Annotated in this window: 50 protein-coding genes (2 of these 50 cut by a window edge); 38 read left to right on the plus strand and 12 right to left on the minus strand. The window is 48.7% G+C overall.

Features of this window, described 5'->3' with window-relative positions; translation table 11 throughout:
- The 13 genes from AC5SV9_RS00235 to AC5SV9_RS00295 form a co-directional block, all read left to right on the plus strand.
- A protein-coding gene (locus AC5SV9_RS00235) for a mannose-1-phosphate guanylyltransferase/mannose-6-phosphate isomerase (protein WP_273024609.1) crosses the window boundary here: on the plus strand, nucleotides 1-1,396 show its 3' portion. Its footprint begins 11 nt before the window's first position; only the last 1,396 of its 1,407 coding nucleotides appear in the window; its start codon lies beyond the left edge, outside the window; it ends in the stop codon at nucleotides 1,394-1,396.
- A gap of 4 nt (nucleotides 1,397-1,400) precedes the next feature.
- Nucleotides 1,401-2,768, plus strand: coding sequence for a phosphohexomutase domain-containing protein (locus AC5SV9_RS00240; RefSeq protein WP_475150469.1), 1,368 nt, complete (start codon nucleotides 1,401-1,403; stop codon nucleotides 2,766-2,768).
- Nucleotides 2,765-3,889 carry a glycosyltransferase family 4 protein gene (locus AC5SV9_RS00245; RefSeq protein ID WP_475150467.1) on the plus strand — a complete coding sequence of 375 codons (1,125 nt, stop codon included), beginning with the start codon at nucleotides 2,765-2,767 and terminating at the stop codon, nucleotides 3,887-3,889. The genes AC5SV9_RS00240 and AC5SV9_RS00245 overlap by 4 nt, the downstream gene beginning before the upstream one ends.
- Nucleotides 3,890-3,903: 14 nt before the next feature.
- Entirely contained in the window at nucleotides 3,904-5,127 is a 1,224-nt protein-coding gene (locus AC5SV9_RS00250; RefSeq protein ID WP_475150466.1) for a glycosyltransferase, read from the plus strand.
- A gap of 38 nt (nucleotides 5,128-5,165) precedes the next feature.
- Nucleotides 5,166-6,290 (plus strand): endo-1,4-beta-xylanase, encoded by a 1,125-nt coding sequence (locus AC5SV9_RS00255; RefSeq protein ID WP_475150464.1) that lies wholly within the window; start codon nucleotides 5,166-5,168, stop codon nucleotides 6,288-6,290.
- A complete protein-coding gene (locus AC5SV9_RS00260; protein WP_475150462.1) occupies nucleotides 6,283-7,350 on the plus strand; it encodes an acyltransferase family protein in 1,068 nt (355 codons plus the stop codon). The genes AC5SV9_RS00255 and AC5SV9_RS00260 overlap by 8 nt, the downstream gene beginning before the upstream one ends.
- Nucleotides 7,350-8,780, plus strand: coding sequence for a lipopolysaccharide biosynthesis protein (locus tag AC5SV9_RS00265; protein WP_475150459.1), 1,431 nt, complete (start codon nucleotides 7,350-7,352; stop codon nucleotides 8,778-8,780). The genes AC5SV9_RS00260 and AC5SV9_RS00265 overlap by 1 nt, the downstream gene beginning before the upstream one ends.
- Nucleotide 8,781: 1 nt before the next feature.
- The gene (locus AC5SV9_RS00270; RefSeq protein ID WP_475150457.1) at nucleotides 8,782-10,077 is read left to right on the plus strand and encodes a VpsF family polysaccharide biosynthesis protein; all 1,296 of its coding nucleotides are present in this window, start codon (nucleotides 8,782-8,784) and stop codon (nucleotides 10,075-10,077) included.
- Between the two features lie 223 nt (nucleotides 10,078-10,300).
- Entirely contained in the window at nucleotides 10,301-11,698 is a 1,398-nt protein-coding gene (locus tag AC5SV9_RS00275) for an undecaprenyl-phosphate glucose phosphotransferase (RefSeq protein ID WP_475150455.1), read from the plus strand.
- Between the two features lie 12 nt (nucleotides 11,699-11,710).
- Entirely contained in the window at nucleotides 11,711-12,910 is a 1,200-nt protein-coding gene (locus tag AC5SV9_RS00280; protein ID WP_475150452.1) for an outer membrane beta-barrel protein, read from the plus strand.
- 8 nt (nucleotides 12,911-12,918) lie between these two features.
- The gene (locus tag AC5SV9_RS00285; RefSeq protein ID WP_475150450.1) at nucleotides 12,919-13,434 is read left to right on the plus strand and encodes a polysaccharide biosynthesis/export family protein; all 516 of its coding nucleotides are present in this window, start codon (nucleotides 12,919-12,921) and stop codon (nucleotides 13,432-13,434) included.
- Nucleotides 13,435-13,436: 2 nt separating this feature from the next.
- Nucleotides 13,437-15,599 carry a GumC family protein gene (locus tag AC5SV9_RS00290; RefSeq protein ID WP_475150447.1) on the plus strand — a complete coding sequence of 721 codons (2,163 nt, stop codon included), beginning with the start codon at nucleotides 13,437-13,439 and terminating at the stop codon, nucleotides 15,597-15,599.
- Nucleotides 15,600-15,611: 12 nt separating this feature from the next.
- Nucleotides 15,612-16,355, plus strand: coding sequence for a tyrosine-protein phosphatase (locus tag AC5SV9_RS00295; RefSeq protein WP_475150445.1), 744 nt, complete (start codon nucleotides 15,612-15,614; stop codon nucleotides 16,353-16,355).
- On the opposite strand, the gene AC5SV9_RS00300 is transcribed toward AC5SV9_RS00295, so the two are convergent.
- On the minus strand, nucleotides 16,352-17,575 hold the full coding sequence (locus tag AC5SV9_RS00300; RefSeq protein WP_475150443.1) for an alanine racemase: 1,224 nt from the start codon (nucleotides 17,573-17,575) through the stop codon (nucleotides 16,352-16,354). The genes AC5SV9_RS00295 and AC5SV9_RS00300 overlap by 4 nt on opposite strands.
- Nucleotides 17,576-17,765: 190 nt before the next feature.
- Between AC5SV9_RS00300 and AC5SV9_RS00305 the strand changes: the two genes are divergently transcribed.
- Genes AC5SV9_RS00305 through AC5SV9_RS00320 form a run of 4 tightly spaced genes read left to right on the plus strand, consistent with a single transcriptional unit; the run spans nucleotide 17,766 to nucleotide 21,993 of the window.
- Nucleotides 17,766-18,629, plus strand: coding sequence for a MurR/RpiR family transcriptional regulator (locus tag AC5SV9_RS00305; protein ID WP_475150441.1), 864 nt, complete (start codon nucleotides 17,766-17,768; stop codon nucleotides 18,627-18,629).
- A gap of 6 nt (nucleotides 18,630-18,635) precedes the next feature.
- Nucleotides 18,636-19,025 carry a RidA family protein gene (locus AC5SV9_RS00310; protein ID WP_475150439.1) on the plus strand — a complete coding sequence of 130 codons (390 nt, stop codon included), beginning with the start codon at nucleotides 18,636-18,638 and terminating at the stop codon, nucleotides 19,023-19,025.
- Nucleotide 19,026: 1 nt separating this feature from the next.
- A complete protein-coding gene (locus AC5SV9_RS00315; RefSeq protein ID WP_475150437.1) occupies nucleotides 19,027-20,520 on the plus strand; it encodes a sodium:solute symporter family protein in 1,494 nt (497 codons plus the stop codon).
- 15 nt (nucleotides 20,521-20,535) lie between these two features.
- Entirely contained in the window at nucleotides 20,536-21,993 is a 1,458-nt protein-coding gene (locus tag AC5SV9_RS00320) for a M81 family metallopeptidase (RefSeq protein WP_475150434.1), read from the plus strand.
- On the opposite strand, the gene AC5SV9_RS00325 is transcribed toward AC5SV9_RS00320, so the two are convergent.
- Nucleotides 21,988-25,113 carry a family 20 glycosylhydrolase gene (locus AC5SV9_RS00325; RefSeq protein ID WP_475150433.1) on the minus strand — a complete coding sequence of 1,042 codons (3,126 nt, stop codon included), beginning with the start codon at nucleotides 25,111-25,113 and terminating at the stop codon, nucleotides 21,988-21,990. The two genes, AC5SV9_RS00320 and AC5SV9_RS00325, sit on opposite strands and share 6 nt — an antisense overlap.
- Nucleotides 25,114-25,394: 281 nt before the next feature.
- Here AC5SV9_RS00325 and AC5SV9_RS00330 point away from each other — a divergent pair, with 281 nt between their 5' ends.
- Entirely contained in the window at nucleotides 25,395-28,613 is a 3,219-nt protein-coding gene (locus AC5SV9_RS00330) for a TonB-dependent receptor (protein WP_475150430.1), read from the plus strand.
- A 67-nt stretch (nucleotides 28,614-28,680) separates the two neighbouring features.
- Here AC5SV9_RS00330 and AC5SV9_RS00335 read toward each other — a convergent pair whose 3' ends face one another.
- Nucleotides 28,681-29,520, minus strand: coding sequence for a CLCA_X family protein (locus AC5SV9_RS00335; protein WP_475150428.1), 840 nt, complete (start codon nucleotides 29,518-29,520; stop codon nucleotides 28,681-28,683).
- An 18-nt stretch (nucleotides 29,521-29,538) separates the two neighbouring features.
- Nucleotides 29,539-30,063, minus strand: a complete 525-nt coding sequence (locus AC5SV9_RS00340; RefSeq protein WP_475150425.1) for a YgjV family protein — start codon at nucleotides 30,061-30,063, stop codon at nucleotides 29,539-29,541.
- A 147-nt stretch (nucleotides 30,064-30,210) separates the two neighbouring features.
- On the opposite strand from AC5SV9_RS00340, the gene AC5SV9_RS00345 reads away from it, so the two are divergent.
- Complete coding sequence (locus tag AC5SV9_RS00345) at nucleotides 30,211-30,900, plus strand: glutathione S-transferase family protein (protein WP_475150423.1); 690 nt, start codon at nucleotides 30,211-30,213, stop codon at nucleotides 30,898-30,900.
- 81 nt (nucleotides 30,901-30,981) lie between these two features.
- On the plus strand, nucleotides 30,982-32,499 hold the full coding sequence (locus AC5SV9_RS00350) for an alanine/glycine:cation symporter family protein (RefSeq protein ID WP_134054784.1): 1,518 nt from the start codon (nucleotides 30,982-30,984) through the stop codon (nucleotides 32,497-32,499).
- Between the two features lie 69 nt (nucleotides 32,500-32,568).
- On the opposite strand, the gene pyk is transcribed toward AC5SV9_RS00350, so the two are convergent.
- Nucleotides 32,569-34,020 (minus strand): pyruvate kinase, encoded by a 1,452-nt coding sequence (pyk, locus tag AC5SV9_RS00355; RefSeq protein WP_475150421.1) that lies wholly within the window; start codon nucleotides 34,018-34,020, stop codon nucleotides 32,569-32,571.
- A 122-nt stretch (nucleotides 34,021-34,142) separates the two neighbouring features.
- Nucleotides 34,143-35,000 (minus strand): MurR/RpiR family transcriptional regulator, encoded by an 858-nt coding sequence (locus tag AC5SV9_RS00360; protein WP_134054780.1) that lies wholly within the window; start codon nucleotides 34,998-35,000, stop codon nucleotides 34,143-34,145.
- Between the two features lie 254 nt (nucleotides 35,001-35,254).
- Here AC5SV9_RS00360 and zwf point away from each other — a divergent pair, with 254 nt between their 5' ends.
- The 11 genes from zwf to AC5SV9_RS00415 all read left to right on the plus strand — a co-directional run bounded on the left by zwf (nucleotide 35,255) and on the right by AC5SV9_RS00415 (nucleotide 49,242).
- Entirely contained in the window at nucleotides 35,255-36,724 is a 1,470-nt protein-coding gene (zwf, locus tag AC5SV9_RS00365) for a glucose-6-phosphate dehydrogenase (RefSeq protein WP_475150419.1), read from the plus strand.
- Nucleotides 36,725-36,726: 2 nt separating this feature from the next.
- On the plus strand, nucleotides 36,727-37,419 hold the full coding sequence (gene pgl, locus AC5SV9_RS00370; protein WP_475150417.1) for a 6-phosphogluconolactonase: 693 nt from the start codon (nucleotides 36,727-36,729) through the stop codon (nucleotides 37,417-37,419).
- Nucleotides 37,420-37,428: 9 nt separating this feature from the next.
- Nucleotides 37,429-39,261, plus strand: a complete 1,833-nt coding sequence (gene edd / locus AC5SV9_RS00375) for a phosphogluconate dehydratase (protein ID WP_475150414.1) — start codon at nucleotides 37,429-37,431, stop codon at nucleotides 39,259-39,261.
- Nucleotides 39,254-40,228 carry a glucokinase gene (locus tag AC5SV9_RS00380; RefSeq protein WP_475150412.1) on the plus strand — a complete coding sequence of 325 codons (975 nt, stop codon included), beginning with the start codon at nucleotides 39,254-39,256 and terminating at the stop codon, nucleotides 40,226-40,228. The genes edd and AC5SV9_RS00380 overlap by 8 nt, the downstream gene beginning before the upstream one ends.
- 2 nt (nucleotides 40,229-40,230) lie before the next feature.
- A complete protein-coding gene (locus AC5SV9_RS00385; protein WP_475150410.1) occupies nucleotides 40,231-40,878 on the plus strand; it encodes a bifunctional 4-hydroxy-2-oxoglutarate aldolase/2-dehydro-3-deoxy-phosphogluconate aldolase in 648 nt (215 codons plus the stop codon).
- Between the two features lie 144 nt (nucleotides 40,879-41,022).
- Entirely contained in the window at nucleotides 41,023-42,612 is a 1,590-nt protein-coding gene (locus AC5SV9_RS00390) for an ABC-F family ATPase (protein ID WP_475150407.1), read from the plus strand.
- A gap of 205 nt (nucleotides 42,613-42,817) precedes the next feature.
- On the plus strand, nucleotides 42,818-43,285 hold the full coding sequence (locus AC5SV9_RS00395; RefSeq protein ID WP_475150405.1) for a Dps family protein: 468 nt from the start codon (nucleotides 42,818-42,820) through the stop codon (nucleotides 43,283-43,285).
- Between the two features lie 182 nt (nucleotides 43,286-43,467).
- Nucleotides 43,468-44,313 carry an HDOD domain-containing protein gene (locus AC5SV9_RS00400; protein ID WP_475150404.1) on the plus strand — a complete coding sequence of 282 codons (846 nt, stop codon included), beginning with the start codon at nucleotides 43,468-43,470 and terminating at the stop codon, nucleotides 44,311-44,313.
- 60 nt (nucleotides 44,314-44,373) lie between these two features.
- Complete coding sequence (locus AC5SV9_RS00405; protein WP_134054764.1) at nucleotides 44,374-46,056, plus strand: NAD-dependent malic enzyme; 1,683 nt, start codon at nucleotides 44,374-44,376, stop codon at nucleotides 46,054-46,056.
- Between the two features lie 97 nt (nucleotides 46,057-46,153).
- A complete protein-coding gene (locus AC5SV9_RS00410; protein ID WP_273024655.1) occupies nucleotides 46,154-48,034 on the plus strand; it encodes a DUF885 domain-containing protein in 1,881 nt (626 codons plus the stop codon).
- 65 nt (nucleotides 48,035-48,099) lie between these two features.
- On the plus strand, nucleotides 48,100-49,242 hold the full coding sequence (locus AC5SV9_RS00415; protein WP_475150402.1) for a GNAT family N-acetyltransferase: 1,143 nt from the start codon (nucleotides 48,100-48,102) through the stop codon (nucleotides 49,240-49,242).
- On the opposite strand, the gene AC5SV9_RS00420 is transcribed toward AC5SV9_RS00415, so the two are convergent.
- The 3 genes from AC5SV9_RS00420 to AC5SV9_RS00430 form a co-directional block, all read right to left on the minus strand.
- Nucleotides 49,239-49,619, minus strand: coding sequence for a glutathione S-transferase N-terminal domain-containing protein (locus AC5SV9_RS00420; protein WP_134054761.1), 381 nt, complete (start codon nucleotides 49,617-49,619; stop codon nucleotides 49,239-49,241). The genes AC5SV9_RS00415 and AC5SV9_RS00420 overlap by 4 nt on opposite strands.
- Before the next feature lie 84 nt (nucleotides 49,620-49,703).
- Nucleotides 49,704-50,543: a glutathione-dependent disulfide-bond oxidoreductase gene (gene yghU, locus AC5SV9_RS00425; RefSeq protein WP_475150400.1), complete on the minus strand. Its 840-nt coding sequence runs from the start codon at nucleotides 50,541-50,543 to the stop codon at nucleotides 49,704-49,706.
- Between the two features lie 139 nt (nucleotides 50,544-50,682).
- Nucleotides 50,683-51,285, minus strand: a complete 603-nt coding sequence (locus tag AC5SV9_RS00430; RefSeq protein ID WP_475150399.1) for a DUF938 domain-containing protein — start codon at nucleotides 51,283-51,285, stop codon at nucleotides 50,683-50,685.
- A gap of 255 nt (nucleotides 51,286-51,540) precedes the next feature.
- Here AC5SV9_RS00430 and AC5SV9_RS00435 point away from each other — a divergent pair, with 255 nt between their 5' ends.
- The gene (locus tag AC5SV9_RS00435; protein WP_475150398.1) at nucleotides 51,541-51,753 is read left to right on the plus strand and encodes a hypothetical protein; all 213 of its coding nucleotides are present in this window, start codon (nucleotides 51,541-51,543) and stop codon (nucleotides 51,751-51,753) included.
- A gap of 87 nt (nucleotides 51,754-51,840) precedes the next feature.
- Here the strand turns inward: AC5SV9_RS00435 and AC5SV9_RS00440 are convergent, their stop codons facing one another.
- Together AC5SV9_RS00440 and AC5SV9_RS00445 are read right to left on the minus strand one after the other, a co-directional pair.
- Entirely contained in the window at nucleotides 51,841-52,845 is a 1,005-nt protein-coding gene (locus AC5SV9_RS00440; protein WP_475150395.1) for a hypothetical protein, read from the minus strand.
- Nucleotides 52,835-53,245 carry a hypothetical protein gene (locus tag AC5SV9_RS00445; RefSeq protein WP_475150393.1) on the minus strand — a complete coding sequence of 137 codons (411 nt, stop codon included), beginning with the start codon at nucleotides 53,243-53,245 and terminating at the stop codon, nucleotides 52,835-52,837. The genes AC5SV9_RS00440 and AC5SV9_RS00445 overlap by 11 nt, the downstream gene beginning before the upstream one ends.
- A gap of 393 nt (nucleotides 53,246-53,638) precedes the next feature.
- Here AC5SV9_RS00445 and AC5SV9_RS00450 point away from each other — a divergent pair, with 393 nt between their 5' ends.
- Nucleotides 53,639-54,346, plus strand: a complete 708-nt coding sequence (locus AC5SV9_RS00450) for a hypothetical protein (protein WP_475150391.1) — start codon at nucleotides 53,639-53,641, stop codon at nucleotides 54,344-54,346.
- 121 nt (nucleotides 54,347-54,467) lie between these two features.
- Here AC5SV9_RS00450 and AC5SV9_RS00455 read toward each other — a convergent pair whose 3' ends face one another.
- Nucleotides 54,468-54,776: a hypothetical protein gene (locus AC5SV9_RS00455; protein ID WP_475150389.1), complete on the minus strand. Its 309-nt coding sequence runs from the start codon at nucleotides 54,774-54,776 to the stop codon at nucleotides 54,468-54,470.
- 248 nt (nucleotides 54,777-55,024) lie between these two features.
- Here AC5SV9_RS00455 and AC5SV9_RS00460 point away from each other — a divergent pair, with 248 nt between their 5' ends.
- The 5 genes from AC5SV9_RS00460 to AC5SV9_RS00480 form a co-directional block, all read left to right on the plus strand.
- Nucleotides 55,025-55,393, plus strand: a complete 369-nt coding sequence (locus AC5SV9_RS00460; RefSeq protein ID WP_475150388.1) for a hypothetical protein — start codon at nucleotides 55,025-55,027, stop codon at nucleotides 55,391-55,393.
- Between the two features lie 130 nt (nucleotides 55,394-55,523).
- Nucleotides 55,524-55,844, plus strand: coding sequence for a hypothetical protein (locus AC5SV9_RS00465; RefSeq protein WP_475150385.1), 321 nt, complete (start codon nucleotides 55,524-55,526; stop codon nucleotides 55,842-55,844).
- Nucleotides 55,841-56,167 (plus strand): hypothetical protein, encoded by a 327-nt coding sequence (locus AC5SV9_RS00470; protein WP_475150383.1) that lies wholly within the window; start codon nucleotides 55,841-55,843, stop codon nucleotides 56,165-56,167. Before AC5SV9_RS00465 ends, AC5SV9_RS00470 begins: the two co-directional genes overlap by 4 nt.
- Before the next feature lie 74 nt (nucleotides 56,168-56,241).
- Nucleotides 56,242-56,481: a hypothetical protein gene (locus tag AC5SV9_RS00475; protein ID WP_495473525.1), complete on the plus strand. Its 240-nt coding sequence runs from the start codon at nucleotides 56,242-56,244 to the stop codon at nucleotides 56,479-56,481.
- On the plus strand, nucleotides 56,478-57,671 hold the 5' portion of the coding sequence (locus tag AC5SV9_RS00480) for a replication endonuclease (protein ID WP_475150378.1). It continues 738 nt past the right edge of the window; only the first 1,194 of its 1,932 coding nucleotides appear in the window; the start codon lies at nucleotides 56,478-56,480; the stop codon falls past the right edge of the window. The genes AC5SV9_RS00475 and AC5SV9_RS00480 overlap by 4 nt, the downstream gene beginning before the upstream one ends.

Raw genomic sequence — 57,671 nt, forward strand, 5'->3', positions numbered from 1 at the left:
TGTAATTATGGCCGGGGGTTCAGGTACCCGTTTATGGCCGCTGTCGCGTGGTAATTTTCCAAAGCAGTTTTTACCACTGACAGGGCGTCACACTATGTTGCAACAAACATTACTGCGCCTGAGCGGGCTGCAGCATAGTACGCCATTGCTGATCTGCAATGAAGACCATCGCTTTATCGCGGCGGAGCAGATCCGGCAGTTGGGTAATGGTAAGGCAGATATTTTGCTGGAGCCGGCAGGACGCAATACGGCGCCGGCAATAGCACTTGCCGCACTGCGAGCCAAGCAACAGGGCCACGCTGAAGCTGTGCTGTTAGTGTTGGCGGCAGATCATGTAATAAACAACACACCCGCTTTCCAGCAGGCAGTTGAACAAGCCTTGCCTTTGGCACAGGGCGGACAACTGGTTACCTTTGGCATAGTGCCTTCAAGCGCAGAAACAGGCTATGGCTATATTAAACGCGGTGAAAAATCAGGTAACGCGTATCGGGTAGACAGTTTTATTGAAAAGCCGGATTTGAGCACTGCGGAGTTTTATCTGCAAAGCGGAGAATATTACTGGAACAGCGGTATGTTTATGTTTCGTGCCGATATTTACCTGCAGCAGTTACAAAAGTTCAGACCGGATATTTATGCTGCCTGTGAAGCCGCCATGACGGAACAAGTTGCTGATTTAGAGTTTGTCCGGGTAAACAAAACCGCTTTTGAAGCTTGCCCGTCGGACTCTATCGATTATGCCGTGATGGAAAAAACTGAACATGCTGTAGCCGTGCCGCTTGATGCCGGCTGGAATGATGTCGGCGGTTTTGCCGCGCTTTGGCAGGTATCGGCAAAAGATTCTGATGGCAATGTTTTGTGTGGCGATGTACTGGCACTGGACAGTGAAAACAGTTACGTGCGCAGCGATGACAAACTGGTGGCGGCTATTGGCGTGAAAGATTTGGTTGTGATCAGCACTAAAGATGCCGTGCTGGTGGCGCACAAAGACCAGGCCCAGCAGGTTAAGCAAATTGTTAACCAATTAGCCCAGATGGGACGCAGCGAAGCGGTGTTTCACCGTGAGGTATACCGGCCATGGGGTAAATACGATTCAGTAGATTGTGCTGAGCGTTTTCAGGTTAAACGGATCACCGTAAAACCCGGCGCAAAATTGTCGGTACAAATGCACCATCACCGGGCAGAACACTGGATAGTTGTGTCTGGTACTGCCAGGGTCACTATCGATGGCAAAGAACAGTATGTTACTGAAAACCAGTCGGTTTACATACCAATCACTGCAGTGCACGCATTGGAAAACCCCGGCAAAGTGCCACTTGAGCTTATAGAAGTGCAGTCAGGCGCTTATCTGGGAGAAGACGACATAGTGCGTTTTGAAGACCGATACGGGAGAGCCTGATCAGATGCAAAAACTGACATGTTTTAAAGCCTACGATATCCGCGGCAAACTCGGCGAGCAGCTTAATACCGATATTGCTTATCGTATTGGCCGGGCCTTTGGCGAATTTCTTCAGCCCAAACAAGTGGTGCTGGGTGGCGATGTCCGTGCCAGCTCAGAGGATCTGAAACAGGCGCTGGCAGAAGGTCTGATGGACGCCGGCAGTGATGTGATAGATCTTGGCATGACCGGCACAGAAGAAGTGTATTTCGCTACCTTTTATCTTGACGTTGATGGTGGTATCGAAGTAACCGCCAGCCATAATCCCATCGACTACAACGGTATGAAGCTGGTGCAAAAAGGTGCCAGGCCAATCAGCGGAGATAGTGGGCTGTTTGCAATTCAAAAACTTGCCGAGCAGGCCGATTTTAAGCCTGTTACGCAGCGCGGGAAATACAGCAAAAAGTCGGTGTTAGATGCTTACATTGACCATTTGCTCAGTTATGTTGATTTAGCGCTGTTTGAACCTTTGAACATTGTGGTCAACTCTGGCAATGGTGCAGCAGGCCATGTTATTGATGCACTGGAGCAGGCATTCATCCAACACAAAGTGCCGGTGAACTTTATTAAAGTACATCATCAGCCTGACGCGACTTTCCCCAATGGTATACCTAACCCGCTACTCGTTGAAAACCGCGCCGATACCCGTAGTGCTGTGCTGGAGCACAAAGCTGACTTTGGTATTGCCTGGGATGGCGACTTTGACCGCTGTTTTTTATTCGACGAGCAGGGCCGCTTTATCGAAGGGTATTACATAGTGGGTTTATTGGCTGAAGCTTTCCTGCAAAAACATCAGGGCGCCAAAATTATTCACGACCCGCGTTTAACCTGGAACACCATCGATCTGGCCATCAGGGCTGGTGGCATGCCGGTGCAATCCAAGACCGGACACGCTTTTATTAAAGAGCGTATGCGCCAGGAAGATGCGGTTTATGGCGGCGAAATGAGTGCTCATCACTATTTTCGTGATTTTGCGTACTGTGACAGCGGCATGATCCCATGGCTTCTGGTTGCGGAGCTGATGTGTCGTAAAGCCCAGCCTTTATCTGAGCTGGTCGACCAGCGCATAGCGGCTTTTCCTTCATCTGGCGAAATCAACTTCACGCTGTCTGATCCTCAGCAGGCGATAGAGCGCGTTATGCAGCATTATCTGTCGGAAGCCTTGGTTGTGGACAGAACAGATGGCATCAGCCTGGAGTTTGCCAACTGGCGCTTTAATCTTCGAAGCTCAAATACGGAGCCGGTAGTTCGGCTGAACGTGGAAAGCCGGGGTGATATTGATTTGATGCGTCGTTACACCGATGAAATCAGCAAATTACTGGTGGCAGCATGAAAATTCTGGTGAATCACTTACTTGAGCCTGCTAATCGTATTTCAGGTATCAGCAAATACTTGTTTTCTCTGTTGGCTGAGTTAGTGAAGTCTGGCCGGCACCAGTATGTACTGTTGACGTCGTGGGATGAGGAATGTTTGCCGGCAGACCTTCGTACGCCCGGCCTGACGGTGATATCAGTACCTTTTGTAGAGTCAACACCGCGTAATCTGTTGCGCCAGTTAACGCTGGTGCCTAAGGTGATGAAGCAGCAACAGGCTGATATCGAATTTAACTGTAACCCTCTGGGGGGCTTTCTTGGTAGCTGGCCAAGAGTCACGGTAACACATGATCTGTATTTTAATGTGTCGCCGTCTTCGTACAAACCCCATCACAGGCTGTGGTGGAAGCTGTTTTATCCGCTGACCTGCCGCTCTGCCAGTCGCATTATCTGTGTATCAGAAAATACCCGTCAGGACTTGCTGCGTTATTTTCCGCAGTTTGCAGACAAAACCACTGTGATCGCCGAGGGTCCCTGTCTTAGCGTGCCGCAAAGCGTGGACAGTGATGTGAAGAAACGGCAGAGCTTTGGCTTATTTGTCGCTAACGTATCGCCGAATAAAGGTGCCGACACGTTGGTAAAAGCTCTGGGCTTACTAAAGGGGTGCCAGCGGGAGATAGAGGTTAAACACGTCGGAGCTGACAGCGATGGCAAGTTTGCCCGTTTAGTTGCTGCTATCCCGGAAGGGCTTGCGCCGGTATCTGTTGGTTATGTTAGCGATACTGAACTTAGCGCTCTGTACCGGCAAGCCAGATTTTTGGCATTTCCATCGCGTTATGAAGGTTTTGGTTTGCCGGTAATAGAGGCTCAGGCTCATGGCACACCGGTTATCGCCTCAGATATACCGGTACTGCGTGAGGTTGCCGGTGAGGGAGCTGTCTATTTCCCCGCAGGTGATGCCAGCGAGTTGGCCCGTCATATGTATGCATTGCTCAACAATGACAAAGTGTTCAGTGAGCTGTCAGAAAAGGCATTGCAGAATCAGCAACGATTCAGCTGGCACAAAGCGGCCAGACAAACCGAACAGGTGTTTACGCAGCTTGGCTGCGCCACAGTGGCCAGCCAACGCCAGTTAAACTAACTTAAGGTAACAATATGACTTACAAATCAACACTTTTTTCAGTTCATCCGCTGGATCCCTATGGCAGTAAAGTCGGGGGTATTGAAACCCATGTACGCCAGTTACTGAAATATTGCCCGCCTGATATGCGGCTGGTACTGATAGGCGTAGACGACAGTGGCAAGCGTAAACTTGGTGAGCTGACAGAAGTTGAGTTGTATGGCGGACGCTTTTTATTTATGCCGATTATGCATTGTCAGCATGAAGGGGTGAACTCGGCGGCAAAGTCGCTGTTTCAATCAACCACACTACGATTTTTTGTTAACTTTATTCGTTTCAGTGGCCGCATCCGCGCTCTGGCCAAAGAAATGCCGTCGAGTTTTGATATTCAACGCTACGAGTTTTCCTGGTTATGTCGCCTGTTTGGTTTTGATTATGTATTAACAACCCATGGTGATGCTAATCCGGATCAACCCATGGACTCGCTGCTGAGCCGCTACTGGTTTCTGCATAAGTTTAATGAGAAACACGCAGTTCATGGAGCACAGCACGTATATTCGGTTAACCAGCAACAAACAGACAGGATCCGCGCAGATTATCCTAAAGCCGCTGCAAAAACTGATTTTATGACGGTAAGTGTGGACGACCAGCTGTTTAAACCAACACCTTACCAGCAGCTGGATGGGCCGCTGAAAGTGGCATTTGTCGGCCGGTTAGATACATTCAAACGCCCGGGTATGATGTTTAAAGTGATAGCTGAGCTGGCCCGCCAAACTGATGACCAGGTCGAGTTTCATTATGTTGGTGCGGCAAAACCGCACAGTTTTGCCGAGTTTGAAAAAATTGCACACCTGAGTACCTGTCATGGTTTTAAAACATCCGCTGACGTAGCAAAACTGTGGCCGCAGTGGCATATGGGTATCGTCACATCGGTATTTGAAGGCATGCCGGTGTATGTGCTTGAAGCCCTGTGCGCAGGCCGGCCGGTATGCTCTGTTAATTTGCCACAGCTGTCACTGGTGATCGATAACGACGTAAACGGCGCAGTACTTACAGCGAATGAAGACTCAGAGCAAATAGTGCAGCAGCTGGCTCAGCAGATGTTGCAGTATTGGCAGAAAATACGCAGCGGCCACCTGCACCCGGAAGTGGTGAGCCAAATGGTTGCACCTTACAAAGCCAGTAATCAGATGCAGGTATTATTCGGCCGTCATCAACAATTACATTCTGACAATGGAGATGTCGTCACTCAAAGTTAAATATACGAGGTTTACCTATGGTTTCGCGCAGACAATTTATGCAACGTATGCTTGGTTTAAGTGCAGCAGCAATGCTGCCGCCAGCGATGGCAAATGCAGTAAAAAAAGCACCAGCCATTAAAACGGGGCAGGCCGCAGCGGAGACAGCTGTGGCGCAGTCGTCAGCAGGGACAGAGGTAGAGTCGTTACATCAGATAGCCGCGGCGTCAGGCCGGATGTTTGGTAGCGCCTTTGATATGGCGTCAGTTAACGACCCTCAGTATGGCGAGTTATTAAAACACCATTGCGGTATTTTAACGACCGATTATCAGTTTAAGTTTGCCACGCTAAGGTGGCGTGAAGAGTCGATAAATTATTACAAAGCCGATCAGTTGGTTGCATTTTGTCAATCTGCCGGGCTTCCAATCCGCGGGCATACGTTAATTTGGAACGAATGGAACCCGGAGTGGCTTAAACAAGCCGCTCCCAGTCATGTTGCCTATTGGTTAGATCGTCATATCGAAGAGGTAGTAGGGCGCTATGCCGGAAAGTTTCATTCGTGGGATGTGGTTAATGAGCCAATGTGGCCAGGCCATAATAAAGAATTTGGCCTACGCTCCGGGCCCTGGTTCCGTGCAATGGGGCCGGGCTACATCAAACGGGCTTTTGATGTGACTGCTCGTACTGATCCTGGTGCTAAACGCGTGCTGAACGAAGCCTGGCTTGAACGCGCCGATCATTGGGGGCGTGGGCTCAGGGCTGCATTTTTACCCATGCTTGATCAGTTACTGGAACAGGGCACTCCGATTGATGCCATAGGGCTGCAATGTCATTTGGCGCCGGGTAATCTTGATATGGAGGCCTTTATACAACTGGTAGAGCAAATTCAGCAGCGCGGACTGCCCATTTATATTACTGAGCTTGACGTTAATGATCAGATATTTGCCGATGATATTGCCGAGCGCGATCAGCATGTGGCAGCAGTCTATTCTGATTTTCTGCAGGAATTGCTGCAGCAACCCGGCATTGAAATTATTCAAACCTGGCAGTTAAGTGATAAATATTCGTTCTATCAGGGCCGGCAGGAGCGTCAGGTCAGGGTGCTGCCGTTTGACCGCGACATGCAGGCAAAACCGGCTTATCATGCGGTTGCCCAGGCGCTGGCGATACCGCGAAATGACTAATCTTTCTGTTACAGCGCCCATAGGTGCGACAGTCAACGCCAAACCACATTACAGTCATATTGCACTGGCACGTGGGATCAGTATTGTATTGGTTGCCTTTGGCCACAGTGCGCTGGCTGACATGCATGTTGCTTCACAAGCGCTAGGCGTTGTCAGAATGCCGTTTTTCTTTTTGCTGGCAGGGTTGTTCTTTGCACCGCCGTCAGATCTGATGCATTACTGTCGCAAAAAAAGCATAGTGCTGTTAAGCCCTTATTTTTTCGTACTGACAGCAATAGGGATAAAGCAGTGGCTTGCCGGTGGCGATCTGTTCGGTTATCTGTCCGGTATGTTATACGGTAATGGCCAGACCATCGCCTGGACACCATTGTGGTTTTTACCGCATTTGTTTTTATTGTACTCGCTGGCAGCACTGACTCTTGGCAGCGCAGTGTTCCGGCGTTTGCAACACTGGCAACAGTACCTGATTACAGCAGTGTGGCTTATCGTTGCCGGTGCCGTGCTTAATATTATGCAGATACATATATTTGCCACTGCTTCTGGTTTATTACATACCGGTTTGCCGTGGGGGGCAGATTTTGCGCCGGTGTCGCTGGGGTATTTTGCACTGGGTTATCTGTTGCGCCAGCAGTTTGTGCACGCACAGTTTAGCCTGATAAAACTAATTGGATTTACTGCGTTATTCTGTACATTGGTTTACCTGTTAAATGCAGCGGTGGATTTTAACCTTCGGCTCTATACACCTGCACTATTGTTACCCGCCATTATTTTGCCCGGCTGTTTCATGCTATTGCAATTTGCTTTACTGCTAAGCCAGGTGCCGCTACTGAGCAAAGCTTTTACGCTGTGTGGCCGGTACAGCTTATATATTTTGATTTTTCACGTGTTTTTACAACAGGTGCTTGGCCGCTACCTCGGTAACGCTGCGCTATGGCAGCAAGCTACTGTGCTGGTGGGCAGCATAGTGTTTTCGGTAGCAGCCGGCTGGTGTATACGCAGAGTGGTGTTGCTGCGCTATTGTTTTGAACCGCTGAACGCACGTGTCGGAGTAACGCGGTAATGCTGATTTCTAATACGCTAAAATATCTGCCATCGCAGGTGCTTGCGCCGCTATCACAGTTTCTGTCTATTATTCTCTGGACCTATTTTGCTGATGAGAAACTGATTGGTTATATCACGCTTATTACGGCGTTTCAGGAACTGGCAATGGCGATGTTCGTAAACTGGTGGATGCACTATGCGATGCGGGAGTATGGCCATTTCAAGCAGCATAACCAGCTAACCTCTTTCTGGCAGACATCCCGCAGTGTTATCGCTGTGTCATCAGCGATCATGGTAACAGCAGCCTTGTTGAACTTAATGTTGTTTGTTGATAACACTGCCAGCCCAACAGTATGTGTTCTCGTTGCATTGTATGCCGTATTTCGGGCGCGTAATAATTTTAATGCTGCGATAGCATCGCTGGAGCAGCAAATTCTGCGCTATTCGATATTGACCAGTATCGGGCCCTTTGTCGGACTTTTTATTGGCGTAGCATTACTGTATCAGTTTGGTAGTGATCCACTTTACCCTTTGCTGGGGTATGTACTAGGCGAAATGTTGGCGACAGTACTGGCGCATCAGCGACAGCAGATCAGACTAAACTGGCAGCCTGACTATCAAACCGTTAAGCAGGCACTGCATTATGGTTTGCCGATGATAGGTGCTGCCTTGTGTGCCTGGCTGATCCTGCAATACCCGCGTTACTTCATTGCCGGGAGCTTGAGCCTGGAACAGGCGGGGCTTTACGCAGTGGGTGTAGGGCTTGGCCTGCGTATTGCTTCGCTGATTACGATGATGGTGACGCCTGCTGCACTGCCATTATTATTCAAGCTGGTACATGAACAAGGGCAACAGGCAGCGGTTGCTCAGCTTCAACAAAATTTATTGCTGCTGTTAGTCGTTTTGCTACCCGGCTTGCTTGGCCTGTACGCTATTATGCCGGTGCTGGTGCCTGTGCTGGTAGAGCAGCGCTTCGTTGAGGCGACAATGCAGGTTATGCCGTGGGCATTGCTGGCCGGTGGTATAGAAGCAATCAAAAATGGTTATCTGAACCATTACTTTTTTATTCATAAGAAGACAGCCAGTATTTTTGTTTACGACACAGCTATGGCTATCGCGGTAGTAGGATTGTGCTTTTTCATGGTTAATTTCTTTGGGATACAAGGTGGCGCTATGGCCAGTGCTGCTGCTCTGGCCGCAGGTATTGGTGGAATCGTTTTGTGGCTGGTACTCAGCGCCCGCGTTCGTTTGCCGTATATCAATATATTGAAAACAGTATTTGCTGTGACGGTGATGTTTCTGCTGGTTGACAAGGTGTCAGCGGCAAATGCTGTCACTGCACTGGCGCTGAAAATATTTGTTGGGGCGCTGTCTTACACTGCACTTATGCTGCTGCTGTTCAGACAAGATATCAGCGGCCTGATACGGCTTCGCCAATCTGCGGGTTAATATGTCAGACAGTTTTCAACGTAATATGTTAATGCCTGCGCCACAGCTCAGTGTAATAGTGCTGGCGCTGGCCATCATCGCCTTGTTCAGTTTATCGGGTAATGTGCTTTACCTGTTTGGTATTTTTTATGACTCCCCCGGGGGCAGCCCACTGCAAAAGATCCACCCATCAAGCTACTTGTTACTGTTTAGCATAATGATCTGGGCTTTGTACCGTGGCGGAATACAGCAATTGTATTCGCTTACATTGCTGCGTAGCCACTTCTTGTTACTTGCCGCAGCAGTTTGCCTGCTACTGCAGGATATTTTGCTCGGTCGACCTTTGTCATCGGCTATCGTCAGTTATGTCAGCGCTGCACTTTTTGTCATGCTGTTAAAAGCCCAAAGCCTGAAACGTTTGATACAACTTAAACAGATATTACTGTTGTTGTTGTTCGCCAATGCTGCGGTTGGCGTATATGAATATTTAACCGGAGGGCTGATTGCACCACTGGTACTAACCGATATCAGCAGTGGTGAAGTTATAGATACGTCTCACTGGGGGCAGGTGCGGTCTGCCGGGCTTATGGGGCATCCGCTAACCAGTACCATGCTAAGCGGGTTCTTCCTGGTGTGTTTTGGCGCGCGCTTTCTGTTTGCCAGGGTGTCGTTAGGGGAAAGTTTAACTGCAGCCATGTTGTTAATTGCTTTGCCTCTTTTCGGCGGACGCGGCTCTATTCTGGCGTTTCTGCTTGTGTTAATGCTAATGCTTATAATCAAAGGTGCACAAAGCCTGCAGCGCCGCGCAATGTCGCGAAATGCTTTGTTGTATTTGTTATCCTCGTTGTTGCTACTGCCTTTACTGTTGTATGCGGCTTATTTAGCCGGCTTACTGGACCCGGTACTTAGCAGAATGGCGGATGACCAGGGCAGTGCGTCAACCCGGCTTATTGCCATTGAAATAATGCTTGATACCCCGCTGATAAACTTACTGCTTGGCGATATAGACCGCAGTTTGGCGGCTAAGGTGCTGCTATATGGTTCGCGCTACGGTATTGAAATTGGCTGGATAGCGCTGACGCTGACTTATGGGGCATTGTTGTCCGGTTTTCTGCTGTATGCGCTTTATCTGAATCTGAGTCAGTTATATCGCAAACTATCAACTTTGCTTATTTTCCCGTGGCTATATGCGGTTATCGCTTGGAGTTCTGGCACCGGTATATCTGGCAAAACCATTATGTTAAGTGCAGCATTAATAATGACATTGTTGCTGTTTGCCGAAGAGCACGATGTCCGGCCCGGTGCAATAACCGGCTGATGCTATAGCACGCCAAGCTGAACAAAATGTGAATCAAATGTTGAATAAAGTATTAATTACGAGTGAAAAATTATAACCCAACAGGTTATAAATGTTCGTTTGTCACTGTTGCTGTTGGCGCAGTAGTTTAGTAGCGATACAGAATATCCGAGGTGTGCATAGCTGCAGTCCGGCCCGGCACCCCCCATATTCTGTGAAGCTGAACTAATGCGGAGCAGAAACCATGACTAACTCAATATTCCGTTATGAGCATTCGGGCTCATCAGTAGTATACCGGTTAATCGATCTGATGATTCTGGTAGCCGTATTTCTTAGCTGCTTGTATGTGTACCAGGTGCCTTTTGACAAAGAATACCTGCTGCTACTCAGTGCCTCTTTGGCTATCTATTCGTATCTGGCTGAATCGGTGCAGTTGTACCGCTCGTGGCGCGCGGGCCGCTTTTCACGCATGCTGATGCATGTCGCCGTTATTCATACGGTGTCGTTCTTACTGATCGTCGCCGGGCTCTTCCTGATGAAAGAAGCCGAAACATTCTCCCGCCTGGTGTTAAGTACGTCTTATGTTGCAGGTTTATCAGTGCTGATCCTGTGGCGCCTGGTTGCCCGCGCAATAAAAACCTGGCGTCGCAAACGTGGTTTAAGCCTGCAGCAGGTGGCTATTATCGGCCTTACACCTTCGGGTATTGCGCTGCGCGAAGAAATGGCTCAGCACATTGAGTTAGGTTTTAACTGTATAGGTTTTTATGATGACCGGGCATCGGAAAGGCTTGAAGATATGCCGACTGAAGCACTGCTCGGTGATGTCGAAGCTGCGGTAAACATGGCGCGGCGGGGCAAGATTGCCAAGTTGTATATCTGTTTACCGATGATGGCGGAAAAACGCATAGCAGATATTATCAGCCGGCTTGGAGACACAACAGTTGATGTGTTGATGGTGCCGGAATTTCTGCTGAAAAACCTGATGCATGCCCGTATCGGTAATGTCGGTAACATCGATACGCTGAGTGTGTTTGAATCTCCTATGTTTGGTTTTCAGAGTTTCTACAAACGCAGTTTTGATTTGTTGTTCAGCAGCACTGTGTTGTTATTAATTTCTCCGCTTTTAATCCTTATTGCACTGGCTGTTAAGCTTACGTCAAGCGGGCCTGTGTTATTTCGTCAGGACAGGTATGGTCTGGATGGAAAAAAAATAGGCGTATATAAGTTTCGCTCGATGAAAGTGATGGAAAACGGCGGCGCTGTAATACAGGCTAAGCGTAATGACAAGCGTATTACACCGGTCGGAGCATTTTTACGCCGGACGTCATTGGATGAGTTACCGCAGTTTTTCAATGTGCTACTGGGCGAAATGTCGGTTGTCGGCCCAAGGCCGCATGCCGTTGCGCATAACGAAGAGTACCGTAAACAAGTCGCCTTTTATATGTTGCGGCATAAAGTCAGACCCGGTATTACCGGTTGGGCGCAGATAAATGGCTGGCGCGGTGAAACGGACACGCTGGAAAAAATGGAAATGCGGGTGAAATACGACCTGGACTATATCCGAAACTGGTCGTTGCTGTTTGATGTCAGCATCGTATTTAAAACGGTATTTAAGGGCTTTGTTGATAAAAATGCCTACTAACAGGATACGTTAATGTCTCAATACACTGGAGTATGCCAGCCACTGCTGGCATTACTATTTATCAATTGCATACCGCTGTCAGCACAACAGCTGATGACAACGCCGATTAAAACCGCTTCCGGAGTCGATTTTACCCCGCAGTTGGATTTTGAAATGCGTCATGATGACAATATTGCCAATACAGCAGCGGACGAACAAAGTAGCTGGGTATCCATACTGACACCTGAGCTCAGTGCGCAGCTGCTGTCTGGCCCGAATCAGTACCGGGCTCTGGTTAAACTGGTATCGGGTAGTTACTTAAGCAGTAAAGACGATAATTATCTCGATTGGCAGGCTCAGACATCAGCGTTGCTTGAGCTGTCAAGCCGTCACCGTTTTGATATTTCAGCGAGCTATGCGGGCGCACATGAAGCCCGTGGTACCGGCATTACTGAAGGGCAGGGTAATCAACTGCCTGAGCCGGCTGAGCTGCGTAATTTGCGCCTGAATGGTGCTTATGAATATGGCACTCAAAGTGGGCGGGCTCAATGGCGTCTGTTTGCAGGTTATTATGATAAACAGTATCAGAACTATGAAGAGCTGACGCAGTTCCGAAATTACGACAGTACTAAAGTCGGGACAGAGCTATTTTATAATACCGGTGCCAGTACGCATTTACTGGCAGAAGTGAATCAGGTGTATACCCGTTATGACCTGACCGATGTCACTGGTAGCCGGGACAGCGATACAACCAACTACCGCATCGGTGGACGCTGGCAACCAAGCGAACTGACGGCGGCTGAGCTTCGGGTTGGCTATCAGAATCGGCAGTTTGACAACCCGCTACGGCAGGACTTTTCCGGTGTCGCCTGGGACATGACATTACAGTGGGCACCGCTGAGTTACTCGCGTTTTAATTTAAGCACCGGGCGTCAGTCAAAAGAGCCTGACACGCAAGGTGATTTCGTCAAAGAAACCCATTACAGCCTATTCTGGACCCATAATTGGCAGCCTCTGTTCAGCACCCGCGCTGGCATCAAAAGGGTAGAGGACGAATATACCGGCTTTGACCGTAGCGACACGCTAATGCGCTATCAATTCAGTGCGCACTATTCCGTTATGCCACAGTTACTGCTCGGTGCCGGGGTTGTGTTGCACCGCAACGATTCTACTCAGGACAATATCCGTTTTGATAAAAATGAAGTGTTTGTCAATCTGCAGTTAGCGTTATAAGGATCACTATGACGAAATACGTAATCGCCATATTGTTATGTTTGTTTGCCTGGCAAGCTAAGGCGCAAGAGCAATATCTGCTCGGGCCGGGGGATGTCATTATCATCAAGGTATATGGTCAGGAAGATCTGGAATTGCAAACCCGTCTGACAGACAGCGGCACCATTAATTATCCGTTCCTGGGTGAGTTGCAACTTACAGGTATGAGTATCAAACAGGTTGAAAATGTGATTTATCAGGGCCTTAAAGGTGATTATCTGGTAGAACCCAATGTGTTTGTCGGCATGGTGGAATACCGGCCATTTTATATCCACGGTGAAGTCAAACTACCCGGTGGTTACCCCTATCAGCCAGGCATGACGGTGAACCAGGCTATAGCTCTGGCAGGGGGCCTGACCGAGCGGGCATCACGCGACAAGATCCTCATCTCCCGTGAAGGCCAAAAGAACCAGCACGAAAATGGCAACCTGAACAGCCGCATCCTGGCCGGCGATACCATCACTATAGAACAGAGATTTTTCTGATTATGGCCGTAAATTCTACCAACACTCCGCTGACATCAGGCGAACAGCTGGTTGACCTGAGTAAACTTTTTGCAGCGATAGGCCGCTACAAGTGGCGCATTATTTTGCTTGCTATCGTCAGCGCAGTTTGCGCAGCACTGATTGCGCAGAATATGACACCCATTTACCGCTCTACAGCCACCTTGTTGATTGAGGCTCAGGCTGCCAGGGCAATTAAAATTGAAGAGGTGTATGGCTTTAATTCTTCTCAGGAAGAGTATTACCTGACCCAGTTCGAGATCCTTAAATCCCGTTCTATCGCAGAACGGGTATATGACGAACTGAGCTTGGCCGGTCATCCGGCACTACAGAGCAAGCCCACCCTGTATCGCCAGGCGATGAACTTTGTTAAAGCACGGCTGGGTATTAAAGAAGAGGTTATTGCAGACAGTGAGCTTAGCAGTGCGCTGACGCGTAAACGCCGGCTGGACGGTTTTAGCCGCAGCATTCAGATAAGCCCGGTGCGCAAAACACAGCTGGTTAATCTCAGCTTTCAATCTTCAGATCCGCGCCTGGCACAGTCGGTTGCCAATGCCATCGGTGAAGCTTATATCGCCAGTCAGCTTGATGCCCGGTTAGGGATAACACAAAAAGCAAACAGTTGGCTGGGTGGCCGGCTGGGTGAGCTACGTGAGCGGCTGGAGCAATCAGAAGCCAGGCTGGAGGCATTTCGCGCTGAACATAACCTGGTCGATGTTGAAGGGGTAACGGCATTGGATGCCAGAGAGCTGGAACGCCTGAATGAAGAGCTTACCGATGCGCGCTCGAAGAAAACCAAAGCCGAAGGCTTTCTTGCGCTGGTCAGGCAGTTTGATCAGCATGATATTGCCGGTTTAGAAAGTTTGCCTGAAATAACGTCACACCCGTCGGTACAGAACGTAAAACGTGAAGTGATGGCTGTAGAGCGCAAGTTCTCGGAGCTGAGCAAAGTATATGGGCCCAAACATCCCAAGATGATTGCGGTTCAGGCCGAGTTGTTAACAGTAAACAACAGCTTGCGTCAGCAGATCGGCCGCTTGATCGAGGGGATCGAAAAAGAGGCTCAAAGCGCAGCCCGCCGGCTGGCGGCTCTGGAGCAGCAGTTCAACCGCACTAAAACGGCGTTTTCAAGCTTGGGGTCGGTTGAATCAGATTACCGCAGGTTGCAGCGTGAGGTTGAAACCAATCAGCTGTTGTTCGAAAGCTTTTTTGCACGGCAAAAAGAGACTGAGGTCACCGGTGATTTTGATGCGCCAATAGCCCGCTTTACCGATAGAGCTGTGCTGCCGTCGGAGCCGGTTAAACCGAATAAAAAGATGATTGTCATGCTGACGTTCATCAGTACGCTACTGCTGGGTACAGTGCTGGCGCTGTTACAGGATGCGTTTAACGACACGATTAAAAACACCGCTGACGCTGAGCAGGAACTGGCGCAATGCGCGCTGGGGCATTTACCCAGAAGTAAGAAAAAGAAAAACGAGCAGCTGCGTAGCCTGGCGTATTTTGATCCGAAGCAGCGCCGTTACAGTGAGGCTGTGCGTAACATTCGTACAGCAATGTCTTTAATGGCGCTTGATAAACCGCTGCAGGTGATTGAGGTCACCTCTTCTGTGCCGCAAGAGGGCAAAACCACCGTCAGTATGAACCTGGCTTTTGCTTACGCAGCGCTTGAGCGGGTGCTGCTGATAGACGCAGACTTGCGTAAACCGGCCGTAGGCGCCCGTTGCAAACTGCCAAGCTATCAACCTGGCCTGGCGAATGTGCTGGCGAAAACTGCCACACTTGAAGAATGTATCGTCAAAGATGTACAGGACGGTGTCGATGTGATGCCAGCCGGCGCCGTGCCGCTGAATCCGATGGAGCTATTGGCCGGCTCCGGTATGCAAAGCTTGTTACAGCAATTAAAAGGGCAGTACGACAAAATCATTATAGACACGGCGCCGGTGCAAGCGGTAAGCGATCCTCTGTTACTGGCACCGCTGGCAGACGCTGTGGTATTGGTGGTTAAGGCCGAGCGTACACGCATTCCTGTGATCAAACATACATTAGGTCAGCTGCATCAGGCGCATGCCCGAATGTATGGCGTGGTGCTCAATCAGGTTAAAAGTGACAAAGCGGAGCCTTACTATGGTAATTACGGCGCTTAAAGGCTTGATTTAATGTTTGATTTACATAACCACATTTTGCCGGGAATAGATGATGGCAGCCGTGATATGGCTGAGTCACTTGAGTTGCTGCGCCTTGCTGCAGAGCAGGGGATAAGCCATATGCTGGCTACACCGCACATTAACCCTGGCCGTTACGATAACAGTGCTGAAGGTATTCATCAGGTACTGACGCAGCTGCAACAGGCTGCCCGTGAGCAAAATATTGCTGTTCGTATTGCAGCAGCTGCGGAAGTTCGCATATGCAGTGAACTGCTGTCGCTGGTTGAACAGGGTAACCTGCCTTTTATCGGGCAATATCAGGCTCAAAACGTGGTGCTGCTGGAATTGCCTCACAGTCATATCCCACCGGGCAGTGACAAACTACTGGCCTGGCTTGCCCGGAAAAATATCAGCGTGATGCTGGCGCATCCGGAGCGTAACCGGGATCTGCTGGCTGAACCTGAGCGAATAAAGCCGTTTATTAACGCCGGGTGTTTGTTTCAGTTAACCGCCGGCGCGCTTGAAGGCGATATGGGGCCGGATGTGATGACGCTGGCCCGGCACTGGTTAAAACAGGGTTTGTATCACATCATAGCCAGTGACACCCATTCGGTTAAACGCCGGCCGCCGAAGCTGAAGCTGGCTTATCAGTATGTTGAGCAAACTCTGGGCGAAGAACAGGCGCAGCAGCTTTGTGTTCGCAACCCGGCTGAACTGTCTGCGCCGGTATTCGAACGCGGCATGTTACTGCGTTAAAAGAAGGTATCAACACTCTGCAACAGGTTATAGCTGTCATCTACCAGCCATAAACTGCGCCACTTATCAAAGGTCAGACATGGATGGGATGTGCTGAGCAGGACGATATCACCAATATGTGGCTGAATACTGCTGCTGAAGCGCCAGAAAGCATGTTGATCCATTACTTTTATCGTTTCGCAGCCCTCAGGCTTGTTGCTCAGTAGCTTACCGTCGCGGTAAATCGCAATGGCTTGTGGCAAACCTGCGTCAAAAGCTGCGTCACGTTTACCAAAGCCAAGTACCGCTAACCCCGGTTCCGGCAATGACTGTACGTAAGCCGCCAACTCCAGCGCGCTGGATAAACTGTCCCCCATACGACAGGCAAGATGACTGCGCGACAGCACCTGTTGCTGTGCCTGCTCGTAGATGCCACTGTCATGGCTGATGTAACAGCCGGGGCGCAAGACGATACGCATAGTATCGGGTAAGGTAGCTTTGTTTAGCTCAGTGGCGACGATGTCGTACCAGACAGAACCTGCACCACTTATCAGCGGTTGCTGATATTTCAGCAGTTGTTGTCTGGCCAGGGCTTTCGCCAGCGCAGCAGCACGCTGCACAAACTGACGCACATCGCGCTCAGTATCATCACTTTTTATTACGCCTTCATAGAACTCGATACCGGCCAGACTCAGGCCGGGTAGGGTAGCGATATGTTGTGCCAGCTCAGTTGCCTGCTGATTAGTGCGGCAACCACAGCGGCCTCTTGGTACGCCAAGTTCAATCAGCACCGGCAGGGTAAGGTTTTCTGCGGCAAAAAAAGCAGATAAAGCACTGGCATTGGCATGACTATCAACACAGACATAAATATTGCATCCCCTGCCAATCACTGCTGCAACCAATGCCATATTGGCGCGGCCAATCAACTGATTGGCCAGAATGATTTGCTGCGCACCGGCCTGGGCGGCAACTTGTGCCTGATAAGCCGTAGCGACTGTGATACCCCAGGCGCCGCTGGCCAGTTGCTGCTGGAACAGCCAGGGCGTCATGCTGGTTTTACCATGTGGCGCAAGCGATACGCCACAGCTATTGGCAAAGCGTTGCATCCATTGCAAATTATGCTCAACGGCAGACTGCTTAAGCACAGCTGCTGGCAGGCAGATATCCTGCTGCAGTAAATTCAGTTGCCGGTTTAATTGCTGCGTTGCTGCAGCTTTATGCCCAGAATTTTGGTACTTCATAACATCTCGCTATTAACTAATTGCTATCCAGACTGAAGTGTAACCAGTAAATTGCTGTAAATAAGCGATATTAATGTTTACTTTTGCATCAGCATGGTACAAAGTATCTTTTATGTCTAGAGAAATGTTACTTTAGCAAAAGTTACTCAGTAACACCATTGCTATAGGTTTCAGCCCGGCGGAAAAAGTAATGAGTTACGAAATAGATGTGTTGTCACGTATTTCTGAACGTTTTGTCGAAATGAGTGAATCGGAGCAGCGGGTTGCGCAGCTGATCCTGGACAATGTGAAAGCGGCAACTGAAATGAGTATTGCTAAGTTGTCGGAGCAGGCCGGTGTCAGCCAGGCAACAGTTACGCGTTTTGCCCGCACCGTTGACTGTAAAGACGTGCGTCAGCTTAAAGTGAAGCTGGCACAATCGCTGGCTGTTGGTCAGCGCTTTGTTGAAGAAACACCCGATCTTGACGGTATTCAGGGGGTGTACGAAGCGATAAAAAACACGCTGGACCTTAGCCGTAAACTGCTGGTTGAGGCCGATATCAAACTGGCAGTCAGTTATCTGCAAGGCGCCAGAATGATTTTTTGTATCGGCATGGGCGGCGGCTCTTCTATCGGATCACAGGAGTTACAGTACAGGCTGTTTCGTTTTGGTATGCCGGTGTGCAGTTATCAGGATGGTTTACTGACCCGAATGGCCGCTGCTGCAGTTGAACCTCAGGATGTCCTTGTTGCCATTTCGCTGACCGGTAACACAGCAGAAATCATTGACTCTGCAGCCATAGCGCGCCAATACGGTGCCAAAGTTATTGCTATTACCAAACTCGGCTCAGCACTGGCTGCCAATGCCGACATAGTACTGGGACTGCAGGCGCCGGAAACCGACTTCATCTATAAGCCATCGGCATCGCGTTACGCCATGCTGGCAATTATCGATGTGCTGGCAACAGAAGTGGCCAAACAGAATAAACGTAAATCACGCGACAAATTGCGCCGCGTTAAATTATCACTGGATAGTCATCGCGGTGGTGATGAACGCCAGCCGCTTGGAGACTAAACCGATATGACGATAAAACGCTATGGTATCGATGAAAGTACCGGCACCGGTGGCCAAAAGCTGCCCTTTGCCAAAGCTGTTGAAGCCGGCGGTTGGCTGTATGTGTCAGGCCAGACACCAATGCGTAATGGTGAAGTCGTTGAGGGCGGTATTGTTGAGCAGTCGGAACTGGCACTGCAAAACTGCATAGACATTATGCAGCAGGCCGGCTATCAGTTGGCTGATGTCGTGCATGTAAAAGTGTATCTGACAGATGCGCGTTACTTTGCAAGTTTTAACCAGGTATTCCGCCGGGTGTTTGCTGAGGCGCCACCTGCCAGGATTTGTGCGGTGGCTGACCTGGTGGTCGACTGTAAAGTTGAGGTTGATTTGACCTGTTACCGCGCTGATCGCTGATATGAACGGCACGCTGTTTCTGCTCGGGTTTGGTGTGTATCTGTTGCTGATGATTGTTATCAGTTATCTGGTATCGCGCCGTCAGAGCAGCAGCGAAGATTTTTTACTCGCCGGGCGTAAAGTCTCCGGCACACTGACATTGGGCACCACTGTTGCCACTATGATTGGTACCGGTACCAGCATGGGAGCAGTAGGTTACGCCTATCAGCATGGCTGGGGCGGTATTTTGTATGGTGTTGGTGGTGCGGTTGGCATTTTACTGACGGCCTGGTTATTTGCGCCATTGCGGCAACTACGATTTATGACAATGAGCGAAGAGCTGTGCTACTACGTTGGTGCCAATCAATGGGTAAAGCACTGCAGTGCGGTGCTGATTTTTCTTGCATCGCTGGGCTGGCTTGGCGCACATATTATTGGCGGCGCTTTATATTTATCCTGGGCGACCGGCATAGATCTGCTGTATGCCAAACTATTGATTGCAGCTGCTTTTACGCTGTACGTAATGATCGGTGGCTACAAGGCGGTAGTCTGGACTGACAGCCTGATGGCACTGATACTGTTCTGCGGTTTTATTCTGATGAGCTCCGCTGCTGTGCAGGTAAGCGGAGGTATAGCACCACTTGCTGATTTGGTGGCCCAAGCGCGCCACTCCGGTCAGATGAAAAGCCTGCCATTGCTGCCAGCTATCTCTCTGGCGGTAGTGGTGGCTGTCGGCGTGATGGCTACGCCATCATTTCGGCAACGTATTTATGCTGCACGTAGCGTAGGTACGGTCAGACGTTCTTTTTTGCTATCTGGCGCTTTATACCTTTTATTTGCCACTTTACCGGCGGTAATTGGTATTACCGCGTTTTCACTGGTACCAGAGCTGGATAATCACCAGTTTGCCTTCAGTACTGTCGCAGTCATGTTACTGCCCACTGCTTTAGCGATGCTGGTGCTGCTGGCAGGGCTGTCGGCGACGTTATCTTCAGCCAGTTCAGATGCTATTGCTGCCGTGTCGGTACTGATCCGCGATTTATATCAGGCGGTAATGGGCCAGATGCCGCCGGTTAACAAAGCTGTGCGCTACGCAAGACTGGCTGTGCTCATAGTGTCAGGCTGTGCATTGCTATTGGCTCTGCTATCTGATGATTTAATCAGCTACATCAGCAACATGATCGCGACGCTGATTGCCGGCATGTTTGTTGTCGCTGTACTTGGCCGGTTTTGGCAACGGCTTAACTGGCAGGGAGCTTTGGCAGCGATGCTTACCGCTGTGTTTACTTCCCTGCTGCTGTTAAGCCAGCCGGACTGGCTTGCACTGTGGGGGAACCCCTGTATTCCGGCTGTTAGCTGTGCTTTTTTTGCAGCAGTGCTGGTTAGCTTACTGACGCCGGCACCTGCAGTAAGCCGGGATGTAGCAATAAAACGTATTACGGCGCAGCGGGAGCTAAACCCTGTTGGGCAGCAAGATCAAACTGTACGTCCTGTCACGCTGGAACAGCGCTACTGAATTCAAAGAGGGTTTATGCGCATTTTTACTGCCTCGCTGGCAACTGAAACCAACACCTTCTCGCCGATGTATACCGATGTGCATAGCTTTTATCAGAGCTTTTATGCGCCACCAGGTCAGCACCCTGATACTCCCACACTGTGCAGCGCGCCATTGATCGCCTGTCGGGAATACGCCAGAGCTAACAGCGGCATCGAGATAATAGAAGGCAGTTGCAGCTGGGCAGAGCCTGGCGGTTTGCTCAACCGCCAGTCTTATGAGCAGTTACGCGATGAAATTTTGCAGCAGTTGCATCAGGCCATGCCGTTGCAGGCGGTACTGCTGGGCTTACACGGCGCTATGGTAGCGCAAGGGTATGATGACTGTGAGGGCGACTTACTGACACGGGTGCGTGACATCACCGGGCCTGACGTGTTTATTGGTGCTACGTTAGACCCGCACAGCCACCTGACACCTGTCAGGCTCAAAGCGTCTGATGTGCTTATCGCATTTAAAGAGTTTCCGCATCTGGATTTTATGCAGTGCGCACGTGATCTGGTGCGGCTGGCGGTGGCAGCAGTGCAGCGTGACATTAAACCAAACATGAGCAGTTTCGATTGCCGGATGATAGATGTACTGCCAACCAGCCATGAACCGATGAAATCCTTTATTGCAAAGATCCGTCGGTTAGAACAGCAACCGTCAGTGCTGTCTATTTCGGTTATTCATGGTTTTATGGCGGGGGATGTGCCATATATGGGCACGCAACTGTTGGTCGTCACCGATAACGAGCCTGAACTTGGGCAACAACTGGCAAAGCAGCTTGGGTTGGAACTGTTTTCCTTCCGCGGACGCACTTTACCACGGTTTGACAGCATAGAAACTGCGCTGACGTTAGCGGCACAAAGTACGGGCACTACTGTGCTGGCTGATGTCTGGGACAACCCGGGGGGCGGTGTGGCGGGGGACGGCACCTTAATTTTGCAGCAGATCCTTAAGCGTAAACTGACCAGTGTGGCTGTGGGTACTATCTGGGACCCGATGGCGGTTAAACTATGCTTTGCCGCCGGAGAAGGCGCTCAGATAAGCCTGCGTTTCGGTGGTAAAAGTTGTGCCACAGCCGGTGAGCCAATAGACAAATTAGTCCAGGTTGTCCGGCTTAAAGCCAATGCAGAGCAGCAGTTTGCCGACAGCAGCGTGCCTATGGGTGACTGTGCATTGATTAAGTTTGATGGTATCGAAGTTATTCTGAATACCAACCGCTGTCAGTCATTTGACCCCAGCCTGTTCCGGGCATTAGGCGTTGCGCCGGAACAGCGCAGTTTATTGCTGATTAAATCAACTAATCATTTTTATCAGGGCTTTGCGCCGCTGGCGGCGCAGGTACTTTATGTCGATGCCGGGGCGCCATACCCCAGCGATCCCAAGCGTAATGGCTACCGCAACCTGACCAGGCCGATATGGCCCATAATAGAAGAGCCTTTCGCGCTATAGTGTAATACGCTCAATGCAGCCACACTGCTGAATGGTGACATACAGAATCTTTTCGTCACGGCTCAAAGCTACATTCGTTGGTAGGGCGTTGTTTAGCCGGTATTCCTGTAACAGGTTACCGTTTTTATCCAGCTTCACTACCACGCCTTTGCCGTAACGCGCGATAAACAGGTTTCCCTGGCTGTCGGTGCGCATCCCATCAAGGCCATGATCACTAAAGCGGGCGAATAGCGTTTTGTCAGCCAGGCTGTTATCCGGCAGGATCCGAAAACGCCAGACGGTTCGCTGCACACTCTCGTTAACGTATAAAAACTGCTGGTCGGGGCTTACAGCAATGCCATTGGTAGTCCCCATATCAGCGCGCATTACCTCACTTTGGCCGTTGCTGTTAATGCGCCATAATTTGCCGCTGTTATCGGCCCAGTTCGGATCGCTGGCAAACAAGGTGCCGTTTTGCATAATTGCCAGGTCGTTAGGCTGATTCATCGTCTTGTTGTGGCTGAAGGTATCCAGCGTGCCGTTGTGATAACGCAGAATATTGTGGCCGGTATAGTCGGCGATATACATAGCGCCGTTTTCATCAAACACTATACCGTTGCCGGTGCTGCCAGGGGCTAATGTAATGTAACGGCTTGCACTGCCATCAGCGCTGACTTTGCCAATGGTGCCATCAGTTGCAAAATTAACAGCATAAAGGTTACCGGCATTATCGACAGCCGGGCCTTCTACTGCGCTGCTGAAAGTCCCGGCTTTAACCCAGATACGGCTGTGCGGAGTGTGGCTAAGTAGCTTTTGCAGTGGCCGGTGCAGGGCAATAATTATCTCATGTTGAATGGTCGCGGCCTGTTCAAGCTGCAGCGTTATACTGTCACGCTGTGCTTTTAAAAGTGGTGTTTGCTGTTCAATGCTGTTCAGCATTGCCTGGCCTGACTGGCTTAATGTCACCAGCTGTTGCATCAGAGAGTCGTAAGGTTTGAGAGTTGCGATGTTTGCTGCAACTAATTGGTTAGCCGCCGTTTGCCACTTCGCAAGCTGTTCATTAAGCCATTGCTTATCGCCAGCCTGGCGCTGTTCTAACCACAGCTGTAATCGTTGTTCAAACTGGCGAACAGCGCTTTGCCCGGCAGGTAAGAAATCTGCCAGCAGGTTAAGCGGGGCGTCCTGATGATAAATACCGGCAGCAGACTTTTGATGCAAACGATGATAATAATGCGCCGGTTCCAGAACCTCACTGGCAGTTGCCAAAGCCTGTGAATATTCACCTGCCAACGCAGTATAACCCTGTTGCTGTTGCCTTACGTTCTGCAGGCTGAAACGATTTAACCGCTCATTAAGCCAGTCAAGGCGCTGATACATACTGTCTTCATCTGTGACATCCTGAGCCGACCACAGCCGTTCAGCAACAGCGAAGCCATTTGGCCATAAACGGATATCAATATTATCCGGCGTTACCAGCTCGCCCCATAATGCTATTTCGCCACCGAGAATATGCTGCGCTGCGCTGCTGTCAGCATCATAGGTGTAAGGGGCAGGCACTGCTAGCGGCAGTTTTTTATCCGCGCTTTGCTGCAGTGCTATTGCAGAGCCACTGATCTGGTAAGGGGCATTACCGACAAACAGCTTGCCCTGCAATGTTTCGCCAAGTGTAAATGCAGCGCTGAGTGGGCCCATCCAACTGTCAATATGAAAGCTCAACTTGTTAGCATTCAATACAGGCTGTTGTACGACAACCGGTGAGCGGTCTTCAAACTCCACTAAAGCGTGTACTTTGCCATCCGTAAGAGTAAGTAGCGCCAATTTGCCTTTTATTGCACTGCCGCGCAGCCGCTCGAAGTTAAAATGCCAGGCAGACCATCTGCCCGGCACTGATAAATCTGGCTGCGGCCGTTTTGCCGGTACCGGGTCGTTACGATAGTGAAAGGCGGCGAACTGTGGTTGATCCAGGTAGTAACCGGTCGATAATACGGTATCGTAACCTTCTGCCGCGGCCTGATGCAGCGATTCTACGCCGCGCCATGATTGCACCAGCACTGATTTTGGCAAGCCGCCTTGTGTTATTTCATCCCAACCCATCATGGTGCGGCCAGCTTGCTGCAGCATATTGTGCAGCCGCAGGTTAAAGTAAGCATGTAATGCGGCAGCATCGGCCAGCTTATTTTGTTGCATAAACCTCACAATGTGAGGCGAACCAAGCCAATGTTCGCTCATCACTTCATCACCGCCGATATGCAGATAGGGGTCGGGAAATACCGTCGTTACTTCTGCAATCAATTCAGCCAGAAAGTCATAAACGGCTTCCTTTGTTGGGTCCAGTACCGCCGGATGCACGCCCCAGTGTATTTCTGGTTGAGCAGGGCCTGGTTGGCTCATCAGTTCAGGATAAGCAGCACCGAGTGCGGTAGTGTGGCCCGGCAAATCAATTTCAGGCACCACTCGAATGCCACGCTCTGCTGCATACTGTACCAGCTGACGTAACTGTTGCTGGGTGTAGTAACCTTGCTTGCCACCCAACTGGTGTAATTTCGGAAAGCGTTTTGACTCAAAACGCCAACCCTGATCATCAGTCAGATGCAGGTGCAGCACGTTCAATTTCACCGCAGCCATAATATCCAACTGGCGCAGCAATGTTGAAAAGGGCAGAAAGCGCCGGGCCGGATCAAGTAACACACCACGCCAGCTAAACCGCGGCGCATCAGACAGCTGTAATGCCGGGGCTTTGCCATTTTTCTCCAGCTGCAACAGCGTTTCCAGACCGCGCAAAACACCGGTTTCTGTTGTGGCGTCAAGTTCAATTTCATGCTGGCTGATACGCAACTGATACTGCTCGTTCATTTGCACAGCCGGTATATTACTTTGGCGGGCGTCAGTAACGTTAATGCGCAGTGTATTCTGTTGTGTCTTCGCAATGTTAACTCCGGTTTGCAAAGTTAAACGCTGGACAAACCGATCTGTTGCCTGCTTAAGCAAAATGCTGTCCGGGGCGTCAATACTAAAGCCAGAGCTAAAATCAAATTCTCCCTGTTGTAACACCAGTCTGGTAGGCACCGGCAGTAAAGCAGGGGGCTCAGCAGCAGAAACCGTACTTATTAATAGCAATACAGAACAGCAGATAAATCGCATAAACAGTCAGCTTGAATTGTTACTTGGTAACATATTAATAAGCAATAAACGACTGGATGTCTATAATTCAATGCTATATGAAGGGTTTTTTTGCACAATTTTTGTTTACTTTTTAATCTTGATGGTACAAAGTAACATTTAAGTGCGGTGCGGTGCGGTGCGGTTGGTAGTGGTACCGGCTTAATCCAGGAAGAACGAGACAAGTATACATTGGCTTAGCCGGTAGTTGCGCTGCCGACAGAGCTAAACGGATTAAAACAAGAACAGAAGAGAAAAACATCATGTCTGAATTACTCGGCGATAGCGTTACCTGCGGTAAAAAACGGGCCAGGCTCAGCCTGGCTATTTCGGCTGCGTTACTGGGTCTTAGCCCTTTTGCTGCATCAGCACAGACGTCGCCACAAAATGACAGCGATGTCATTGCGCAAAATAGCGAACAACCTGTAGAGGTTATTGAAGTAAAAGGTATAAGAGGTAGTATTCAGTCGGCACAGGAACTTAAACGTTACGCTGACACAGTAAAAGATGTGATCACCGCCACCGACATCGGTGCCTTACCGGATAAATCAGTGACTGAAGCACTGCAACGTGTACCTGGTGTGACGATTGAGCGCTTTGCATCATCTGACGATCCTAAACATTATGCCGATGAGGGCACCGGCGTGCTGGTACGTGGCCTTGACCGTGTGCGCTCTGAAGTAAACGGCCGAGACGCCTTTAGCGCTAATCCGTGGGGTGGTTTAAGCTATGAAGATTTTCCCGCTGAGTTACTCGGTGCGGTAGAGGTTGTGAAGAATCAGACCGCGGATCTTATCTCCGGTGGTATTGCCGGCACGGTAAACCTGATCACGCGTAAGCCATTTGATTCACCGGAACGTTTGATAGCCTTTAGCGCTAAAGCTAATTACGGTGATTTTCGCGAAGAAATCACACCCTCTTTCTCGGCACTGTTTTCAGACAGTTGGGAAACAAAAGCCGGTAAGTTCGGCTTTTTAATCGCCGGTTCAAGGTCTGAATACAAATCGCGTGGTGATGGCGTAGGGCTGGGTAACTTCCACTCCCGTGGCGATGCGTTTATTCCTACGCTGGATCAATGGGGCGGAATCACAGGGGTTGATCCAAGCTCACCGGTCGACGGCCCGGCCTTGCCCGGCCAACCAGCGGGCAGTGTCTGGCATGTTCCGGTGGCCATTCATATGAGCACAGCAGACAACGATCGTGAGCGCACCGGCTTTACTACGTCGCTGCAGTGGGCTAACACCGATAATACTATTGTCGCGACGTTGGAGCATATCAACTCAGACGCGTCTCTGGAATGGAATGAGCGGCAAATTGGTCAGGCGGCGCAGGGCTTTCGTGGTTTCATGGGTTCGTCACAGAACTGGACGGAAGATCTGGAAAATGGCTATCCACTGACAACCGACAACGGCTTTGTTACCTCGGGTATAGCGCTTGGTGTCAGTCCGGAAACGCCATTTTTCTACCGTAGCCGCTGGAACTATAACGAGAACACCGTTAAAGACACCTCATTCAACCTGAAGTTAAAACCGAGTGATCGTTTAACGCTGGTGCTAGATTATCAGCATATTGACTCAGAAAAAGTCGTACACAACTACAGTATGTCCGGTCAGACCCGTGGTAACCATGTACACGTGGTGTCGCCTTATTTCCTTGATATGCGTGGTGAGCGTCCGACAATTGAATTTCTGAGCGACAATATTCTTACCGCCGGCTGGTCGCCCAATGAAGACTGGAACGGTCCCGTGCCAAATGTATTTTTAGGCAGCGGCATGGAGCAGGAAGAACACAATACTGCCAAAGCTGACAGTTATAAATTCGATGTGACTTATGAGCTGGACGGTGCTTTTACCGCCATTAAAACCGGTTTTTACTACAGTGACAAAGACCTCACTGTTCGTGATACTGCTTATGAAGGCTGGTCTGCTATCGGTACGCCGTGGGATATGAACGATCGTAACGCCGCAGCGGCAGTAAACCGGCCAGAGCTATTTGAACGGATAGATTTTTCTGATTATTACAATGGCAAGGTGCTGCTGGGTAATGTGAATAACTTCCTGTTTCCGAAAATGGATCTGGTAAGAAATTATGCAGAATCACTACGGCAGGGGTGTCGTGACGGCTGGCATAATGCCACCAGCAGTGCGGCCAATAACGGAGTTTGTACCGGCACCTATGTGCCTTATACCGACAAACCCAATCGCGTTGAAGGGCCTTTTGCGGCACATAATATAAGCTCTTCAAATGAAAAACGTACTGAGCTTTATCTGCGTACAGATTTTGAACTGGTAAATCAGGATATTCCGGTTAAAGGTAATCTGGGGTTGCGCTATGTCAGTTATGAGCTGGAGTCTACCGGTGCTTTTGTTCAGCCACAAATTACCCGTCGCGGAGATCCCGGCACGTCGCTCAATGCAGTGATGCAGCAGCCTGAGTATCTGCGTTATTACAATCTGGCCAGTGGCGAATCACAGTTAAGCACCGTTGAGGGCACTGATTACGACACCATACTGCCAAGTTTTAACGTTAACTTTGGCCTCACCGATGAGATAGTGCTGCGCTTTGGTATCTCTAAAGGCCTATATTATCCAAGCCTGGTTGATGCTCGTAACATCAGCTTACTCGACCTGGATTATACCCGTCGTTTGCAAACACCTGGCGCAGACTATGACGAAGAAACTAATCCGGTGGTTGGTATCGATGATATTGAAGTAACAGCGCTAGCCGGTAATCCTTATCTGGAACCTGAGGAGTCCGTAAACTCCGATCTGAGTATTGAGTGGTACTTTGCACCAGCGGGTTTTGTTACGGCCGGTTTGTTTAATAAAAAACTGGATAACATCATTCGTAACCGGCAGTTTAATCTGGATGTGACATACGCCGGCGAAGAATATGATGTTTCAGCCTATGGCCCGGCAAATACCGGCTCAGGCACTATCCGCGGTGTGGAGTTTTCGTACTCGCAGTTTTACGACATGTTGCCCGGAGCCTGGCGTGGCTTGGGCTTACAGTTTAACTTCACTTACATCGATCAGAGCGGCCTGGAAGATCCGAACGAAATTTCCGAAGGCACGTTAGGCTTTGACGAAAATGGCAACCCTATAGCCGATAACCGCAACACTTTCCGCGTGTTCAGTGGTTTACCACTGCAAGGTTATTCGGATAAGAATATGAATATTGTCGGTATGTACGAATACGACAAAATTTCATTCCGTTTGGCTTACACCTGGCGCTCGGAATACCTGTTAACGCTGCGCGAGTCTGAAGAATATGTACCCGCTTTCGCAAAGGCGTCGGGTATGATGGATGCCAGCCTGTATTACTCTCTTAATGACAATTGGAAAATTGGTATCGAAGGCAGTAACTTGCTAAATACCGAAACCAAAACCCAGTATCAGATGAATCAGGCTGGTGTAAGAACAGATGCATTAAACTTCACGACAGACCGTCGTTATGCGTTAAGCGTGCGTGGTGTGTTCTGATCGGTAACGTCGGATAGTTGTCTGCAGTTTTGATAAAACGCGCAGTGCCCGGACTGCGCGTTTTTTATCAGCGTAAACTGTTATTTTTGCTGGTTAGGCCGTGCCCCAGCAAAGAAAAATACCGCAGCCAGATCTCTGCCACAGCATGAGTCAGCGCATTATCGGGATAAATACCATGCGCGGCGGCGTCACTTTTTAACGTACCCGACACCAGAAAACTATTTTTCAAAGGCTGCATCTGTAACACCTTTTCAAAGGCTCGCGCGGCCATTTCCTCCGGCCGGGCCAGATAAAACCGGTTCATTTTTGAGTCGAGTTGGCGGCAGTGGCGAAAAAATCCGCTTTCACTTTCGGCGTTATCTGACAAAAACAGTCTCTGATAAACCTCGCCAAGCAAGGTGTTGAAATAATGCGGTTTTAAGGGCTTATGCTGCAGCCAGCAGCTGCTGGAAAATTGGTTACGCGTATCTGGCAGCGTAAACATTTTATCGGCGATATAGTGATCAAACGCATGATACCACTCATGTGCGAGACTGCCACCTCCGGCATTTTTAGCCAGCGCCAGGATCCGCCCCTGAGGCTGATAATGGGCGCATACACCAGGTTGGCCGCCAATACCGAATGTCAGCCCAAGGCTACCTCTGAGTGATATCACCTCTGACGGTACCTGCAACAGTTGCTGCAAATCGCAAAATGCATCAAAAAACAGATTAGCCGCCAGCTGCTGCTCCTCAGCTGTGACCCAGCGGCCAATATGGATACTGTTAAATCCAAATATCTTTAGCAGATCGGCAAAGCTGACATCGGCTCCGCCACGATGAGGAGGCCCGTTACGGTAATACTGGCGCTGAATACGCGGTGTAATGTCTGGCATAGGTTGATAATAACGTGAATATTGTGCTGTCAAAAGACGTATAGCATCGGGTTATTGCCCCGGGTCAGCAGCCGGGTTTAGTCTACGGCTTCTTATATAGCCGACCAGATTACTGCTTAAAAATGCCAGCTCCATCAATACAGCAACCGGCGAACCGACCAGCAGATTATGCACTATCCAGGCACTGGCACCGATTGCCATTAAAATACGCACCAGCGTTACGTTTTTCTGAAAACTGCCGACGGTACCCACTATGGCAGCGAGATAAGGTAACAGGTTAATTGGGTTAGAATAACTGATAAAAAATAGCACACTGGATAACAATAAAAAAACGTACATCCAATGTTGCCTTGGGCTGACGGCCGCAACCAGAAACCGTACTGATGTTAGTCCAACAAATAGCGCCGCCTGATATTGTGCTAATACGGCAAAATGGCAGGCATTAAGCAATGCCGAAATAAACCAGAACTTCAGCATCGCCGAACGCTGATGTTGCTGAAAAGCAATAATGCCACTGGTAAATGCCAGTGCAGCGAGCGATTGTGACAAGACAAACAGCAGGGTAAATTCAGCCAAGCGCACCTCTGAAACAACTAAGGTAATAGCGCTATTGTACCTTAATTTACCGAAGTACTCGCGACAACAAAGGTATAAGATATAAAGAACCCGGCCAAAAACCGGAGCCAACGCGTAACGCCGGTAACGGCATGATTAAGGAGAGAAATGATGCGTGAACTTTATATTGCCAATAAAAATTACTCATCCTGGTCGCTACGGCCATGGGTGCTGATGATGCAGCTTAATATTCCGTTTATCGAGCAGTTGGTGCCGTTTAGCCAACAAGGCAATTTTGAAAAGTTCAGAACCTTTTCCCCCAGTGGTAAAGTGCCGTGTCTGGTTCAAAAAGATATCGTGGTTTGGGATTCACTGGCCATTACTGAGTTTCTGTACGAAACACATAAAGATATTTGGCCGGAACAAATAAAAGCGCGAGCTTTTGCCCGCTGCGCAGCCGCCGAAATGCATTCAGGCTTCAGCACATTGCGTAACACGTGCGGTATGAGCTGTTGCCACCGGGTCAAACTGCACAAAATAAGTGATGCCCTGAAGGCTGATATTGCCAGGCTTAACGAGTTGTTTGAACAGGGGTTGAGTACTTTTGGAGGTCCCTTTATTGCAGGTAACAGATTTACTGCTGCAGATGCTTTTTTTGCCCCTGTCGCTTTTCGTATGCAAAGCTATGACCTGCCGTTCAGTGAAGCCGCCAAACAATACCTGAATCATCTACTTGCCTTACCGGTGATGCAAAACTGGTATCAACAGGCACTGGCAGAGCCGTGGCAAGATCAGGCGCATGATGCAGAAATCGCCAACTTCGGACAGGTTATCGCAGATTACCGTCAGAGCAGCTAACGCCGTAGCTATTCCGCGGCTGATGTGGCAAATTAGGCGGCGTATAACAATCTTCATGCAAAATAATTATAAGGAACAGAAATGGAAGGCTTTATTAGTGCGCTGAACGGCATTATCTGGAGCCCGGCGCTCATTTATTTATGTCTCGGGGCCGGTTTATTTTATTCAATTCTGACACGCTTCGCACAGGTGCGGCATTTCAAGGAAATGTGCAAACTGCTGCTTAATAACAATGAATCTGACAAAGGGATCTCATCATTTCAGGCTTTGGCGGTATCTCTGTCTGGCCGGGTGGGTGTGGGTAATATCGCTGGTGTCGCTGCTGCTATAGGTTTTGGCGGCCCGGGGGCAATTTTCTGGATGTGGGTAGTGGCATTTTTAGGTGCCAGTACCGCTTATGCAGAATCAACACTGGGACAAATTTACAAAGTTGAAGAAAATGGCCAGTACCGTGGTGGCCCGGCGTACTACTTTGAACGTTGCCTTGGCTGGCGCTGGCTTGGTGTAGTCTTTGCCATATCCGCAATCATTGGTTGCGGTATTTTCTTACCCGGTGTGCAGGCAAATGCAGTGGGTAATGCTGTGACGCAAATTTTTGGTGATGGCAACATGGTTGTCACCAGTTTCGGAGAAGTAGGCACCTATAAGCTGATTGCGCTGGCAATTATATTAATTGTGCTGGCATTTATCATTTTCGGCGGTATCAAGCGCATTGCTCATTTTACCCAGATAGTGGTGCCTTTTATGGCACTGGGTTACATCGTCATGGCACTTATCGTCGTGTTTCTAAATCTTGATAAAGTGCCAGGCGTATTTAACCTTATCTTCAGTGATGCTTTCAGTGCTCAGGCGGGGTTTGGTGCTGCAATTGGTTGGGGCGTTAAGCGCGGTATTTATTCTAATGAAGCCGGGCAGGGCACTGGCCCGCATGCCGCCGCCGCTGCGGAGGTTGAACACCCATCTCAGCAAGGGCTGGTTCAAGCTTTCTCGGTTTATGTTGATACCTTGTTTGTTTGTACTGCGACAGCACTGATGATCCTGATTACGCAGCAGTACAACGTAGCCGGTGAGTTACCGGCTGGCCAATTTATCGTGCAAAACGTTGATGCGGCCACCGAAATTGGTTCAGCTGCTTTTACACAAATGGCCCTGTTGAGTGTTTTTGGTAATTTTGGCCAGATATTTGTTGGCATAGCGCTGTTTTTCTTCGCTTTCACCACTATTCTGGCTTACTACTACATTACCGAAACTAACGTAGCCTATTTAAACCGGGTGTTTAATAACAAATTACCGGTAGTGCTGTTTAAGCTACTGCTGATGTTTATGGTGGCGTACGGTACGGTAAACAGCGCTGGTTATATCTGGAATATCGGTGATATCGGTGTGGGTTTGATGGCTTGGGTCAACGTGGTTGGTATTTTAGCGATCTTTTTTATGTACAAACCAACGATGCGTTGTTTACGTGATTACGAAGAACAAAAGAAAAATGGTGGCCCAATTAGCTTTGACCCGGTAAGGCTTGGCATTAAAAACGCCACATTCTGGGAAAACAAGCTGGCGAAGCAACAAGCAGAGCTTCAGCAAAAAGATAAGCAGTAGTTTATCGCTTAAAATTAAAAAGCCCGGTGAATACCGGGCTTTTTTTCATACTAAATACGATGGTAAAACTTATTTCACCTGTACTATCTTACAGGTGTTAGAGGCGCCGATTGTTTCCATCACATCACCATGCGTCATAATAACCAGATCGCCACTTTTTAAACCCGCCTTGGCTTTTATCGCATCAATCGCAGCATCAGCCAAAGACTGACCCTCCAGTGCAGTACTGTCAAAAAACGCCGGATATACTCCACGATAAAGCGCCATCTTGTTTAGCGTTTTAGTATGACGTGACAGCGCAAAAATTGGCTGCGGTGACGTGATCCGTGACATTAGTTTTGCCGTGTAGCCAGACTCTGTCAGTGTGATGATCGCTTTGATACCTTCAAGATGGTTGGCTGCATACATTGCTGATAGCGCTATGGTTTCACTGATCTCGGTAAACGTCACATCCATACGATGCTTAGATATTTGCACGCTCGGGTGTTTTTCAGCCCCATCACAAACCCGCGCCATGGCGCGCACAGTTTCTGTAGGGTATTTACCGGCAGCAGTTTCTGCCGACAGCATCACTGCATCAGTGCCATCGAGTACTGCGTTAGCCACATCCATTACTTCAGCACGGGTCGGCATAGGGCTTTCAATCATGCTTTCCATCATTTGCGTAGCGGTAATAACCACGCGGTTTAGTTGGCGTGAACGCGCTATGATACGTTTTTGTTGGCCAACGAGTTCTGCATCACCAATTTCAACACCCAAGTCTCCCCGGGCGACCATCACAGCGTCAGAGGCGCGGATGATGTCATCCAGTGTTTCGTTGTCAGCAACGGCTTCTGCACGTTCAATTTTGGCCATAATGCGCGCTTCAGAGCCGGCGGCCAGTGCTAAGTCACGTGCTAAGCGCAGGTCATCACCACTGCGGGGAAATGACACCGCCAAAAAATCTACATCGATTTCTGCCGCAGTAATAATGTCGCGTTTGTCTTTATCAGTCAGGGCTGGGGCAGTTAAGCCGCCCCCCTGGCGGTTAATACCTTTGTTGTTACTCAGTTTACCGCCCACTGTTACTGTTGTATAAACGCGGGCACCTTCAACGCGGTCAACGGTTAACTGAATACGACCATCATCCAGCAACAGTAAATCGCCGGCTTTAACGTCTTGTGGTAATTCTTTGTAGTCGATACCAACCTGATGCTCATCGCCTTCACCTTTAGCCAGTTCTGCATCCAGCACATATGGCTGGCCTTCTTCAAGCATTACTGCACCGTTTTTAAAGGTGGACACCCTGATTTTTGGCCCTTGTAAATCCCCAAGAATTGCAACATGCGCGCCTAGCTTCGCCGCTGCAGCCCTTACCATCGCCGCGCGTTCACGGTGATCATCGGCACTGCCATGCGAGAAATTCAAACGGAATACCGCGGCTCCAGCCTGGATCAGCTTTTCAATAGCGGTTTGAGTACTGGTGGCTGGCCCCAGCGTAGCGACGATTTTAGTTCTTCTGTGCATGTTCTGTTCCTGCATATTGCAAAGAGGGAGTTTCAGGTGGGATCAGTGTAATGTAATTTTATTACAGAATACAGCGCAGGAAGGAATAAAAACGACAGGTTGGTGCAGTTGCGCCGGCAACTGCACCTTACAGCTAATTAGTTGTTAAAGTCTTTCTTATCAAAACGTGAGCCACGCAGACTGTCTTTGACTTTTTTCAGGTTTTCCCGAAACTTACTACCACGGCGTAAGGTAAAACCTGTCGCCAGAATATCAATTAATACCAGCTGGGCAACGCGGGAAGCCATAGGCATGTACATATCAGTGTCTTCAGGTACATCCAGTGACAACACCAGCGTACATTCTTTCGCTAGCGGGCTGTCATACGCTGTCACACCAATTACGGTGGCATCGTTTTCACGGGCTATCGCCGCTATATCACACAGATTTTTTGTTCTGCCGGTATGGCTGATACATACCACAACATCGCCTTCAGCACTGTTAATCGCACTCATGCGCTGCATAACGATATCGTCAAAACACACCACAGGCACGTTAAAGCGGAAAAATTTATTCTGTGCATCGTGAGCGACAGAGGCTGAAGCGCCAAGCCCGAAGAACGAGATTTTCTTTGCCTGGGTCAGTACATCAACCGCCCGGTTTACGGTAGCAATATCGACACGCTGACGGGCAGTGTCCAGTGCCGCCATAGTTGATTCAAAAATCTTGGCGGTGTACGCTTCGGGGCCGTCTTCTTCTTCAACATGACGGTTTACATAGGGCGTACCATTTGCAAGGCTTTGAGCCAGATGCAATTTAAAATCCGGAAAACCCTTTGTATCTAACCTGCGGCAAAACCGGTTTACAGTGGGTTCGCTGACATCTGCCATCTTGGCCAGGGCTGCTATACTGCTGTGTATAGTGGTTTGCGGGTTAGCCAGAATCACGTCGGCAACTTTACGCTCCGACTTACTAAAGTTATTTACGCTATTGACGATTTTTTCCAGCACATTCATCCGGCGATTCCTGACTTATAATTTGGCTTATACAGGTTGTAATAAGGCTTGTAGCCCTTCTGCCTGGTGGTCAAATTAGTATTAAATTTACCACAAAACAACAGATCCGTTGCTAAGGCTGCCTTATTATATAAGAATAGTCAAAACATTACGCAATCTGTAATTTAATTACAAGATATCCGGTTTACAACCCTGTGATGCTACGCTAGTATGGCCTAAGTGTTGTAAAATTACATATAAAGCAAGGGTCAGTTATGACAACAACAGCACAAAATTCAGCATGCGATTTAATCCTGTTTGGTACCAAAGGTGACTTGGCACGACGTAAGCTGCTACCAGCCATGTATCAGCTGGAAAAAGCCGATTTACTCTGTGCAGAATCACGTATTGTCGGGGTTGCACGTGATGAAATGTCTACCGATGATTATGCTGAGCTGGTGTTAACAAATCTGAACAAGTTTCTGAAAGAGCCGCTGGATAATGCTGTCTGGCAGCGGTTACAGCAGAAACTGGTTTATGTGCAACTGGATTTAGCCAACGAGCAGGACTATACCAAGCTGACAGCCGTCACGGATTGCAGTAAACGTGTGCCGGTCAGCTATTTCGCTACACCACCTTCTTTATTTGGTTCTATCTGCAAAGGTTTGGCCGTTGCCGGTTTGGCGGCGGAGCCTGCAAGAGTTGTGTTAGAAAAACCTATCGGCCATGACCTGGCTTCATCAAAAGTGATCAATGATCAGGTCGCTGAATTTTTTAAAGAAAGCCAGATCTATCGTATAGACCATTACCTGGGTAAAGAAACCGTTCTTAACTTATTGGCCTTACGCTTTGCAAATGCCATTTTCGCCGGTAACTGGGATCATAACTCGATTGATCATGTACAAATTACCGTGGCCGAAGAGGTTGGTGTTGAAGGGCGCTGGAGCTATTACGACGATGCCGGTCAGATGCGCGATATGGTGCAAAACCACCTGTTGCAGGTGTTAACGCTGATTGCAATGGAGCCTCCGGCCAGACTGGATGCAGACAGCATTCGTGACGAGAAGCTGAAAGTACTCAAAGCGCTGCGCAAAATTGATATCAGTAATATTCAGGAAAAGACTGTACGTGGGCAATACGCCAGCGGCTTTGTTGCAGGCAAAGCTGCACCGGGCTACCTGGAAGAAGAGGGTGCCCGTCCTAACAGTAAAACTGAAACTTTCGTTGCAATTAAAGTTGATATTGATAACTGGCGCTGGGCCGGTGTGCCGTTTTATCTGCGTACCGGTAAACGTATGGCGTCTAAACTAAGCGAAGTCGTGATCAGTTTTAAACCGCAGCCACATAATATTTTCCATGCAACCTACAGTCATTTACCGGCAAATAAACTGATCATCCGTTTACAGCCGGATGAAGGCGTTGAAATTCAGGTGCTGAACAAAATTCCGGGCCTTGGTGAAAGTATGCGCCTGCAGGAAAGTAAACTGGATTTGAGCTTTGATGAAACCTTTAAATCGCAACGTATTGCTGATGCATACGAGCGCTTATTACTTGAAGCTATGCTGGGTAATCAGTACTTATTCGTCCGCCGCGATGAAGTAGAGCATGCCTGGAAGTGGGTCGATGGTATTCTGGATGCGTGGAAAACCAGCAATGAGCCACCAAAAACTTATCAGGCAGGCAGCTGGGGGCCGGTTGCATCGATTTCGATGCTGGCCCGTGATGACCGTAACTGGGAAGAGTAGCCATGATGCAATTACAACAGTTCAGCAACACAGATAATCTTAACGCTGATTTTGCTGCGCGTCTGGTCGGAATTTTGCAACAGGCTATCGAGCAGCGGGGTGCAGCTTATTTGGTTGTGTCCGGCGGCAAAACACCTCAGGCGCTTTTTAACACGCTCAGTAATACAGATTTGGCCTGGGATAAAGTCACCGTCTTATTAGCCGACGACCGTTGGTTAGATGCCAACCAACCGGACTCTAACGAACGGCTGGTTAAAGCCACTTTGCTGCAAAATAAAGCCAGCAACGCGCGCTTTATCAGTTTGTATGCTGATACTGCATCGGCATTTACCGGCGCAGCTGAGGTGTTACCGCGAGTCAGTGCGCTACCTACTTTTGATGCCGTGATCCTGGGCATGGGCGAGGACGGTCACACCGCATCGTTATTTCCATGCAGTGCCCAAATTGAAGAAGGGTTGTCAGACGGTGCACCAGCAGTGCTGGCGGTTGAACCTCAAACCGCGCCTTATCAGCGTATGTCACTTAGCTTGCCACGGCTGTTAGATAGCCGGCATATCTTTTTGCATCTGGTTGGCAGCAATAAGTTGACAGTACTAAACAAAGCAATGGCAGAGCACGATGTGCTCGCGATGCCAATACGTGCATTTTTACATCATCCGGTAGCACAGGTTACCGTGATGTACAGTGATAATTAGGGGATAAGCATGGATCCTGTGATTCAGAAAGTAACGGACAGAATTATTGCCCGCAGCCAAAAAAGCCGCGCTATTTACCTGCAACGTCTGGAAAAAGCCCGTCTGAAAGGGCCGCACCGCGGCGTATTGAGCTGCGGTAACCTGGCACACGGTTTTGCCGCCTGTAATCAGCAGGATAAAGGCGATTTACGCAGTTTAACTAAAGCGAACATTGGCATAGTGTCGTCATACAATGACATGTTGTCAGCGCACCAGCCCTATGAGCAATACCCGGCCCTGATTAAGCAGGCAGTATCTGAAGTAGGCAGCGTTGCACAGTTTGCTGGCGGCGTGCCAGCTATGTGTGATGGCGTAACACAAGGTCAGCCAGGTATGGAGCTTAGCCTTTTAAGCCGCGATATTATTGCTATGTCGGCAGCTGTTGGCTTATCTCACAACATGTTTGATGGTGGCTTAATGCTGGGTATTTGCGACAAAATCGTACCCGGTTTGTTCATGGCTGCGATGAGCTTTGGTCACCTGCCTTTTGTATTTGTGCCGGCGGGGCCTATGCCATCTGGCATTCCAAATAAAGAAAAAGCCCGTGTTCGCCAGCTATATGCTGAAGGAAAGGTAGGTAAAGAAGAATTATTGGCTGCAGAATCTGCTTCTTATCACTCTGCGGGCACCTGTACATTCTACGGCACAGCTAACTCTAATCAGCTGGTCGTTGAAATTATGGGGCTGCACTTACCTGGCGCATCTTTTGTTAACCCAGGCACGCAGCTGCGTGATGAACTGACTAAAGCCGCGGCACGCCAGGTCACACGCCTAACTGATTTGGGTACCGACTATTTACCTGCCGGTAAAATGATTGATGCTAAGTCTGTGGTAAATGGCATTGTAGGCTTGTTGGCAACCGGCGGCTCTACCAACCATACCATGCACCTGATAGCAATGGCCCGCTCAGCCGGCTTTATTGTAAATTGGGATGATTTCGCTGAATTATCTGCTGCTACACCCTTACTGACCCGAATTTATCCAAACGGCCAGGCTGATATCAACCACTTCCAGCATGCCGGCGGCATGGCGCTGCTGATCCGTGAATTACTGGACGCAGGCCTGCTGCACGAAGATGTACAGACTGTCGCGGGCCCGGGCCTGCGCCGTTATACACAGCAACCGGTGATACAAGACAACAAATTAGTATGGATTGATGCTCCTGAGCAATCGCTGGATCCGGATGTACTGGCAACAGTGAAAAAACCGTTTAAAGCGCATGGTGGTCTTGAAGTACTGTCAGGCAACGTTGGCCGGGGTGTGATTAAAACGTCGGCACTGCGGGAAGGTACAGAAGTTGTCAAAGCACCGGCTGTCGTATTTTCCAGTCAGCACGAACTGGATGCCGCATTTAAAGCCGGTGAACTGAATAAAGATTGCATCGTTGTGGTACGGTTTCAGGGACCTAAAGCCTGCGGTATGCCTGAGCTGCATAAATTGACACCGCCGCTTGGTGTGTTACAGGACAGAGGCTTTAAAGTGGCGTTGGTTACTGATGGCCGAATGTCAGGCGCGTCAGGAAAAGTTCCTGCAGCCATTCATGTAACACCAGAGGCTATTGATGGCGGCAACATTGCTCGCATTAAAACCGGCGACATGATGTTGGTCGACGGTTTAACCGGCAAACTTGAAGTACTGATATCCGATGCCGAGCTTGCTGAGCGTGAGTTGGCCACACAAGACATGGCCGACAGCTATTACGGCATGGGCCGCGAAATGTTCGGTGCACTGCGCGGTCAGTTAACTGGCGCAGAGCAGGGGGCCTGTAGTTTGTTCATCACGGAGGAACATTTGCATGGCTAAGTTGCCAGCATTTGCAATAGTGGCGGATATTGGTGGAACTAATGCCCGCTTCAGCCGCGTAGATCTGGCTACGTTGGCGTTGGACAAGGTTGCCGTATACCCGTGTGCTGATTTTGCGACACTTGCCGATGCATTAACACATTACCGGCAACAACAGCAGCTAATGGATATTCAGCATGTGGCTATTGCCATTGCTTGTCCTGTTACCAGTGATGTCGTCAGTATGACCAATTTTCACTGGACGTTTTCAATTAAAGCTATGCAGCAGCAACTGCAGTTAGAAGCATTGCAGGTAATTAATGACTTCACTGCTGTGGCAATGTGTTTACCTGCGCTTACTGAACAGCAGAAAGTCAAAATTGGTCCGGGCGATGTTCAGCCCGGTAAACCAATGGCGGTGCTTGGTGCAGGCACAGGACTTGGGGTTGCGCATCTACTGCCGGTAAATGATCAGTTTATTCCTTTGCCGGGAGAGGGCGGTCATACCGACTGGGCTGCACAAACAGAACAGGAATGGTTTATTCAGCAAACACTGGCGAAAGAGTACGGCCATGTGTCACCCGAGCGTCTGCTATCAGGCCCGGGACTGGAAGCTATTTATAAAGCGCTGGCATTGTATCGCAAGCAGAATGAAGCTCCTCTGAGTGCCTCACAGATAGCGGCACAGGCGCTTAGTGGTGAATCAGCACTGGCTGTGGACACTGTTAAACAGTTTTTTGCCAGCTTAGGCAGCGTGGCAGGCGATTTAGCACTGACATTAAGTACCTTTGGTGGTGTTTATATTGCCGGAGGCATTACACCTAAGCTATTACCTCTGCTGGCGGATAGCGAGTTCAGAGCACGTTTTGAAGCAAAAGGCCGGTTTAGTGCGTTTAATCGCCAGATAGCCACCTATGTCGTCACTGCAGAGCAACCTGGCTTGGTCGGTGCTGCGGTTTACCTGAAACAATTCTTGGCGAGTAACTAAATATGGCATTTGAAAATTGGCAATTGCAACCTGACACGCTGTTTGCGCAGGGCCCCGTTGTTCCGGTGATCGTAGTAAAAGATCTTGCTGACGCTGTGCCGATGGCAAAAGCGTTGTTAGCTGGTGGCATTAAAGTACTGGAAGTCACCTTACGCACACCGGTTGCACTGGATGCTATAAGGTTGCTGGCACAGGAAGTACCAGACGCTATAGTAGGTGCAGGCACAGTAACCACGCCAGAGCAATTACAGCAATGCATTGATGCAGGAGCAAAATTTGCCATTAGCCCGGGCCTTACCCGCGAGTTACTGCAAGCCGGTAAAGACGCGCCTATTCCGCTAATCCCGGGTATTGCCAGCATTTCAGAGCTAATGGAAGGGACGGGACTGGGTTACAGCCACTTTAAGTTTTTCCCTGCAGAGGCCGCGGGTGGTGTGAAGACACTAAAATCTATTCATGGACCTTTTGCCGATATCCGTTTTTGCCCGACCGGCGGCATTAATGAAAAGAACTTCCTTGAATATCTGGCATTACCCAACGTTAAGTGTGTTGGCGGCTCCTGGATTGTGCCGGATGATGCCGTGAGTAATAAAGATTGGTCCCGTATCACCGAGCTGTGTAACGCAGCGGTAGCACAAAGCCAACGCTAACTACATTGCAGGTTTAAAAACAACAAAACGCCTGGTATCTACCGGGCGTTTGTTTTGAGTTTGCCGTAGAAAAAGCGTATAGTAGCGCACTTTTTATTCTGGCCTTAGCGGCCTGATCCGATTTAATCTGCTCTGGAACACACTGTGATATCAACTGCTAACATTACGATGCAATTTGGCGCTAAGCCGCTGTTTGAAAATATCTCCATTAAATTTGGCGAAGGTAACCGCTATGGTTTAATCGGGGCAAACGGCTGCGGCAAGTCAACTTTTATGAAGATCTTAAGCCGTGAGCTGGAACCCAGCGCAGGGAACGTCTTTGTTGAACCGAATCACAGGGTTGCTAAGTTACATCAGGATCAGTTCGCGTTTGAACAATACTCAGTGATCGACACTGTTATTATGGGCCACGCTGAACTGTGGGCTGTAAAAGAAGAGCGTGACCGCATTTACAGCAGCGCCGAAATGAGTGAAGAAGACGGCATGAAAGTTGCCGATCTTGAAGTCGCTTTCGGCGAAATGGATGGTTACACAGCAGAATCCCGTGCCGGTGAGTTATTAATTGGTGTCGGCATACCGGTAGAGCAGCATTTTGGCCCTATGTCTGCCATCGCGCCCGGCTTTAAACTGCGGGTTTTATTGGCACAGGTACTGTTTGCTGATCCGGAAATCATGTTGTTAGACGAACCAACCAACAACCTGGATATTAATACTATCCGCTGGTTGGAAAACGTACTGGCCGAACGTAACAGTACTATGGTTATCATTTCGCACGATCGCCATTTCCTAAACAGCGTTTGTACGCATATGGCCGATTTAGATTACGGCGAACTACGCTTGTACCCGGGTAACTATGATGAGTATATGTTCGCCGCGACACAGGCTCGCGAACGTTTACTGGCAGATAACGCCAAGAAAAAAGCTCAGATAGCGGAACTGCAGACTTTTGTCAGCCGTTTCTCAGCCAACGCATCTAAAGCGAAGCAGGCGACGTCACGGGCCAAACAGATCGATAAAATTCAGCTGGAAGAGGTTAAAGCATCCAGCCGGGTTAACCCTTTTATCCGGTTCGAGCAGCAAAAGCAGTTGTATCGCCTTGCTCTGGAAGTAGAAGGCCTGAACAAAAGCTTTGGTGAGCTTAAATTACTGAAAAACCTTGGCATGACAATTGAGGTCGGTGAAAAGGTCGCTATTCTGGGCACCAACGGTATTGGTAAGTCTACGCTGTTGAAATGTCTGGTAGGTGATTTAACGCCGGAATCCGGCGTCGTTAAATGGTCTGAGAACGCCAAAATTGGCTACTACGCGCAAGATCATGCCCATGAGTTTGCCGAAGATATCAGTTTGTTCGACTGGATGAGCCAATGGAAGCAACCTGCAGATGACGAACAGGCCGTGCGCGGTATTCTCGGCAGGCTGTTATTCTCACAAGATGAAATTAAAAAGTCGGTGAAGGTGTTATCCGGCGGTGAGAAAGGCCGTATGTTGTTCGGTAAACTGATGTTGCAGCGGCCGAATATTCTGGTGATGGATGAACCTACCAACCACCTGGACATGGAATCAATTGAATCGCTGAACCTTGCGCTTGAGCATTACAAAGGTACTTTATTATTTGTCAGTCACGACCGTGAATTCGTATCCAGTCTGGCCAGCAGAATTATTGAAATAACCGGACAGGATGTGCGTAATTTCGTTGGTACTTACGAGGAGTATCTGGCTGCACAGACAGTCTAACTTACTGCCAGCAATATAGATTAACAGCCGGTCTTATCAGGCCGGCTTTATTTTATGCCTTGATTTCAGCTGTTTCATCCCCATGTTAAATACAGTACTTAAAACTATTCCCGGTAAGATATTGTTTTGAGCAGTAAGGCTAAATTCAGCTAGCATTTTTTATGCTATGTTGATTATTTGCCCGGGTTAACCAAGAGGAACTACTATGAAAGTCAATATTGGTATCAGCGAAGAACAGCGTAAATCTATTGCACAGGGCCTGTCAGTATTACTGGCCGATACTTATACATTGTATCTGAAAACGCATAATTACCATTGGAATGTCACCGGGCCTATGTTTCAGACCCTGCATACGTTGTTTGAAACGCAGTATACCGAGCTGGCAGTGGCCGTCGACGATATTGCCGAGCGTATCCGTGCGTTAGGCGAGTTTGCACCAGGCTCTTATAAAGAGTACGCCAAACTGACCAGCATCAAAGAAGCAGAAGGCATTCCGTCTGCGGAAGAGATGATTAAAGATCTGGTGAAAGGCCATGAGGCTATTGCCAAAACAGGCCGCTCTATAGTGCCGACCGCAGATGACGCGTCTGACGAAGTAACGCTGGATCTGTTAACTCAACGTATGACAGTACATGAGAAAACCGCCTGGATGCTGCGCAGCCTGGTGGCATAATCGTTCGCTGGCAGGCCTCTGTGGTCAGGCCTGCCAGCATAACTTCCGCACTAAGCTCAGAAAAATGTCATTCTGACAAAAATCACTAAGTTTTTCCCGCCAAAGCTTGTAAAATCATATTCAGCAGTAACACTTATAGCTGGTGCACTTTTGGGTGTGTCCGCTAGGGGAGACAATATCCAATGAAAGCCTTGCAATATGCGCAAAATGTTGCAGATCTGTTTGCTTTGCCGGAAGGATATTTAAAAGTAAAACAGTTGATGGACTCTGACATTGCGAGTCTGGATGAGATTGCCGAAGTTATTTTGCTCGACCCGGTATTAACTTCCAAATTGCTGAAGCTGGCCAACAGTGCCATTTACAACTTGCCATATCAGGTCGAAAGCGTCAGTAAGGCCCTATTGGTGCTAGGGAAAACTCAGGTATACAACCTGGTATTAAGTATCGGCATTTCCTCTGCGTGCAGTAAAGTAGACACTTCAGCGATTGATTTGGAAAGATTCTGGGAGCAAAGCATTAATGCGGCGCTTATCGCGCGCTTTCTGGCTCAGTGTTGTCAGCTAAAACCCAACGATCGCTATTATGTTGCCGGGCTGCTGCATAATATCGGTGAACTGGTGGTGTTGCATAACAACGCTGAACAAGCAAACCGGTGCCAAAACTACAGTGCCGAACAGAGGCCATGGCAGATACAACAACGTGAGCTTGGTTTTACCTACGCAGAATGTGGTGCTGAACTGCTGCACTTGTGGCAGTTACCAGACAGCATTGTCGAACCCGTAGCGCTGCAACATAGCCACAAGTTTGTGCAAAAGAACACTGCGCAACTGGTATTACACCTTTCAGTAAGGCTTGCCCTGGCAAACCAGCACCCGGAAATGTACTCAACCCGGCAACTGGTCGATCCTTTCGTGTTGGAATTGTTAGAACTGACGCAGCAGGATATCATTCGCGCTATCGATTTTTGTAACACTGAAGGGTTGTTTATCCTGTCTGTGTTAAACCCCAGAATCAGTACTATCTATTAATTTTATAACAGACAAAGGCAGGATATCTGCACTTTGTCTGCTACTCGGATATATTAACCCATGAAGAAATCGCCACTGTACACTGCGTATTCAGGTTCAGCGTTATTGGAAACACCGTTACTGAACAAAGGCAGTGCATTCACTGTAGAAGAACGCCAGGCATTTAACCTGGCCGGTTTATTACCTCCACGCTATGAAACCATTGAAGAACAGGTCAGCCGGGCCTATATGCAATACAAGAGTTTTGACACGGCCATTAACAAGCATATTTATCTGCGGGTAATTCAGGATAACAACGAAACGCTGTTTTACCGCTTACTACAGCAGCATTTGGAAGAGATGATACCGATTATCTACACACCAACGGTTGGCGATGCCTGTGAGCAGTTTTCTGATATTTATCGCAGTGCCCGTGGCTTATTTATCAGTTATAACGACCGGTATCAGCTTGACGATGTATTGCGCAATGCGACCAAGCGTAAGGTAAAGGTTATTGTTGTTACTGATGGCGAGCGCGTCCTGGGCCTGGGCGACCAGGGTATCGGCGGCATGGGTATTTCTATCGGTAAGTTATCACTTTATACCGCTTGTGGCGGCATCAGCCCGGCTTATACCTTACCGGTGATGCTGGACGTTGGTACCAATAATGAAAAGCTGCTCAATGACCCTATGTACATGGGGCTGCGGCAAAAGCGGGTCGGGCAGGCGGAGTACGACGAGTTTGTTGAACTGTTTATCCAGGCGGTAAAGCGCCGCTGGCCAGAAGCTATTATCCAGTTTGAAGATTTTGCTCAGCCTAACGCAATGCCGTTATTGCAACGTTATCGCGAACAGGTTTGCTGTTTTAATGATGATATACAGGGTACTGCGGCAGTGACTGTTGGCACCTTGCTGGCGGCGTGTCGCAGTAAAAACACCCGCTTGTCTGAACAAAAAGTGGTGTTTGTGGGTGCCGGCTCAGCAGGTTGTGGTATTGCAGAGCAGGTTATCAGCCAGATGGTGGCAGAAGGTATCACTGAACAACAGGCCCGCAGCCAGATCTATATGATAGACAGGTTTGGTCTGCTCACCGACAATACACCGGGCTTACGTGACTTTCAGCAAGCGCTGACGCAGTCTTCAGCCGCGATTGAAGGCTGGAGTTACAGTGGCGAGTTTCCAACCTTACTTGATGTGATGAACTGTGCTGCTCCTGGCGTGTTAATTGGCGTGTCCGGGCAGGCGGGGTTGTTTACCGAAGCCGTCGTCAGGGCAATGAAAGCCGGTGTTAGTACACCCATTATTTTCCCGCTGAGTAACCCGTCCCGGCAGGTTGAAGCCACGCCCGAGCAGGTTATCAGCTGGACAGACGGTGATGTGATTATTGCCACCGGCAGCCCGTTTGCACCTGTTAGCTACAACGGTAAGCAATTTGCCATTGCGCAGTGTAATAACAGTTATATTTTCCCGGGTATAGGCCTTGGCGTGATAGCCTGTAAAGCCCGCATTATCAGTGATGAAATGTTAAGGGCTGCCAGCAAAACACTGGCCAATGCGTCGCCTTTGGCAAATAACGGCAGCGGTGGTTTATTACCGGCATTTACCGAGCTTGCGGCATTAAGTAAGCAAATCGCTTTTAACGTGGCGAAAGTGGCCATGGCGCAAGGCTTGGCACTTGAGTTGGACGACTCGTTATTGCAGCAAAAAATTGACGACAATTTCTGGTTACCAGAGTACCGTCAGTATAAACGGGTTAGCGCCTGAGACTGACAAAGCTCGTTACAATTAGTTTTAGACTTAACATTATGTAAAGGGTACGCTGTATTCTGGTAATAAGCAGAACAACAAGGAACCCCTTTTTATGTATAAGTCACTGATTGCCCTAGCTGTAGCCGGTGTTTTAGCCGGCTGCAGCCCAGCTGAAAAACCCGCAACTGATACCACAAACAACACTGCCGCCAATAATGCAGCTGCTCAGGTTACTGCTGAAAATACGCAGTCTGAAACTGAACGGCTGAATCAGTGGTTCGAGACAAAGTACGAAGAGCAATTGCAACAAAGCCCGTTGCAGATGACCTATATGGGGCGTAAAGATAAATACGACCAGGTTGACGATGCCTCTATCGCCGCCGAAGACGAGCAGTTAGCCTGGCTTGCCGCTACCGTGGAAGAGTTAAAGTCGGGCTTTGATTACGCTAAATTGGAACCTGAAGCGAAAACGTCTTACGACGTGTGGATTTACCAGTACGAGCAGGCCAAAGAGGGCGCGGCATTTCGTAAACATGGCTATGTGTTTACGCAGATGAATGGTATTCACGCCATGCTGCCGCAAATCATGATTAACTTCCATAAAGTAGATACTGCAGAAGATATGCAGGCCTATGTCAAACGTATCGAGGGTATAAGCCGCGCAATAACACAGCTGCTGGAGCGCGCACAGGGCAATGCTGAGCATGATGTCCGGCCACCGCGTTTTGCTTATGAAGGAGTCATGGACCAAATTAACAACCTGATAAACGGCGCCCCCTTTACTGACGCAGAGCAGGACGTACCGCTGTGGGCGGATGCTAAGGGTAAAATTGATGCTTTGGTTAAAGCTGACAAACTGACAGACGATCAGGCAAAGCAGTTATCGGAAGATGCGAAAAATGCACTGCAAACGCATTTCTTGCCGGCCTATACGGCGTTAAAGCAATGGCTGGAAAAAGATATTGAATTAACAGACAAAATTGCTACCGGCGTTGGTAAACAACAAGGTGGTACCGACTACTACAACTATCGCCTTAAAGCGTCGACCACAACTGACTTAACGGCTGAACAAATTCATCAGATTGGTTTAGACGAGGTAGAACGTTTAACCAAAGAGATGATCGCGATAAAAGATCAGGTAGGCTTTAAAGGCGATCTGAAAGCGTTCTTCAAATTTATTAAAGACGATGACCAGTTCTATTATCCGGAAACCGATGCCGGTCGCGAGGCTTATCTGGAAGACTCAAGGCAGTATCTGGCGTTTATTAACGAGCAACTACCTAAATATTTCGGCATTTTGCCCAAGGCCGACCTTATCGTAAAACGGGTTGAACCGTTTCGCGAGCAACCAGGTGCAGCACAGCATTATTTCCCGGGTACACCTGATGGTGCGCGCCCTGGTATTTACTATGCGCACTTGTCAGATATGCGCTCTATGCCGAAGAATGAGATGGAAGCTATTGCTTACCACGAAGGTAACCCTGGCCACCATATGCAGATTTCAATAGCGCAGGAGCTGACATCTGTTCCTACCTTCCGCACGCAAGCTGGCTTTACGGCGTATTCTGAAGGCTGGGGTTTGTATGCTGAGCTGTTAGCAAAAGAGATGGGCGCTTACCAGAACCCGTACTCGGATTTTGGCCGCCTGATCACCGAAATGTGGCGCGCTGTACGTTTAGTGGTAGATACCGGGCTGCATAGTAAGGGCTGGACTGAGCAACAGGCAATTGATTACTTCATGGATAAAACGCCGATTGCGCAAGGTGCTGTTATTTCAGAAGTTCGCCGTTATATTGTCTGGCCAGGACAGGCCACCGGTTATAAAATTGGTATGCTGAAAATCCTGGAACTGCGCAGTAAAGCCAAGCAGGCTCTTGGTGATAAGTTCGATATAAAAGCTTTCCATGACACAGTGCTGGGTGGCGGTGCTTTACCACTGAGTGTATTGGAAAAACGTGTAGACAACTGGGTTGAGCAGGTAAAATCCAGTTAATTGAGGTAACAGAAAAGGCTGCAGCAATGCAGCCTTTTTCATCTGAGCAGTTGTGACACGCTATTATGCAAATTGATTTTGTATCTGATATTTCAACTTTGGACAGAGCGCAGTGGAATTCGCTGTTTGGCGGTAGCTATCCATTTTGTCAGTACGACTTTCTGTTAGCTCTGGAGCAGGGCGCAAGCGTAAATGGCAATAGCGGCTGGCAGAGCCAGCATCTGGTTGTCAGTCAAAATGGTCAGTTAATAGCCGCCATGCCGGCTTACCTTAAGTGGCACTCTTACGGCGAGTACTTATTTGACTGGCAGTTTGCCGACGCCTACCGCCATTACAATTTGCCTTATTACCCCAAGCTGTTAAGCGCTGTGCCTTTTACCCCGGCGCAAGGGCCAAGGCTGGGTATAGCTGCAGGTTATCAGCATATTGATATGCTAAAGCCAATAACCGAAGCGTTGGTTAAACTGATTGATTCGTTGGAACTCAGCCAGTTTCAATGTTTATATGCCAGCGATAACGACAAAGCAGCATTTCGTCAAAGTGGATATCAGGAACGTATTGATGTTCAGTTTTTGTGGCAAAACAGCGGATATCAGCATTTCGACGATTTTCTGCAGCAATTAACATCACGTAAACGCAAGCAGATCCGCAAAGAGCGCCAGGCAGTATCAGAGCAGGGGGTAGAGATCCGTATTATTGCCGGCGCTGATTTAACGTTGGCTTTCTGGCAGCAGTTTTACCGGTTTTACCGCGCAACTTATAGCAAACGCTCCGGCCATGGCGGTTACCTGACATTACAGACATTTGTACATTGGGGGCAGAGCATGGCAGCCCAGATTGTGGTATTTGCAGCCTTCAGACAGCATGATATGGTCGCGGCGGCGTTATGTTTTAGATCAGACGATACGCTGTACGGCCGTTACTGGGGTTGTAATGAAGATTTCAGACAGTTGCATTTTGAATGCTGCTATTACAGCGGCATACAATACTGCATTGAGCATAAACTGCAGTATTTTGATGCCGGTGCCCAGGGCGAACACAAGCTGCAACGCGGCTTTGAACCTGTGCTACGCTCGGGCTTCTACCATATTAAACCCACTATACTAAGCCCGGCGATTAATGATTATATTCAGCGTGAACACCAGGCAGTACGGCAGTATCAGGCTGAGGCAATCACACAACTGCCGTACAAACTAAAGCACATTTAGCGCGGGCTAAAGCGGCTATTGAGGTATTTAATAATATCAGCAGATTCATACAGCCACTGAACATTGCCGGCCGTATTTTCAATACGCAAACACGGTACTTTCACGCGGCCACCTTCGTTAGCCAACAGCTGCCGGTACTCTTTATTGCGCTGTGCATCGCGTTTTTCTACCGGCAGGTTAAGCCGGGCAATTTCCTTACGTACCCTGATACAAAACGGACAAGCGTTAAACTGATATAGCTGCAGCTGCTGGCAGGCGGCATTAACATCAGCCTGGGCCACGCCACAACGTTTGATCCCTTTAGGGGTTGTCAGCTTTTCGCTTAATAACATTACCGGGGTAAGGACAAGACGGATAACTTTGAACAGAATACGCATACTGCTGCCTGTTTTGCACTCAGTTTGAAAAACGGCGCGGATTGTAGCACAGCCACGCCGTTTGTCCCGAGTTAATGCAGATATTTACAAACCGAAGGGTGTAAAATCTTCTGTACTGTGGCGCTCTGGCAGTTGCGGGCCGTCACCAAAACTACGGTTTACGATATAACCACGTTTAACAGCCGGCCTCTCGTCCAGCTGTTTTGCCCAGCGCATCAGATGCTTATAGCTTTGAGTATCAAGAAACTCGGCAGCGTTATAGGCGCGGTTTAATGCAATACCACCATACCACGGCCAGATGGCCATATCGGCAATGCTGTATTCGCTGCCAGCGACAAACTCATTTTTTGCCAGTTGTTTATCCAGTACATCAAGCTGTCGCTTGGTTTCCATCGCATAGCGGTTAATCGGGTACTCGTACTTTTCCGGTGCATAAGCATAAAAGTGGCCAAAGCCGCCGCCGACAAAAGGCGCACTGCCCATCTGCCAGAATAACCAGTTTAATGCTTCAGTGCGTTTTGCCGGGTCTTTTGGCAAAAATGCGCCGAATTTTTCCGCCAGATACAGCAAAATAGAGCCAGATTCAAATATCCTGACACCGTTTGTCGTATCAAGCAGCGCCGGAATTTTCGAGTTAGGGTTTAGCTCAACAAAACCGCTGCCAAATTGATCACCATCGCCAATTTTTATTAGCCAGGCATCATACTCTGCGCCGCTAAAACCCGCAGCGAGTAACTCTTCCAGCATAATATTTACTTTAACGCCGTTGGGTGTCGCCAAAGAATATAACTGCAGCGGGTGTTTACCTTTAGGTAAGGCTTTTTCATGTGTTGGGCCAGAAACCGGGCGGTTAATACTGGCAAACTGCCCGCCGTTTTCAGCGTCCCAGGTCCAGACTTTGGGTGGCGTGTAGCTGTTGCTCATAACATGCTCCTGCTAGGTAGTTTTGAGATAAGGAGTTTGGCTTAACTTATCAGCGGATATTGGCACTACCGCAGATGATTACAAGCGTGTGGTTATAACCTTTTGTTGTATAGCAGGTAATTTAGGCCTAAGCGCTATGTCAGCTAACCCGGCTAAAATGCAGCAGCCGGTTATTCGCCGGCATGGCATGATCGTACTGCAGCGCAAAGCCGGCCGATATAGCCAGCTGCAATACCGCTTCTATATCCCGTATCCCCATTAGCGGGTTTTGCACTTTTAGCGATGCATCAAACATGGCATTACTTTCACTGGTAAATTGGCCGTTGTAATTAAACGGGCCGTAAATACACAGCTCAGCTTTAGCATGACAGAAGCCAGGCAAACGGCTAAACAATGTTTGCACCACTGCCCACGGCATTATGTGCAGCGTGTTGGCACTGAATACCGCATCGACCTGCTGCTGGGGGGCAGTATCTTCACGGATATCCAGCTGCAACGGCGATGGCAGGTTGGGCAGGGCAGCCAGGCGCAACCGCTCGGTCAGATCGGGCAGATACACCGCCTGGTCTGACGCCTGCCAGGTTAAATGCGGCAAAGCGGCGGCAAAATGCACAGCATGCTGGCCCGTACCACTGCCTACTTCCAACACCTTAGAACTTTTGGCAAAAGCGTGTTGCAACACCGCCAGAATAGGGGCTTTGTTGTTTTCACATGCCTGAGAAAAGGGCAGATCGCTTTGCATAATCTTAGTAAAACCTTTGTTGTGTTCTAAGGGAAATAAACATGCACAGAGTAGCATCTCTGCAGCAAATAAGTGAACGTGTTCAATAAAGTATTGTAGTATCAACATCATCCGCAAACTGGGCGAATGCTCTGCAATTGATAAAGGAAAAGTGATGAGTAACGCACAACAAAACAAGAGCTGTTTTTAAGCACGCTTAAACAGCAATTTGCCAGTATTTTCACTAGCAGCAAAGCGGGTAAAGATACTGTCGAGTTGCGGCTTCGTACTCAGGGGTTTATTTACGCCGGTGAGTTGCTGGAATTATGTAGCCGTGAAGACGTTACGCAGCTAATGGAGCAGCAGCATCAGGCTGTGTTTGGTTGCAGCATAGAACAGCGTAAACCCAGCGAACGCATGCTGCGCCAACAAGCATTAAAAGCAGGCGACTACGATTATTTCGACGAACCGGCGTTTAATAGAAAGTAAGGACCGCTTAGCTGTTGTCTAAGGGGAAATTTAACAGAATGGGAATGATGAAAAGCGAGCGACAGCCCGTTTATTATATGAGCATATTCAGCAGCAACATATATTCAATTCACCATTATAGTAAAAATCAGTCAACTCTGAATTTGATAGCTCTCTATCAAGTTTTAAAATTTTGTGACAAATAGCGCATTGCAGTTCTAATTCATTAATCATATCGAAGGTGAAACTTACAGGCATATCGATACCCAAGATAGGTTTATAAAATGAATGAAATCCAGCGGCCCTCCGAACATTACTAGACCGGTAATTTGGCACGATAAGATTTGGGCAAGAGAACTTATTCAGCACTAACAAAACCAAGTTTCTAAAATAGTCAAGCAGCAACGGCAGATACGTTAAAAGTAACTTCATTGGTTCAGTATCAAAACCAACAGTGTTCAGAGAGTAAGGGGCTGTAGAGTATAGAGGCGAATGGGATGTAATCACATGAATAGATTGTTGACTATATGAGTAAAATCCATTTTTAGATCCTTTGTCATATCTAAGGAGCTTTATTGAATCTGAGTCAACAAAGAGTTCTAGATTTAAATCGTCGCGAATAGACTTGCATACTTTCCCGATCAAACCTAACAAAGCTTCATCTTTGTAATGGGACGATAAAAATAGTTTCTTTGGATTTCCCTCTTTGAAGAGCTGAATATAGTTATCTATATCAACAGCAATGGCCTCTAAATGCAAAATCGTCTCTTCTAACGGCTTCCGAATAAGCTGAAAAGCGATTTTGTAGTTATCGCGACGAATAGCCCAAATAGCCTCATAGAAATTATTACAAGCATCAAATATCAGAGAGCGAGCAAACTCAATTAGAATGTATTTTTTTGTCAACTGGTCGTCATTTTGATTGAGAACAGCACTAACTACGTCCTCTGACGATACTCCTTTACTTATATCCTCAGGCAAATAAATTGAATGTATTTGAAGCCCCATGCCAACAGACATTTCGTAACTTTTAAATATATGGATCGTATTGCTGTAAAAAAAATCCATCAATTTGACTGAGTCTTCTTTGAACCTATCATATTCAAAATCCATATTTGGCTAATCCCTTACTAAGATAATCATTGTAGCGACCACATGACTGCTCCAAGTAGTACTTAGACTTTTCAGTAGGGCGAATGATATGGGCCTTAGACCAATACTTACAGGCTTCCCAATCCTTGCGCATTGACTGCTGTATTGAAGCTCTTTTTTCAGCACTCAGTGAAGGCACTGTTATCGTTTTGGTTTCATCATTACTGGCGGGTTGTACTGGTGTAACTGGAACAGATGCCAGCTCTAGCGGTTCAGGATAATCTTGCTCTATATAAGCATATTCATCTGACGAGAAATTGCCGTACACCTGAGAGATTAAATAGTCCTGGGTAAGTGCTGAGACGGTAGTGGCTAAGTAAACTGCAGCAAATACTGTAATGAACAGTTTCAAGTACTTCATTCATAAATCCTTTGTTCCGAAGTCTTGAACTAGCCTATTAAGATAATCAGCAGGGTGCAACAACATTTTGTATTTCGTGCCGCTGGTTACATCCTGCAGATTTTCCCTTGCCGCCTTGAGCTGCTTTGCTGATTGTTCGGCTGTCCACTTGCAGCGCCATAGCATGGCGATATCACCGGCTGTAAAGTTGCCGTGTGGCGTATGCAGTATGCAGTCTTTGTCTATGCTGAAATGCCGCCAGCCGTTCGTCAGTGGCAGATAGCCAGAGTTGTGTACGGCAAGGTATCGGTATGCGGACGGGTGAGGGAGGGCACTTACGTAAATCTATCGCAACAACTTCAAAGAAAGTGATATTGTAAGTACCTAAAATAACTCAATTAACAGGGGTTTAGTTTGGAACAGCTTGCCTTGGAATTAGTACAAAAACATTGGCTAATTGCCGTCTTTGTTATCGCAATATCGTTAATATCAGGCTTAATCAAAATTCTCAGAGCCGTTATTGATACTCATGAGGATCTGTACTTAAAACGCGACTTAAAACGTCTTACCGAATTAAAGGCAAGTGTATCCGTAGGCTCACAGGTAGCAAAGTTTATCGACAAGCGTATTGAAGAAGAAGCCTTTGCTTTGGCTTCGGGTATACGTACAGCTAAAGAAGATGCAGATATGCTGCGCGATTTATATTTAAAAGATTTTCTGACAAATCGACAGCTGAAGCGAATTGCACAGCATTTGAAGCCTAAGAACGATAAAATTGCTATTCAGTTCGGTTGGTTTGAGAAAACGGAAGTTATATATTCATTTTGGGCGTCAATCGTATTACTTATGATCGGCTTTAGTGGGTTGCTTCCATTAATCGCTCAGCCAAGCATTACTCATGTTTTATTTGCTGTTGCAACATTTGGCGCGGCGCTATTAATGATCGCGTTTGTTGGTGCAGACTTCCAACGTTACAAAACACTTTACTTTGCCTGGTCCAGATTACGCAGTGAAAATCTGCTGGCAAACCCGAACTGTAAAATAAAAGTACCGGGCGTTTATACACCAAGTTATTTGCACGATCTGAAAAAAGACGAAGTCTCAGAGGAAAGTACTACATAGGAGAAAGGCTAGCATGGCGAGCTAGCCAGTGTTTATTACATTTAACATAATATACAATTTGGCTATTGGCGATTATGGAAACAACCGCCAAGCCGCATCGTATAAGGGGTGGGGCACTTTGCTACGCAACAAGCGTGGCAAGTTTGTCACTATTGCACTTCCCATTGATAGCAATGTCATGCCAGAAGTTATACATAAGTTCGTCGCCTTTTCTTTCAGCCCTCTCTGAGTGGGCATCAGCCAGCACGCGCAAAGGGTTTGCATCAAGTAAAAGCGCTATTTTGATTGCCATTTCATCGTCTATAACATTTCGGCCTGAACGATAATTGCCAATCCTGTTGGTAGTTACAGCAAGTTTCTTTGCGAGCTGATAATCAGAAGTCAGTTGAAACGCGGCCTTAACCGCATCGAGATAATCGACGGTTTTCATTTATCCATTCCCAAATGTTCAAAATTCCATCTTCAATTCTAGGTCATTCCGCGTGCTGGTCAACGCATTATGGTGGTACACGCAGCGTTGAGCATCCGCTCTGCGTGTATTACATTCTGCGTGTCCCAACCCAAATGGGGCAAAATTCCAACAGGGCGGCCAGCGGGTTTACCTCCGTTTTTTCCGCTGGTTTAGCCCTACCGCCGTTGGAAGCGGGAGCTTGGACGGTAAAACACAGGAGAAACCTTATGCACGCAATATCAAACCTTTCTACGCTGGGCGCTATTCCACAGGGCAGACCGGCACAACCACTGGCAAAACGTACAGTACTATCCGTACATGAACAAAAACTGAAGCTGTTAGCACAGTTCAGATTTCTTAAGCGCATGATTCGCCAGTGTAAAGCAGACGAACAGGCCAAACAGAGCTTTGAAAGCGACATAGCCAATTTACGCAAAATTTACAAAGGCATGCTTTCAGAGGAAGTAATTCAAGCCCGTTGCGAAAAGCTGGCAGCACTAAAAGCCAGCCTTGGCATGCGCATTGTCGATAACCGCATTGCCTACACCGGCCAAACCAGCCGCGCAGTAAAAGCGCTGTGTGGGGGTGCTGCATGAGAAGTATAAACAAGCAAACCAAGACAGTTTACGGCGTTGCGGACGGGGCGGTAGGCTTTGCTTTTGCGCTGATATTATCAATCATAGCTGTGGTGGTGGGTGTGCTTTTAATTATTGACTTGGTGATGTCATGAGCATGTTACTTCACTTTGTTAAATATCACGGCAACCACATCAGACGCGGCATTGAGTGCATGCAGGTAGCAAGGCACTACGAAGAAAGCCGCCCGTTTATCGGCTGCGAAACAATGATTTCGTGGAACTATACGCAGTCTGAATATCATTTTATGAGGGCGAGGGAAGAATTAAGCGCAGCCCGTGACAAGGTAATTGCCGAAGCGGCCAAAGTGCCAAGCCAAACACGGTTGCAGAAAGTGGCAACCGTTATGTCACTGGCAAACAGCAGGGCAAACCGCGCAGTGTGGCAGGTAACAGGGCGGGTGTTGCCATGAGTTTACCAGCAATGTACACCGGACATGGTTTTAAAACTATGGTGGCCATCCATAAGCGCTACTGCGACAGCGCAATTGATGGCTATCAGAACAGCAACCAGATGTACGGGACGGCTTATATGGCAGCCGCCATCAAGGACGAGGCCGAAGCAAAAAAGCAGGCCGATTATATATTGGCAAAAATTCGCACCGGCTGCATTCAAGACCTGAAAACTAACGTAGACAGGTTAAAAACGGCACAGCGGTACGAACGCCTTTTTATGCTGCGGCACCAGAAAATTGAAGCGGCCAAGCCCGAAAGCAAAGGGGTGGTGCTGCCATGACAAAAACCTGCGAACACTGCTGGCCTGCTGATTGCGGAGGTAACTGTTTAGCGCCAAAGCAAGAAATTAACAAGGTGTTAGAGCCGCCATTAATTTTAAATATACCAATGAAAGGCAAAGAAGCGGCGCAACAGTTTGATGGCGAAATTGTTTGTTGCAATGGCCGCGTTGGCATATTGACAGCTAAAGGTAAGTTTTCAGGGAAAATGATAGGTATTACCTACGTTGCCAGCATTCTTTATAAGCGCGGTGATGAAAAGTTGTTTTATCCGGTTGGTGCGGATGAAGAAGTAATGGTTATCAGGTGGGCATGATGTTTAACCAGCTAACCGACGACCAGCGCCCTGATAAGTATGATATAGCGTGGATGAAAAAGCAGGTTAGCGGCCTGCCATCCCGCATCCGCTCTAAGCTTACGCACCAGTTTTACACCGATGCCATGTCAAAGCCGGTGCGCGAGCGCAACACCAATTTGCGCGAAGCCACTGCCAAAACCCGCCGCAAAATTGCGCCGGTGTATATGCAGCTGCGACAGTTCAGCCTGCCTTACAAAGCCATTGCCACAAAAGACGCCGTGCGTAAAACCGCTGGGCGCATTGCAGCGGATATGTACGAAAAATTACTGGAACGGGCCGAAGCCGGAGACGGTTTAGAGGGCTGTTACTTCTGGTTGTGCGAGTACGCAAAGCAGCAGGTGCCGGAAGTGACGCCGCCGTTTTACTCAGATGAAGGTAAGCCAGCTGAATTTATGGAAATTGGCTTGCTTAAGATGAAGTGCGACAAGTGGTGGTGTCGCAAGCTGCTAACGGTGCGCAAGCGCTACTTAGAACTGCTGGAAATTGTTGCCGGTAACGTGGGCCATGTGTCGCCGTATGCCAGCAAGCAAGCGGTTGCTGAGTGGGTGCGCGACCAGCTGGCTACGCAGGAGTGGGCCAAATCGGGCGAAATGATTAATCAGGACGGTGATGTTATCAGTCTGGAAAAGGCATTGGCCGCTGGCATGGGCGACCCTGAAAACATGCGCTGTGAGCTGATGAAGCGAATAAGCGGGTTAGAGGATTACGCCGAAGAAATGCAGCTGCAAGGGCTGTTTTTCACGTTAACGGTGCCAAGCAAGTACCACAGCAGCGCTAAAAACTGGAACGGCAGCACGCCGAAGCAGGCGCAGAAATATCTGGTTGATACATGGGGCCGCGCACGCTCTGCACTGGAGCGCCGCGATATTAGCTATTTTGGTGTACGGGTAGCGGAACCACACAAAGACAGCTGCCCACACTGGCACTTGCTGCTGTGGTGCAAGCCAGACGATGCAAAGCAGTTAAGCCGCATCATGAAAAAATACTTCTGCGCTGAGGACAGGCAAGAGCTGATAGCGCGGTTTAAACACCGCAAAGAGCTGCGCCGCAAGTACCGCCGTGCGCGTCAGCTGTACGGCTACGCAAAAAGCCAAGGCAAGAAAGTTAAGGCACCAGTTAAAAACTACTGGCCCAGCGCGCCACGTTTT

It is taken from the genome of Rheinheimera sp. ATLC3 (assembly GCF_059429535.1).

Coding starts and splice junctions, on each gene's coding strand:
- AC5SV9_RS00240 (WP_475150469.1), top strand. CDS start 1,401: ATGCAAAAACTGACATGTTTTAAAGCCTACGATATCCGCGGCAAACTC.
- AC5SV9_RS00245 (WP_475150467.1), top strand. CDS start 2,765: ATGAAAATTCTGGTGAATCACTTACTTGAGCCTGCTAATCGTATTTCA.
- AC5SV9_RS00250 (WP_475150466.1), top strand. CDS start 3,904: ATGACTTACAAATCAACACTTTTTTCAGTTCATCCGCTGGATCCCTAT.
- AC5SV9_RS00255 (WP_475150464.1), top strand. CDS start 5,166: ATGCAACGTATGCTTGGTTTAAGTGCAGCAGCAATGCTGCCGCCAGCG.
- AC5SV9_RS00260 (WP_475150462.1), top strand. CDS start 6,283: ATGACTAATCTTTCTGTTACAGCGCCCATAGGTGCGACAGTCAACGCC.
- AC5SV9_RS00265 (WP_475150459.1), top strand. CDS start 7,350: ATGCTGATTTCTAATACGCTAAAATATCTGCCATCGCAGGTGCTTGCG.
- AC5SV9_RS00270 (WP_475150457.1), top strand. CDS start 8,782: ATGTCAGACAGTTTTCAACGTAATATGTTAATGCCTGCGCCACAGCTC.
- AC5SV9_RS00275 (WP_475150455.1), top strand. CDS start 10,301: ATGACTAACTCAATATTCCGTTATGAGCATTCGGGCTCATCAGTAGTA.
- AC5SV9_RS00280 (WP_475150452.1), top strand. CDS start 11,711: ATGTCTCAATACACTGGAGTATGCCAGCCACTGCTGGCATTACTATTT.
- AC5SV9_RS00285 (WP_475150450.1), top strand. CDS start 12,919: ATGACGAAATACGTAATCGCCATATTGTTATGTTTGTTTGCCTGGCAA.
- AC5SV9_RS00290 (WP_475150447.1), top strand. CDS start 13,437: ATGGCCGTAAATTCTACCAACACTCCGCTGACATCAGGCGAACAGCTG.
- AC5SV9_RS00295 (WP_475150445.1), top strand. CDS start 15,612: ATGTTTGATTTACATAACCACATTTTGCCGGGAATAGATGATGGCAGC.
- AC5SV9_RS00300 (WP_475150443.1), bottom strand. CDS start 17,575: ATGAAGTACCAAAATTCTGGGCATAAAGCTGCAGCAACGCAGCAATTA.
- AC5SV9_RS00305 (WP_475150441.1), top strand. CDS start 17,766: ATGAGTTACGAAATAGATGTGTTGTCACGTATTTCTGAACGTTTTGTC.
- AC5SV9_RS00310 (WP_475150439.1), top strand. CDS start 18,636: ATGACGATAAAACGCTATGGTATCGATGAAAGTACCGGCACCGGTGGC.
- AC5SV9_RS00315 (WP_475150437.1), top strand. CDS start 19,027: ATGAACGGCACGCTGTTTCTGCTCGGGTTTGGTGTGTATCTGTTGCTG.
- AC5SV9_RS00320 (WP_475150434.1), top strand. CDS start 20,536: ATGCGCATTTTTACTGCCTCGCTGGCAACTGAAACCAACACCTTCTCG.
- AC5SV9_RS00325 (WP_475150433.1), bottom strand. CDS start 25,113: ATGCGATTTATCTGCTGTTCTGTATTGCTATTAATAAGTACGGTTTCT.
- AC5SV9_RS00330 (WP_475150430.1), top strand. CDS start 25,395: ATGTCTGAATTACTCGGCGATAGCGTTACCTGCGGTAAAAAACGGGCC.
- AC5SV9_RS00345 (WP_475150423.1), top strand. CDS start 30,211: ATGATGCGTGAACTTTATATTGCCAATAAAAATTACTCATCCTGGTCG.
- AC5SV9_RS00350 (WP_134054784.1), top strand. CDS start 30,982: ATGGAAGGCTTTATTAGTGCGCTGAACGGCATTATCTGGAGCCCGGCG.
- pyk (WP_475150421.1), bottom strand. CDS start 34,020: ATGCAGGAACAGAACATGCACAGAAGAACTAAAATCGTCGCTACGCTG.
- AC5SV9_RS00360 (WP_134054780.1), bottom strand. CDS start 35,000: ATGAATGTGCTGGAAAAAATCGTCAATAGCGTAAATAACTTTAGTAAG.
- zwf (WP_475150419.1), top strand. CDS start 35,255: ATGACAACAACAGCACAAAATTCAGCATGCGATTTAATCCTGTTTGGT.
- pgl (WP_475150417.1), top strand. CDS start 36,727: ATGATGCAATTACAACAGTTCAGCAACACAGATAATCTTAACGCTGAT.
- edd (WP_475150414.1), top strand. CDS start 37,429: ATGGATCCTGTGATTCAGAAAGTAACGGACAGAATTATTGCCCGCAGC.
- AC5SV9_RS00380 (WP_475150412.1), top strand. CDS start 39,254: ATGGCTAAGTTGCCAGCATTTGCAATAGTGGCGGATATTGGTGGAACT.
- AC5SV9_RS00385 (WP_475150410.1), top strand. CDS start 40,231: ATGGCATTTGAAAATTGGCAATTGCAACCTGACACGCTGTTTGCGCAG.
- AC5SV9_RS00395 (WP_475150405.1), top strand. CDS start 42,818: ATGAAAGTCAATATTGGTATCAGCGAAGAACAGCGTAAATCTATTGCA.
- AC5SV9_RS00400 (WP_475150404.1), top strand. CDS start 43,468: ATGAAAGCCTTGCAATATGCGCAAAATGTTGCAGATCTGTTTGCTTTG.
- AC5SV9_RS00405 (WP_134054764.1), top strand. CDS start 44,374: ATGAAGAAATCGCCACTGTACACTGCGTATTCAGGTTCAGCGTTATTG.
- AC5SV9_RS00410 (WP_273024655.1), top strand. CDS start 46,154: ATGTATAAGTCACTGATTGCCCTAGCTGTAGCCGGTGTTTTAGCCGGC.
- AC5SV9_RS00415 (WP_475150402.1), top strand. CDS start 48,100: ATGCAAATTGATTTTGTATCTGATATTTCAACTTTGGACAGAGCGCAG.
- AC5SV9_RS00420 (WP_134054761.1), bottom strand. CDS start 49,619: ATGCGTATTCTGTTCAAAGTTATCCGTCTTGTCCTTACCCCGGTAATG.
- yghU (WP_475150400.1), bottom strand. CDS start 50,543: ATGAGCAACAGCTACACGCCACCCAAAGTCTGGACCTGGGACGCTGAA.
- AC5SV9_RS00430 (WP_475150399.1), bottom strand. CDS start 51,285: ATGCAAAGCGATCTGCCCTTTTCTCAGGCATGTGAAAACAACAAAGCC.
- AC5SV9_RS00440 (WP_475150395.1), bottom strand. CDS start 52,845: ATGGATTTTGAATATGATAGGTTCAAAGAAGACTCAGTCAAATTGATG.
- AC5SV9_RS00445 (WP_475150393.1), bottom strand. CDS start 53,245: ATGAAGTACTTGAAACTGTTCATTACAGTATTTGCTGCAGTTTACTTA.
- AC5SV9_RS00455 (WP_475150389.1), bottom strand. CDS start 54,776: ATGAAAACCGTCGATTATCTCGATGCGGTTAAGGCCGCGTTTCAACTG.
- AC5SV9_RS00460 (WP_475150388.1), top strand. CDS start 55,025: ATGCACGCAATATCAAACCTTTCTACGCTGGGCGCTATTCCACAGGGC.
- AC5SV9_RS00465 (WP_475150385.1), top strand. CDS start 55,524: ATGAGCATGTTACTTCACTTTGTTAAATATCACGGCAACCACATCAGA.
- AC5SV9_RS00470 (WP_475150383.1), top strand. CDS start 55,841: ATGAGTTTACCAGCAATGTACACCGGACATGGTTTTAAAACTATGGTG.